Consider the following 57,671-nt stretch of genomic DNA (forward strand, 5'->3'; position numbering starts at 1 on the left):
TCTCGGTTAAGTCTCATCGCTTGTCCTTTTCTTGGTCGAAAACGCAAGTTAGAAACCTAACCATCCCTAGAATTCACTTTCTAGGGATTTTTTTTGTTTTCAGCCTAGATCGGATTTACTTGACGATGAGAATCCGCGTCTCTTAAAATTTTTTCGCAATAAAAATTAGAAATTCCTGTAAAAATTCCAATCATTTTTCACAAAACATGTGATTCTCACTACAAATAAAGTACTTTTAGTAAGTTTTTTTGTAAGTATTCATAACGTGTTGACCTGCAACCGGTTACATTTTACAAAAAAACACCCCGTAGGCGTTACCTACAGGGTGTTTTCATAATCACTAGCTTATACAGCTACGTCAATTTTTTCCAGCCGATGCCGAAACGAGTTCGGCATGACGGGCGGGATTACAGTGCTACGCTGGGCATGACGCCCAGGGCCAGGAGCACGAGGGCTGCAACAGCAACGCCGAACTTCAGCAGATAGCTGAAGGGTGCGCTCTGGGCGCAGCAGCACTTGATTTCGCATTCACACTTTGCCGGGGCAAAGAGGACGAAGGCCACGCGCAGGTAGTAGACGGCTGCCACCAGGGACAGAGCGAATGCTACAGCGGCGAGCCAGCCGAGGCCACCAGCCATTGCTTCGGAGAACAGGCTGAACTTGGCCAGGAAACCTGCTGCAGGCGGAAGGCCGGCAAGGCTTGCCAGGCAAACTGCAGTACCCAGGGCAACGAAGGGACGCTTGCGACCGCGGCCGCGGAGGTCGTCCAGGGTTTCGTTGCGGTCGTCACGGCCTGCCAGGTAGGCAACACCAGTGAGAGCGCCAGCGGAACCGATTGCATAGGTCAGCAGGAAGTAGAACATGGAGCTCATCTGGACGGTGCCCTGTTCCACGAATGCGGGGAGCAGGAGGCCGATCACGATGAAGCCAGCGTTCATCACTGCAGAGTAAGCCAGGATGCGGCGGATGGACTTCTGAGCGAGACCACCAAATGCACCGTAGACCATGGAAAGCAGGGAGACGATGACAACCACGTAGTACAGAGCCTTGGGCTGAGCGCCAAAGGTTGCGGGTTCGGAAAGATTCCAGACAGCCACGCCAGTCTTTGCGGCGAGAGTGCCGAGCCAGACGGAAGCGAGAGCGGCAAGAGCGCCGACCTTAACGACGGCAGCCATGAAGCCGGTCACTGCAACGGAAGCACCGGTGTAGACGTCAGCCACCCAGAAGTGGACAGGAGCAGCACCAGCCTTGAAGAGCAGGCCAATCACGGTGAGGAAGGAACCGATTGCGAACAGGGATTCGCGACCTTCCAGGATCTTTGCGCCGAAGTGGGTAGAACCTGTTGCACCGTAGACCAGGACCACACCGTAGAGGAAGAGGGCGCTGAAGATGGAGCCGGAAACGAAGTACTTGAAAGCACCTTCGTTTGCGTTCACATCCTTGCGGCGGATTGCAACCAGGGCGTAAATCGGGAAGCTAGCCAGTTCCATACCGAGGAACAGGGCCAGGTAATCCACAGCCTGGGTCATGAGGGCTGCGCCACAGGTAGCGAGCATCAGGAGGGCGTAAGCTTCGCCACCCTTGAACTTTTCATGACCGAGGGTCCACTGGACACCAGCAATGCCGAGGAAACCGCAGAAGAGGACCGCAATGCCCAGGAGGCGGCGAACCGGATCCATGGCGTACAGACCAAAAGCGGTATCGGTAGAAACCAGGGCGTAGGAACCGATGGCCAGGAGAACGAAAGCGGAAGCGATCCAGGGAAGAACCTTATGCTTGTTTTCGTCCTTGAGGAACGGTTCAGTTGCCAAGGAGATGAGGGCGCCAACGGCGACCAGGATAACCGGCAGAAGAATCATAATGGTATTCATTAGTTGTTACCTCCTTCAGCAGCATTCATTTCTTTCAGCTGAGCGATCAGGGAAGCGCGTTCCTCATCGCTGAAGCCGTTTGCCTTCAGGTTTTCGTCCAGCTGCTTGAAGTCATCTTCGGTCATGGGCTGAGCCACGTCTTCCACACCTTCTTCCGGTGCGGCTTCTTCAGCAACAGCTTCAACCTTGGCGGTTTCTGCTGCAGGAGCTTCTTCCTTCACCACTTCTGCGGGAGCCTTCATCTTTTCGATGGTTTCTTCGGAGAGGAGGTTATAGGAGTTGGAGGTCACGAAGGACGGGTGGATACCAAAGACCAGGAGAAGGACAGCCAGGATGCCGATGGAAGAACCTTCCAGGGCGGTCATGCGAGGACCTTCGACATATTCGCTCTGAGCCTTGCCGAAGATCACCTTCTGGACAAAGCGGAGCATGTAAGCAGCGGAAAGGATGATGCAGAGACCTGCGACGATTGCAGGAACAGGGCCGATGAGCCACAGGGAAACGAGAACGTTGAATTCACCGATAAAGCCTGCGGTACCAGGAACAGCCAGGGCCATGACAGCCACAAAGCCGAACAGGGTGCCGAACACGGGAGTCTTGGTTGCAAGAGCGCCCATCTTGTCCAGTTCGCGAGTACCGGTGTAACGTTCTGCAATACCCATCAGGAAGAACTGGGCGCCAGCGGAAAGACCGTGAGCAACCAGGAGGATCAGCACTGCGGGGAACATGGTATCGGTAATGGTAAAGAGGCCAGCAACAGCAAGGCCGAGATGACCCATGGAGCTGAAGGCCAGGAGCTTCTTGGCATCCTTTGCGCGGAGAGCCATGAGAGCGCCATAGACAGCAGTCACGAGACCGAGAACCATCATGGGATTTGCGATATCCATGGTGCGTTCCGGGAAGAGCAGGATTACCCAGTAAAGCATGCCGAATACGCCAGCCTTACTCATTGCACCGGTAAGGATTGCAGAGAGAGGAGCCGGAGCTTCAGCATAGGAAATTGCCTGCCAGCCGTGGAACGGGAAAATCGGGGTCTTCACCAGGAAAGCAAGGAGGAAGCTGACCACGATAGTCATCTGGAGAGCGGGATCCATGGTATGGAAGGCGCTTGCCAGAGAAATGGGCAGTGCGTTGTCTGCGATAGTGAGCATGTACCACAGGGCCACCATCATAGGAGCGGAACCTACGAGAGTGTAGATGGCAAATGTCATTGCAGCCTTGGCCTTTTCCTTACCGCCGAAACCTGCGATGAGGATTGCAGCGGGAATCACCATTGCTTCGAAGAAGAAGAAGAAGAGAACAGCATCACCGGCAAGGAAGGTACCGTTCATGGAGCCCATCAAGGCGAAGATGCCGATGGCGAAGTTGCGGTAGTTCTTGCAGGTAGTGTTGCGGGCAGTAATCAAGGCGACCAGGGAGAGTGCCGTGGAGAGGAGCACCATCCAGCCACCGAAGCTGCCGTTATAGAGGAAGTAGTAGACAGGGCCCTTTGCGCCAGGGAGCTTGAACCATTCTACGGGATCCGTAGCCTGGTTGCCAGAGACGAGCAGAGCAACAGACATCACTACGAAAGCGATGCCGAAGAGGAAGGCCATGCGAGAGGAAGACTTAGGATCTTCCTTGGAAGTTGCAACCATGAGGATAGCTGCAACAAACGGGGCCAAGACGAGGAGATGGAGAAGCATTAGATCAAACCTCCAGTCAGAAGAACAACAAGTACAAGGGCTGCCACGCCAGCGATGCTAAGAGCAAGCTGCAGACGGACCTTGCGTACCTGGAAGGATGCGGCACCATCACCCAGGATCAGGGTAATGTTGGCAACCAGCCACTGTGCGAACTGCACCAGCTTATCCACGCAGTTGTCGACAATCCAGGCGATCACATTGGTAAGGCCAATGAACCAGCCGTGAATAATGTCGAAGAGGAAGGTCCAAGTTGCCTTGCCACCTTCGGGGCGAGTGCTCTTGGTAGCAGTGGGAACCTTCTTGAATGCGAAGTAAGCAATGACGATACCCACCAGAGCGGCGAGAGTACCGAGAGCGGCAAACATCATGGGGTTCACGTGAGCGGCGGAATGAGCCACGGCGTTCTGTGCTTCACCCACAACCGGTGCGAGAGCATGTTCGAAAGTGTTGAGACCCAGGGATTCAGCCCAGAGGTAACCAGTACCAACTGCGCCAGCAGCGAGGATCACCATCGGAATCAGCATGCAAGCCGGAGCTTCGTGAATATGAGCTTCGCTTTCCTTGGAACCACGGTATTCACCGAAGAAGGTCATGATAATCAAGCGAGTCATATAGACAGCGGTAATCACTGCGGTGAGGAGGCCAACTGCATAGAATGCAGGACCCATAGGACCGCTCATGTACAGCTTTTCAAGAATGAGGTCCTTGGACCAGAAACCTGCAAAGCCCGGGATACCGATAATGGCAGCGAAAGCAAGCAGCATGACGCCGGCGGTAACGGGCACCTTCTTGGCCAGGCCACCCATCTTGCGCATATCCTGTTCACCAGCCAGAGCGTGAATCACAGCACCGGCACCGAGGAACAGAGCGGCCTTGAAGAAGGCGTGGGTGAAGACGTGGAAGATGGAAGCATCGAAAGCAGCCACACCTGCAGCCATGAACATGTAGCCCAGCTGAGAGATGGTAGAGTATGCAAGCACCTTCTTGATGTCGTTCTGGAAAAGGCCAGAAACTGCAGCCCAGAAAGCAGTCAGGGCACCAACGATAGTGATGATGTCCAGGACCACCGGCAGAGCGGCGAACATGGTAGAAAGACGAGCAAGCAGGTAGACGCCAGAAGTCACCATGGTTGCAGCATGGATCAAGGCGGAAACCGGGGTCGGACCAGCCATTGCATCGGGCAACCAAGTGAGAAGAGGAATCTGAGCGGACTTACCGGTGCAGCCGACGAAGAAGCAGATACCGGCAGCGGTGAGAGCCGGCATGATGATAGCAATCTGACCACCGGCAATTGCAGCCTTGAGGAAGCTCAGCAGGGAGTCATACTGAAGGATGGAATTGGACTGAGCAACGTTCAGGCCCAGGAAGATGAGGATCAGCATACCCATGAGGAAGCCGATATCACCAACGCGGTTCACGATGAAAGCCTTGTTAGCAGCCTTGCAGTTGTCCTTGTCGTGGTTCCAGAAACCGATCAGCAGGTAGGAGCAGAGTCCTACGCCTTCCCAACCGAAGAAGGTAAGCATGAGGTTGTCGGAAAGGACCAACACGATCATGCTGAAGAGGAACAGGTTGATATAGGAGAAGAAGCGGGCAAAACCGCGGTCACCGTGCATGTAGCCGATGGAGTAAAGGGCGATCAGAGAACCGATGCCGGTTACGAACAGCAACATAATGCGGGACAGGTTGTCAAACAGGAAGCCGAAATTCACGTTGAGGAACGAGAGATCGATCCAGTTGCACAACACGCTGCGGATGCCTTCTTCGGGCATATTCAGAGAGAGGACCACAACACTTGCGAAAGCCAGTGCGGGGAACAGCACAGCCAGTGCGCCCACCAGACCTTCAGAAGGGCCCTTCTTGCTGCCGGAAGATGCTACGGCAATGATGCCGAGCAGGATCGTGCCGATCAGCGGGAAAAGCGGAATGAACCAAAGCGGTAAATTTGTCATGGCTTACCCCTTCATGTTAGTGAAAGAGTCAGAGTCAACACTTTCACGGTTACGGAAAATCAGGATCACCAGAGCAAGGCCAACGCAAGCTTCTGCGGCAGCCACAGCGATAGTGAACAGCGGAACGATCTGACCTGCGGCACTCAATTCAGCAGGCAGAGTCTTTGCAAAGCCAACCATGGACAGGTTCACGGCGTTAAGGGCGAGTTCAACACCCATCAGCACGAAGAAGATGTTACGGCGGGCAATTGCAACAACCAGGCCGATGGTGAAAAGCACCAGGGCGAGGATCTGAATGTACATAGCTTGGAGTTCCATTATTTACCCTCCTTTTCAGACACTTCAGAACCCAGGCGCTTCTTAGCCATGAGAACTGCAGCAGCCATAGAAGACAGAAGCAACAGACCGAGAACTTCGAACAGGACGAAGTAACCGGGGCCGTTCTGAGCCATGTTGAACAAGGTTTCGGAAGTGAACTTCACGCTGCCACGGATAGTCGTTGCGTCGAAAGCGAGAGGTGCACGAACCAGGACGAAACCAACTAGGCCACAAAGAACAACAACTGCGGGAACCACAAAGAGGGAAACCTTGTCGAAGCGCGGGGTGTTGTTATCCTTGCCAGCGTTCAGCACCATGATCACGAAGGTCAGGAGCATGACGATAGCACCGGCATAGACCATGATCTGGACTACACCCATGAAGGGGCTGCCCAGAAGGCCGTAGATGCCAGCCATGGAAAGCATGGACAGGATGAGGGAAAGAGCACCATAGAGGGGGTGCTTGGCGAGGAGCACGCAGATAGCGGAGCCAACTGCGATCACTGCCAGAACGATGAAATAAATCAGGGCGAGCATTATTTAACCTCCATGCCCCAGACCTTGCGGGCCTCGGCGTTCTTGGTACCGCCCGGAGCCATCTGGCTCTGTGCGTCATCGGGGTAATCCTTGGGATCCCAGTTGATGAGATCAGCCATGTGGGCCACGAATTCTTCACGGGTACGGTGTTCAAATACGATTTCCTTGGTATCCATGCGGAGAGCATCTACCGGGCAGGCTTCTGCGCAAAGGCCGCAGAACACGCAGACCAGATGGTCGATGTCGAAACGCATGACGCGCTTTTCGATACGGGGATCATCGGACTGAGTTGCTTCGATGAAGATACAGTGAGCAGGGCAAGCAGCAGCGCACATACCGCAGGCGACGCAACGAGGGGTGCCATCGGGGCGCAGCATCAAACGATGCTTTGCACGGTAGGTCGGGAGGATTTCCGGCTGACCTTCAGGATAGGAAATGGTGGGCAGCTGTTCATAGCGGAAGAAACCGCGGGCAGCGTGCTTGAGGGTGGTCCACAGACCACGCATAGCCTCGAAAATGTAGAGGCGTTCCACCCAGTTCATGGGCTTCTGTTTGATAATACGAGCCATTAGTTACTACCTCCCACAAGCTTTGCAATAACTGCAGTCACAATGAGGTTCAGGATAGCGATGTTAAGAATGATCTTCCAGCCCAGGTGCATGACGTGGTCATAGCGGAAGCGGGGCAGAGTCCAGCGAACCCAGATCCAAACCCAGCAGAACATCACGCTCTTGATCACGAGGACCAGCAGGTGGATCACAGCAGTACCGAGAGCGGTTGCCAGGGTGTTTGCGCCACTTGCAGTGTAAGCGACTTCCGGAGTATAGAACATCCATGCGCAGATTGCTGCAGCGATGAACACGACTGCAGCGATACCGCCCACCAGGTTGTACAGCTTGTATTCCTGGAGAATGACCATCTTGTTGGACTGCTTGGAGAGAGCCAGCTTCTTGGAGTAGCGATGGACCATGTGGAGGAATGCAAGGGCCAGGAAAGCGAGAATGCCACAGAGAACGGTCAGAGAGCCGCCCATGTGAGCCTGCATGGTTTCGGTAGTCACGAACGGAACAGAGTAACCGCCAAGGAAGAGGGTTGCCACCAGGAAGGAAGCGATGCAGATATGAGCGTATTCGCCCATATAGAACATACCGAACTGCATTGCACCGTATTCGGTGTGGTAACCAGCAACCAGTTCCGGTTCACCTTCGGCAACGTCGAAGGGAGCACGGCCAGTTTCTGCGATAGTTGCAATGAGGAAGCAGAAGAATGCCACAGGCTGGGCCACAATGCCCCACACATGGTGTTCCTGCCAGCTGACGATGTCGGTCAGGTTGAAAGAACCTGCGAGAACCAGGAGGCCCATCATGGAAAGGCCCTGGCAGACTTCGTAACTGACGGTCATTGCAGAAGTACGAAGAGAACCCAGGTAGCTGTACTTGGACTTGGATGCCCAACCAGAAAGAACTGCACCGTAGGCAGACAGGGAGGACAGACCAAAGAGCAGCAGGATACCCACGTCGGAATCAAGGATAGAACCGCTGATCTTTACAGCCTTGCCACCCCATTCGAAGGCCATGGGGCCAAACCAGGGAATGACGCAGGGAGAAAGGAACACGATTGCAAAGGGAATAGCAGGTCCCAGATAGTAGAGGAACTTGCTAGAACCCTTGGGGGCAAACATTTCCTTGAAGAACAGCTTGGTACCGTCGCACATGTTCTGGACATAGCCGAACAGGCGGACCCTACCGAAGATGGGGAACTTGATGTAGGAACGGTTCGGTCCCTGACGGTCCTGCATAAAGCCGGCGCCACGGCGTTCCATAGGAATCAAGAGAAGGATGTAAAGGACCGGCACGAAGCAGAAGGCGAACTTTGCGATCGTGATCAGCCATTCAACCCAGGATTTGGATTCGATAATATCCATTATGCGTTACCTCCTTCAAGATGAAGGCCAGTGCTCTTGATGCAATCGTATGCAAGGCCTGCGAGAGCCGGAGCGTATTCGGCAGCCTTCTTGAAAGCGTCATAGGCACAGGTGAAGGTGTTACCAGCAAGTTCAGAGAGAACTTCGTAGGCGGGCTTCAGTTCTGCATCGGGGCAGGTGGGAGCAGCGTTCAACTTCTGGAGAATGTTGAGGGAGTTCACCATAGTGCCCTGCACTTCGCTCCAATGCTTGATACCGAAAGCGAGAGTTGCCTTGCTTGCAGTTTCGTCGTTGAAAGCGGAAAGAACAATGCGGGTCGGAATCTTTTCGATGACGTCCATGGACTTGTTGCCTTCGCCAACGATGTTGTTGTTCACGCAGACCAGCACGGAGAATTCAGAAACGCGCTGAGCGAGATCCCACAGATTGTCATCCGGGAGACCCAGGAGCTTGAAGCCTGCGCGGTTAGCCATGGGGTCACCGCTCTTGGCAATGCCATCAGGTTCAGACTTGATCTTGAGGGTACCTGCGAAGATTTCTGCGCGGTCGCCCAGGGATTCCTTCAGCATACGGAATGCAGCCAGGTCTTCGATGGTGCATTCGCCACCAGCAACCAGGGCAACCTTACCATTCTTGATGGCGTCCTTCATGACGCTCATGCCGCCGATAGCCGGCAGACGATTCTGATTGAAAGTCTGGAAAGCGAGACGGCTGGTGTTAGAGAGCCAGCTACGGTTCACTTCCGGGTTGCAGCGAGGCATCATACGGTAGATCTTGCCATCAGCGTGATCCAGCCAGATGTTTGCACCCAGGGAGTCATCCATGGAGATGGTGGGAGTGTGGCTCAGGAGCCATACACGCTTCTGGAAACGGAAGTACTTTGCAGTCATTGCGCCAGTGGGGCACACATCGGTAACGCAAAGGTCATATTCGTGATCCAGCTTTTCGCCAGGGAATGTAGTGATGTAAGTATGGTCAGCACGGCCAGCCAGCTGCAGCTGTTCATCCTTGGCGATGGTGCGCATGAAACGTACGCAACGGTCACACTGGACGCAACGTTCTTCGTCGAGAAGAATGCGGGGGCCGATATCCACATGCTTACCACCGCGGACCTGACCCTTACTGTCAATGAACTGGTGAGCCGGATTACCGTGGTAGTTCTTACCATATTCCGGACGCATGCGGCCTTCGTTCTGGCCAGCTTCCATGTAGTTTTCCTGCAGGGTGCATTCGCCGGCCTTGTCGCAAATGGGGCAGTCCAGCGGGTGGTTCACCAGCATGAATTCCTGGGTAGCCTTGCGAGCGTTCTTTACGCGAGCAGAGGATGCAGGAGTGTAGATCTTCATGCCCGGGGCAACAGGAGTGTAGCAGGCAATGACCAGCATACGACCGCGGGGGCCTTCCTGTTCAACGAGGCACTGACGGCAGTTACCGGAAACCGGAAGATACGGATGGTAACAGACGTGAGGAGTTTCAATCCCGACAGCCTTGAGGGCTTCGAGGAGGTTTGTGTCGCCAGGAACCATCACGGCCTTGTCATCCACGAAGATTTCCACCTTCGGGCTGTTTTCGGTCGGGAGTTTCGGCATGTTATAGAAGTTACTCATAATTTATTACCAGAAGATTCCAGGACGATAAGTTTCTTGTACACGGGGCTTTGCGTGATCCGGATTCTTTGCGATGTATTCGTCAAAGTCAGCACGGAACTTGGCACTGTAAGCACCAACCGGGCCACCCAAGGAAATGGACAGCGGGCAAATGGTAACACCACCGAAACCACCACAGAGGCTCTGCATCAGTTCCACATCGCCGTCATGACCGTTGCCAGCAACGATCTGGTTCAAAATGCGGTGCAAAAGACCGGTACCTTCGCGGCAAGGAGTGCACTGGCCGCAAGATTCGTGGCTGTAGAAGTTACCCAGAACGTTCAACAAATCCACCATGTTGTGGGTGTCGTTGATGACGATCATAGCACCGGAACCGAACATAGTCTTCATGGAGGCCAAACATTCGTAGTCCATGGTGGCAACTGCAGCTTCTTCGGCAGTCAGCGGAGCACAAGAGGAACCGCCCGGCAGCACAGCCTTCAGCTTGCCGCCCACCACGCCACCGGCGTATTCGTTGATCATGGTCATCATGGGAGTTCCGAGAGGAGCTTCGTAAACGCCCGGGTTCTTTACGTCACCAGAAATGCAGAACACCTTGGTACCGCCTGCACGGGGAGTACCCATCTTGGCGTATTCGCTAGGATCGTGCTTGAGGATCCAGGGGAGAGCCATAATGGTTTCCACGTTGTTCACGCAGGTGGGGCTCTTCCAGGCACCGCTAACAGCCGGGAAAGGCGGCTTCAGGCGGGGCTGACCCTTCTGGCCTTCGAGAGAGTTAATGAGTGCGGTTTCTTCACCGCAAATGTAGGCGCCAGCGCCACGGTGTACGAAGATATCGAAGCAGAACTTGGTTCCGCAGATATTTTCGCCAAGGTAGCCGGCGGCATAAGCCTGGTTCAGAGCCTTGTTGAGGCTTTCGATGCAGGGCAGGAATTCGCCACGGCAGTAGATGTAAGCTGCGCGGGAACCCAGAGCCCAAGCGGCGATGATAAGACCTTCGATCAAGCGATGAGGATCTTCCAGCATGAGGAAGTGATCCTTGAAGGTACCGCCTTCGCCTTCGTCAGCGTTCACCACGATGTAAACCGGCTTGCCGGTACCGCGGGGAACGAAGCTCCACTTCATACCAGTGGGGAAGCCTGCACCGCCACGGCCACGCAGATTGGAGCGCTGGACGTAGTCGATGAGCTCGAACTGGCTCATGTTGAACAGACGTTCGGAAATATTTTCGTAGCCGCCCAGCTTCTTGTAGACTTCAATGTCCTGGGCGCCCTTGCCGAAGTTTTCAGTACAAACTTTTACGCATTCTGCCATAATTATACCGCCTTTTCTTCCGGAGCCGGCTTCTGAGTGGTAACAGCAACTGCGGAGGGCTTGGCAACGCGTTCGCCGGAGGTTGCGATCATGCGATATTCATCGCCGACCTTACCTGCTGCGTCCACAAAAGCCTTGTCCTTGACGCCGGGTTCGCCAACAGCGACCCAATCATTGCCAGACTTCTTTTCGACGACGATCTTAGTGAATTCCGGAGCGCCCTTCCAAGTGAGGGTAGCGCCAGTTTCGTCTGCTTCGGCCTTAACGCAAAGAACCGGAGAAGGAGGAGCGTAGTCAGCGACCTGAGGCTTTGCAGTTGCACCAGGAGCACCCGGGTGACCGCAGTGCCCCTTCACAACACCGCCCAGCACGTCGTGCTTGGGAACATTGTTTGCGTGGGCCTTGCACCAGTCGATGATGCGATCGATGGAAGCTTCGGTCAGAGTAGTGCCGCGCTTCATCTTCAGTTCGCCATTCACTACGTCAGTTGCGAAGTCATCGTTCACCAGCATCATGGGGCCGTTGCCGCAGGAGCCCAGGCATTCGACCTGGAGGATGGTGAACATGCCATCGGGAGTGGTTTCGCCGGACTTGATGCCCAGCTTGTTTTCCACGTACTTGATCAGGGGCTGAGCGCCCTTGATTGCGCAGCTGATGTTACGGCAGAACTGCAGCAGGAACTTGCCCTTGGGGGCGTGATTGTACATGGTGTAGAAAGTAGCAACGCCAAGAGCGTGAGCAGGAGCGCAACCGCAGACGTTTGCAGCCCAGCGGATACCTTCGGTGGGAACCCAACCGAAAACGCCCTGAACCAACCAAAGCACTTCAAGAAGAGCGCCCTGGCCTTCGGGATAACGGCTCAGGAGATCGGCACAACGTTCCTTGATTTCGGGAGCGTTCAGCTTGTCCAGCACTTCCTTGGTGGGAGGCTGGGGCTGAGCCTTGTGTACATGGCCAAAAGTTTCAGCCGGATCTGCAGCATAGCCAATGGGCTGCTGCGGGCGATCGAACTTCAGGTTGTTGTTGGCAACGACCTGAACGGCACCTTCAATATGTTCTCTCATCGGTCGAGTTCTCCTGCAATCATGTTGAGGCCAGGCAGAGTAGCCATGGAGTCAGCAAGGGTAAGGCCTTCAACCAGGTAGTTGAAAGCAGAAACGTGAGCGAGGCTCGGGGAACGAACCTTGATACGGTACGGGTGACCGGAACCATCGGAAACGATGGTGAAGCCCAGTTCGCCGTTTGCGCATTCGGTACCGCAGTAGAATTCGCCTTCCGGTACGCGGATGCCTTCGTAGACGCTCTTGAAGCGGCCTATGAGGCCTTCCATATCCTGATAGGCCATCTTGTGGGACGGCACGCGGATGCGGGGGTCGACGATATCGATGGGACCCGGAGCGAGACGCTTCAGAGCCTGGCGAACGATCTTCACGGATTCTTCAATTTCAGCGAGACGAACCTGCAGACGGTCGTTTGCGTCACCATTGGTGCCAACCACAACGTCCCAGTCGTAGGTTTCGTAATCGTAATACGGTTCATCCTTACGCAGGTCGCTTTCTACGCCGGTAGCACGGAGTACAGGGCCGGTCCAGCCGTAGCTGATTGCGTCTTCCTTGGAAATCTTGGCAACGCCAACGGTACGATCCAGGAAGATACGGTTACGATCCAAGCAAGCGTGCAGGTCCTTGAGGGCCTTTTCCACAGAGTTGCAAGCTGCGAGGACTTCGTCTTCGAAACCATTGTAAGTATCGCGATAGAGGCCACCGATACGGGCATAGCTGTTCGTCAGACGAGCGCCTGTGAGCTTTTCCCAGATCAGCATGATTTCTTCACGGGGGTTAAATGCATACATGAACGGAGTGGTACCGCCAAGGTCCTGGAATGCAGCGGCCACGCAGATGAAGTGGTCGTTGATACGGGAAAGTTCATTCACGATAACGCGGATGACCTTGTTGCGTTCCGGGATTTCAATGCCGAACATCTTTTCTACGGTACGGCAGAAAGCGATGTTGTTCATCATGGCAGAGCAGTAGTTCAGACGGTCGGTGTACGGGAGAGCCTGCTGCCAGGTGCCGCGTTCCACCATCTTTTCAAAGCCACGGTGCATAAAGCCGATTTCGCTGACGCCAGCAACGATGGTTTCGCCATCGAGAGCGGCAAGCAAACGTACGCAGTGGTGGGTTGCCGGATGAGTCGGGCCCACATTCAGAGCCATGAGGCTCTGCTTTTCGCCATTCGGATCTAATACGATCATGCCTTAATACTCCCTTCAAGAAAATCTTCATCAACGGGATCCACTTCTTCGGAGCGTTCGATGACCTTGTAACCCTTGGATTCAAGGCGCTGTTCGAGAGCGGGAAGCAGGAAGTCGCTGGTAGAAAGCCACTGACGCTTATGGGCAGGATAATCCTTGCGAAGCGGGTGACCGATAAATTCAACGTGATTCAAAATACGACGCAGATCGGGGTGGCCGATGAACTTAACTCCATACTGGTCAAAGACTTCGCGTTCGAGCCAGTCGGCACTCTTGTACAGGTCGGTAACGGACTGGACCTGGAGGTCCGCTTCGCTGACCAGCACCTTAAGACGGATGCGGGCGCCAGCGACGGTCATGCTCTTGAATGCATAGGAGACCGCAAAACGAGGACCTTCATGATTGGGGTAAGTCAAGTAGTCGATACCCGCAGCGTCCAGGAGCATATCCATCTTGACGGGGGCTTCATTCTTGAGGAATTCCACGGCGGCGTGGAGATTTTCCTTGGGAACGACTACGCAAGCATCCCACTTGGCTGCCTGGTCCGGAGTTGCACCGAACTTGGCTCCAAGGAGCTCGATAATCTTATCTACAGATTCCATTCCTTACTCCTTCCAGAACTGGGCTTTCTTCACCAGCATCTGTTCCTTTTCAATCAGGAAATTCTTGGCGTCAGCGATCTTTTCGCTAGCGAGAGCCTTAGCTTCGGCCTTGGCTTCGGCAGTCTTTGCCTTGATGAGTTCCAGCTGTTCCTTGACTCGTTCGGCACGCTGCTTCATGAAGGATTCGTCCTTGATCTTGTTCTGCAGGTCGAACATGGCGTCGAAGAAAGCTTCCGGACGGCTGGGGCAGCCACCGATATAAACGTCTACGGGGATAATGTGGTCAATGCCCGGAACAGTGCAGTAGCAGTCATAGAAACCGCCAGAGCTAGCACAAGCACCCATGGCGATGACCCACTTGGGTTCAGCCATCTGCTCGTACATACGCTTCAGGATCGGAGCCTGCTTATAAGTAATGGTGCCGGACACCAGCAGGACGTCAGACTGACGCGGGGTAAAGCGCACGTATTCAGAACCGATACGGGACAAGTCGTAACGACCCACTTCCGTACTCATGAATTCGATTGCACAGCAAGCCGTACCATAAGGGAACGGCCACAGGGAATTGGTACGACCCCAGTTGACCAGGAAGTCAAGAGAGGAAGTAATGAAATTCGGCTTTTCTGCCTCTGTACTCATAGGAGATTACCTCATAAAATGCAGCCCAAAGATAGAAATTTACAGAAAATGGACAAAGCCCAAATGAGGAAAGCGGCATATACGACGCAGATAGTCCGTCCCGAAATTAGACTTGACTAACATAGGTTCGAAAAAAATTCTATCTTTTTATTTCCTCTTCAAGGGAAAAAATGTGATATTTACAACACTCACAACGGGAAATCAAGTTCCAACTAGCCCTAATCCTTGAAAGCCAATCGTTATATTTTTACCTTTGGCGCGGTTTTTGGTTTATTTGGTTCATTTTCTATCAGAGGATATGATGGAAATTTCAAAATTTGGAGAATTGTACTGCAGTTTCAGAGAGGTTCTTTTTGAAACTCTCTCCTCCATGAAGACTTTTCCCCTAAAAGTGCAGGAAGCCTTCCCTCCCCTGGCGAAGGAAACGCACATTGGCGCCATGGCCCTTGGCCTAAACGCCCCTCCCTCTGATTATGCCCCCAATGGGGCGGACGTCCAGGAAGTTCTTTTCCAGGATAAGGAAACCTGCCCCGTCCTGAACGATGACGAAGCATTTGTAAAGCAGATGTTCACTAGAGAAAGTGGCAGCTTTGTTATCAAGCTCTATCCGATACAGGGGCATCAGTTTGACGAAGCCGAACTGAAGATTTGCCAGCTTTTGGCAATCGACTGCTTCATTCTTGGCGGCCGCGCACGTCTGATGGACTTTATGGAATACGCCATGTCCACGGAACCCATGACCAAGACGGACAACCAGCAGACTCTCACCCGCAAGATGGGTATGCTCGCCGCACGCGGCATGCTGAAGGACTTCACCGGCATCTTCCTGAACCTGAAGAACTTCAAGTATATTAATAAGTCCATGTCCAGTGCCGTGGGCGACTTGGCCATCAAGATTTACGCCAAGGCCATCATGGATAGCATGGAAGAATTTGAAATCGTCTGCCGTCTAGGCGGAGACAACTTCTACGTGCTGGTCAAGAAGGAAAACCTTCAGAAGTTTATCGATCGTTTCTCCAAATTCGAAGTAAAGCTTTCCCAGGGACCCAAGCCGGTTGAATTCGTCATCCAGGCACGTATGGGTATCTATAACGCGACCCCCAAGGACGGCGTTGCCGAACTGATGAACAACGCATCCACGGCCCTGAATGTCGCAAGAGAACTGCGCACCTCCGACCTGATCTTTTTCAGCAACGAAATGCAGATCCAGGCCATGCACCACAGGGAAGTTTCCACGGAATTCCGCAACGCCCTGCAGAACAGGGAATTTGTGGTCCACTACCAGCCCAAGGTCAACATCAAGACCAAGCAGCTGTGCGGTTCCGAAGCTTTGGTCCGCTGGATCCGTCACAAGACTATCGTCCCGCCCATGGATTTCGTCCCTATCCTGGAACAGGAAGGCTCCATCTGCCAGCTGGACTTCTACGTCTTTAACGCCGTCTGTCGCGATATCCGCCACTGGGTGGATATGGGCATTCCTCCGGTACGCATTTCCATCAATTTCTCCAAGCGCCACTTGAAGAATCCCAACTTCGCACAGGACATCCTTTCCGTCATGTCCCAGCACCGTGTGGAAAGCAAGTTCATCGAAGTGGAACTGACCGAGGTTTCCGACTACGACGACTACAAGGCCATGCAGACCTTCGTGACCATCATGCGTCAGAACGGCATTTCCGTCTCCATCGACGACTTTGGCACAGGTTACTCCACCCTGAACGTCCTGAAGAATTTCGATGTGAACGTCATCAAGCTGGACAAGTCCCTGCTGGACAACATCGGCAAGGAAAACTCCATGGACGAAGTGGTGGTGAAGAACGTGGTGAACCTGGCCAAGGAAATGAACAAGGAAGTCATTGCCGAAGGTGTGGAAAGCGAAGCACAGGCCAAGTTCCTGGAACAGGTGAACTGCAACAATGTTCAGGGCTACCTGTTCGACAAGCCCCTGAGCCACGACGACTTCCAGAAGCGTCTTACAGGCGAAAAACCGTACTAAATCCAATGCCGAGGCATCTCGGTTCATTCTAGCCGTCATGCCGAGGAATCTCGGCATCAGCTTTTTATAGCGAATCTTGAAATAAACTCAAGATGAACACGGCTTGTTTTTATATATTTCATAAAATGAAGAAACTTGTTCACCAGAAAGAAAAATGCCTGAGATGCGCCGGCTGCGTTGGCGTATGCCCCAAGATGGCCCTGGACATGTACGGTCTGGATTTGCAGATCGATCACGAGAAGTGCATCCGTTGCGGACTTTGCACTCGCACTTGCCCTGTAGGCGCCCTCAAGATTCAGGAGGTGGACAATGCTTGATAACCAGTATGATGTGGTAGTCATTGGCGCAGGTCCTGGCGGATCTGTTACCGCCCGTAATTTGGCGCGTGAGGGCCACAAGGTCCTGTTATTGGAAAAACGCGAAAAGATCGGCTACCCGGTACGTTGCGGAGAGGCAAGCACTAAACTTTCCGACCTACAGACCTACGGCCCTATTGACGAAAGCTGTATCGAAAGCATCATCAACGGCCTTTACATCTATGGTCCCGATGGCGTAAATATCGAGCTTCCCCAGGAAAACACCGGCATCATGCTGGATCGCGAAAAGTTTGACCCGTGGCTTGCAAAGCTTGCCGCAGATGATGGCGCCGAAGTGGTAACCGCCGCACGAGCCGAATTTGTTAGTGAAATTGAAGGTTCCGGAAAGGACGGTTTTAGAACTGTTCGCGTGGTTCTGGGCAAGGGCAACGGAGATGGTTCCGTTACCGAGACCGCCACACAGGAAATCCGCGCCAAGATGGTTGTTGCTGCAGACGGCGTCGAAAGCCGCTTTGGCCGCATGCTTGGTCTGGACAGCCTGCAGAAGCCCGCAGGAACTTGCACCGGCATTGACATCCAGGTGGATGGCATGCTTACCCGTCCCGACTACCTTACCTTCTGGCAGGGTTACGATTTTATTAACGACGGTTACATCTGGAGCTTCCCCAAGCAGAAGAGTAACGTCACCAAGTTTGGCGCGGGATTCCTGATTCCGCCCAAGGCTGGTCCCTCTATTTACGAAGTCACCATGGAATGGCTGGAAAAGCTCTTCCCGGGGGCAAAGATCAATAAGGTTGTTGGCGGTGTGATTCCCGTTTCCAGCACGCTGAAGGACTACACGCTGGACCGCTTCGCCCTCGTTGGCGATGCCGCCCATCATACGAACCCCCTCACCGGTGGCGGCATCGCGGCCGCCATGCGTGCCGGACGGTTCTGTGCCCAGACCGTCCACGAGGGCCTGACCGCCACTTCCGGCGAGTCTGCCGACCTAAGCAAGAACTTCCTGAAGCTTTACGAAAAGCGCTGCTACGACTACTTCGGCAAAACTCATGAATTCGAATACAAGTTCCGCAAGTTCCTTCTGGAAATCAACAAGCAGGAACAGGTGGGACTCTACAAGGTCCTGCAGGGCTTTGCCCTCAGCGGCTGCAAGAAGCGAGCCTTCCTGAAAACCCCCATACAGTCCGCCAAGTACCTGTACAAGTTCATGAAATTCAAGGGTTAATGCGATAAATAGAGAAAAAAACGTATTTTTTCGCAAAACAAAAGGTTCTCGCATCAAAAAGCGAGAACTTTTTTGTTTAGAATAAGCTATATCTAGAAAGTTACGAATTACTTATTTGGGATTTGCTTATGAGAAAAGGTTTTACGCTCATCGAAATTATGGTGGTCATTGTCATCATGGGCATTCTTGCCGCGGTGGCAGTTCCTAAACTTTTCGGCAATGTGGCAAAGGCCAAGGTTTCTGAAATTTCAGTAGCAGCAGGCGCCTATATCAAACTGCAGGACGTATTCCTGGCAGAAAAGACCGCCCTAGGGAATTGGGCGGCCATCGGTTACAACGCTCCCGGTAACGGAAAGACAAACAATTTCTGCTACAACCAGGGCACCATGACCGAGAATACAACCGCCGTTGAACAGCAGAGCGAATCTCTCATCGGCTGGGCAGCCTCCAACGTAGCGACCCTTAACAACTGTCAGGCTGGTGGCTGGTGGTCCCTAGTTATCAGTGTCCAGGGAAGCAATGACGCCGCATACAACCACAACGTAAGTTCCAACGAATGTTCCGCACTTGTTACTGGTTGGGGCCTAGGAACCACCATGTCCGGAAGTTGCGAAAGCACCAGCGTAAACCAGGTAGCGGCAGCCACTCCTCAAGCCACCCCCCAGCCAGCACCTCAGGAAACTCCGAAGGAAGAACCGAAGAATGAACCTGAAACTCAGCCGGAACAGGTGCAGGAAGAAGAAAAAACTGATCAGCCCGTCGAAGAAGATACTCCAGAACAGCAAAGAACAAAGTTGATGAATCTCCTTAAGGAGGCCAGTGACGCAAGAGCTGCGGCAAGAACAGCATCAAGTGAAGCAACAATTCTTGAAACGGAAGCGGCACTTGCAGCAAGTATTGCTAACAATTGTTTGATTATAAATTGCGCAGAAAAAAAGGAAAGAGCCCAAAAACTTCGTGATCAAGCAACAGCAAAACGAACAGAAGCAAACGAACTGAAATCTACAGCCTCAGAAAAGACAGACTTGGCTAAAAAAGCTGTAACACTCGCAGGAGAAACGACAATATCAAATCTCAAAAATGATCTCCAAAATGGCACTTATGTCTTTGGAGAAAACACAAAAGATTTCTTTGAATTTGAATTATAAAGTTCACCTCATATCATAATCCTATGAACAAACACGGTTTTACACTCATCGAAATTATGGTGGTCATTGTCATCATGGGCATTCTTGCCGCAGTGGCCGTCCCTAAATTATTTGGAAACGTTGCAAAAGCTAAGGTTTCCGAAGTGCCAGTAGCAGCAGGCGCCTATATCAAACTGCAGGACGTATTCCTGGCAGAAAAGACCGCCCTAGGCAACTGGTCCGCTATTGGTTACGTCGCACCGGGTAACGGAAAGACCAACAATTTCTGCTACAACCAGGGCACCATGACCGAGAATACAACCACTGTTGAACAGCAGGGCGAGTCCCTCATCGGCTGGGCAGCCTCCAACGCAGCAACGCTTAACGACTGTAAGGCAGGTGGCTGGTGGTCCCTGGCAATCAACGTCCAGGGAAGCAATGACGCCGCATACAACCACAACGTAAGTTCCAACGAATGTTCCGCACTTGTCAACGGTTGGGTTTTAGGAACCACCATGTCCGGAAGTTGCGAAAGCACCAGCGTTGCTCAGAAGGAAACTACAGGCGAAAAACCTAACAGCGAAAAAAATCCTAGCGGCGAAGAAATAAAGGACCAAGGACAACAGGGTCCATCACAAGCAGAACTTGACGCCCAAAAGCAGCAAGAAGAAGAAAAGAAGAAAGCGGAAGAAATGCAGAAACAGCAGGCCGCACAAAGCGCCGTCCAGGCAGCTAAGGAAGCATTCAACAAATGTACCGGAAATACCTGCACAAAAGAAGAAAAGGACCGTCTAAAAGAAGCCTGGGATAACGAAAAGGAAAAATGCAAGCAACTCTACGGCAACGCAGTCTGTAAGGACTAATGCATTTCCTGTCAAAAAAAGGGTCCGCCATCTAGCGGACTTTTTTTGTCTAAAACAGCTGTTCAATTTTCGTCTTGGCAAGCACTCGATTATAGATAATGCGTTTGCCCTTGACACCGTCGGTTACGTTGATGTGATCCACAGGCGGTTTCAGGATGGACGTTACCAGATGGGCGGCAACAGTTCCCGCGGCCACTGGCCTAAAGAAACTAGGGACCAACATAGTACGTTCTCCACCGAAGAATTTCTGCAGGAGTTCCTCACCCAGGCGCTTGTCATTGTGCTGCCCTAAAAGCAAGGACGGACGGACCAGGGTCAAGGATTCAAAGTTCATCATGGTAAGACCCTCTTCCAGCATTCCTTTTAGACGGTTGTAGAAGAAGGGGGAATGGGAATCCGCACCCATGGCGCTGACGCATAGGAAATGCTTAACGCCTGCCTTCTTGGCAATGGCTGCAAGCATCAGGGGAAGCCTCGTATCCACACGTTCCTGTTCCGCCTTGGATCCTGCCTGTTTTTTTGTAGTCCCCAGGCAGCACACCACGGCATCGCACCCAAGGAAACCTGCCAATACTTTTTTATGCCCTTCACCCTCTGCTCCAAGGGTATGGAAATCCACAACCTCGAAGTTCAGCTTGGACGAACCTTCCAGAATTCCCATGGAAGCCAAGTCAGGAGCATCATCCCCTGGCATTTTCCGCACCGGGCAATAAACGCGAACCACCTGGTCCAAGCGAACCAGGAGTTTTAGAACGTTCTTACCAATTAGGCCGGTAGAACCAAGTACGGCAACTTTCATTTAGATAAACGTTATCCAGTAACAGTTACTTGATAATGGGGTCTGCGGCGGTATCGGCCAGGGCTTCAGCCTTGGCATCGTTGGCGTTCTGCCAACCCACATCGTAGCCACGAACCGGATACAGATTTACAGCACCAGCCTCGTTCACCACAATGGCCACACCGGACATGAAGTTCACCCAGCGGAAGCCATCAGCCTTGGAATAGGCCTTCAGGTTGATAGCTCGGTTGGATGCATACACGACCATAGGTTCAGCCAGGACATCGTGGGAGACAAGAATGCTTACACGCTTCCAGTTGGCCATGTTATCCAGGACCACTTCCTTGATGAACTGGTTAGCACGGGAGTACAGCGGATAGAAGGAAGCATACACCAGGGCATTGGTTTCAGCATTGGGGAACTGGTAGTTATAGCAGTAGCGAGAAATCAAGGTATTCAGGTCGGTGGACTTCTTCTTGAGATCTTCGATATCGATGGTGGCATCCTTACGGTAGAAGTAATTACCATCGATGATGTCCAAGGTATCAACTACAGGAGTATCGCCACGGCCAACGGCAATGTTTGCGGCGGTTTCGCGGGTACGCACAAAATCGGTGGAAGCGTAATAGAATGGTTCCGTACCGCCGATACGTTCACCCAGAGCCTTAGCCTGGGCAGCGCCCTTGCTGGTCAAGGGAGAAAGCTTGCCGGTACTGGTATCGCGGGCTGAATGGCGAATCACGAAGACGATCTTGCTGGTCTGGGGAACAGCCTTGTAGATGTCCGCGATATCATAGAAGCCATCTTCATCGGAAACCACAGCAAGTGCCGGGTCCACAGTATAGAGCAGTTCATCGGGATAGGTTCCGCCCACTACAGGGACATCACTTGCAGACGACGCAGGAACAGGATCCACGGTGGCGCTAGATGCAGGAGCCGGATCCACGGTTCCGCTAGGATCCACCGTAGCGCTGGAAGTAGGGACTGGATTAGCCTGGGAATCCGAGCTCACCACAGGAGCGGGAGACGGTGCAGCCGGGCTGGAGGAATCGTCACCGCAAGCCACCATGAAGGACATTGCAGACAAAGCAATAATACTGGAAAAAGCTTTTTTCATCATATTCATGTCCTCTAATCTAACATTTTCTGTTGTAACGACCCGTAAAATTTGCCAAACATGTAAAGGGATTATTCTTTCATTGTGATATTTTCAACAATTTTTCCTGTTGGCACCCTATTTGCGTAAGTTTTTTGCCATATTTTCAGTAAAAATTTCTAAACTTTAACCCGAAAGAAAATTTAAACCCCAACCCATAGGAAATCTTATGGCAAAGACCACAAAGAAAACTGCAGCTCCGGTGCTCGGTACTGACGCAGAAGCCTTCCGCAAGGCATTTACCGACCACATCAACCACACTCTCGCCCGTAGCATGGACACCGTAACCGACCACGAAAAGTTCCTGGCCGTAGCTTACGCTGTTCGCGACCGTCTGGTGGACCGCTGGATCAAGACTCAGGAAACTTATTACGAAAAGGACGTGAAGCGCGTCTATTACCTGTCCCTGGAATTCCTCATCGGCCGTACCCTCGGTAACTCCGTCCTGAACCTGGATGTTGAAGGTGCAGTGACCGAAGCTCTGGACGAAGTAGGCATGACTCTCGACGAACTTCGCGAACAGGAAGTGGATGCAGGTCTCGGTAACGGTGGTCTCGGCCGCTTGGCAGCTTGCTTCCTCGACTCCATGGCTACCCTGGAACTCCCGGCAATGGGTATGGGTATCCGTTACGAATACGGTATGTTCAGCCAGAAGATCGTGAATGGCGAACAGGAAGAACAGCCGGATAACTGGCTCCGTCTCCCCAACCCGTGGGAAATCGCTCGCCCGGCAAACTCCATCAAGGTTCCCTTCTACGGCTACGTCGTAAGCTGGACCGACGAAAAGGGCAAGCTCCGCAACCGTTGGGAAACCAAGGACTACGTCCTCGCTCTCCCCTACGATACTCCGATTCCGGGTTACAAGAACAACACCGTGAACAACCTGCGCCTCTGGAGCGCCAAGTCCACTGACGACTTCGGCCTTTCCTACTTCAACAACGGTGACTACATCGCCGCCGTGCAGGACATGGAACTTTCCGAAACCATTTCCAAGGTTCTGTATCCCAACGACTCTTCCATGAACGGTAAGGAACTGCGCCTGAAGCAGCAGTACTTCCTCTGCTCCGCATCCCTGCAGGACATCATCAACCGTTTCAAGAAGACTCACGGCAATGACTGGAAGGTCTTCTCCGACAAGGTCGCCATCCAGCTGAACGACACCCATCCGGCAATCTCCATCGCCGAAATGATGCGCATCCTCCTGGACGAAGAAAACCTGGAATGGGATGAAGCATGGGAAATCGTCACCAAGACTTTCGCATACACCAACCACACCTTGATGCCGGAAGCTCTGGAAAAGTGGCCTGTTAGCCTCTTCGAAAAGCTCCTCCCCCGTCATCTCCAGATCATCTTCGAAATCAACGCTCGCTTCCTCCGTATGGTCAGCATGAAGTGGCCTGGCGACAATGCACGTCTCGGCCGCATGAGCCTCATTGAAGAAGGTGGCTGCAAGATGATCCGCATGGCATACCTCTCCATCGTAGGTTCCTACGCTGTGAACGGTGTGGCAGCGCTCCACTCCGACCTTCTGAAGACCACCCTGTTCAAGGACTTCTACGAACTGTGGCCTGAAAAGTTCAACAACAAGACCAACGGTGTTACTCCTCGTCGCTGGGTCCGCAAGGCTAACCCGGCTATGTCCGAACTCATCAACTCCAAGATCGGCGAAAGCTGGGTCAAGGATCTGGATGATCTCCGTCAGCTGGAAAAGTTCGCCAAGGATGCCAAGTTCCAGAAGGCATTCATGGACGTGAAGAAGCAGAACAAGGAACGTCTGGCCAAGTACCTGAAGGAAACTCAGGGCGTCGAACTGGATACCAACATGTTCTTCGACGTTCAGGTCAAGCGTATTCACGAATACAAGCGCCAGCTCCTGAACATCCTCCACGCCATTCACCTGTACATCCAGATCAAGGATGGCAAGGAAATCATGCCGCGTACCATCATGATTGGTGGTAAGTCCGCTCCTGGTTACTGGATGGCAAAGCAGATCATCCGTCTTGCTAACGCAGTTGCAGAAATCATCGACGCCGATCCTGCATGTAAGGGCAAGCTGAAGATGGTCTTCCTGGAAAACTACCGCGTTTCCTTCGCAGAAAAGATCATTCCGGCAGCAGACCTGTCCGAACAGATCTCCACTGCAGGTACCGAAGCTTCTGGTACCGGCAACATGAAGTTCGCCCTCAACGGCGCTCTCACCATCGGTACTCTCGATGGCGCTAACGTCGAAATGAAGGAAGAAGTGGGTGACGAAAACATCTTCATCTTCGGTCTCACCGTTGAAGAAGTTACCGACCTTCTCGCCAAGGGCTACCGTCCTCGCGACTTCTACGAACAGGATGACGATCTCCGCCGCGTGATCGACCTGATCGGTTCTGGCTTCTTCAGCCCGGATCGTCCGGACCTGTTCAAGCACATCGCCGACAAGCTCCTGACCCACGATCCGTACATGCTCTGCGCAGACTTCCGTAGCTACGTCGACATGCAGAAGACCGTTGCTGAAGCTTACCAGGACAAGAAGCACTGGGCTGAAATGGCTATCCTGAACGTGGCTCGCATGGGCAAGTTCAGCTCTGACCGTACCATCGACCAGTACGCTAAGGAAATCTGGAACGCTAAGGCTTGCAGCATCAAGCTGTAAGAAACCGTCCGTGCTAAGGGCAGGTTAGACCTGCGTCAAGCACTCATAAGAGCCTGCGACAATTAAGTCGTAGGCTCTCTTTTTGTAAACTAGCGTATACACACAAATTATTTTTTACGTTTTTCACCCCAAAAACGAACTTTTCGTTTTATAGCGAATTAGCTATTTTTTCTATATGAAGTTGAAATACCTAAAAGATTCCGACTACCAGGCAAACGTATTTATCCTGAGAGGTGTCGCAGCCGCAAATATCGTTTACGGCATCGCCTGGATCCTGAATCTTCTGAACGTCTACTTCATCGACGGCAGCATCATGAACACAGGTGTCGCCATCTCCACCTTCATTTTCGCATTGATGTTCTGCACCGCCAAGGTGATGGGCATGGACAATTCCCGCACCAAGTACGTCATGATCGCCTTCTCCGTTGCGTTCATTTCTTCCGTAAACATCATGCTGACTTACCACTCCCTTCTGGCATCCACCTTGCCGCTGATTCTTTCCGTACAGTATCGTAAGAAGAAGCTCCTGTGGTATACCTGCGGACTAGTCATGTTGGGCCAGGCGGCAACCGTCTACGGTGGGTACTATTTCGGGCTTTGCAACGCCAACTGGATTCTTTACACATCCTACTCCAGCGAAACGTTCCTGCAGATGATTTCCGAGGGCAAGTCTATTCTTGCTGATCCAGGAATTCCCCATTGGCTTGCACAATTCCTCTATTACATCCTTCCCCAATGGATGATCTTAGGATGCTTCGTTCCCGCCCTGTCTATTCTTTCCGCCCAGATCGAAGCCCGTTCCCAGCGAGACCTTGTAAAGCACCGCCAGGAAAGCCTGGATTACATGACAGGTCTAGGCAACAGAACCCTCTACAACAACATGCTGAAGGATTATTTCCCCTTCGTAAAGCAGATGGCGGTCATCATGTGGGACATCCGAAACCTGCGCAAGATTTCCGAAGAAGAAGGTCCCGAAGCTGGCGACGCCCTGGTCGCCATGATGGCAGATTCCATCAAGCCATTCCGAAGCGAACGCGTCCGTCCCTTCCGCATAGCCGGGAACAAGTTCGCCATGCTTCTGAAGGGTTACAACCTGGACAACTGTACAAGAATTATCGATCAGTGGCGTCAGAATGTGGAAAAACTTAATAACACCTCCAAAGTCAAGCTCTGCGCCGCTATTGGCTACGCACAATCCAGTGGAGCGGACTGTGACCTTGCAGTCGCCCAAGCGGAAAAAATGCTCCAGGATTACAAATCCGTATCGGACCACTAGTATTTTTAAAGAACTTCAAAACAAAAAGATGACGATTTAAAATCGTCATCTTTTTTCGTTTCATCAGACGCAATGATTATTCGTCCTTGGCAGCATCCTGGACGCAACGCACTGAAATTGCAGACGAATGCAAGGCATTATCCATCCAGGTGGAATCTGCATCATTTAGGCCTATTACGAAAGAAGCATTCAGCACTCTACCCAAGGAGTCCGTAATATCATCGGATGTACGGAAGAATGCGGTATGGCCTTCACCACCATAACGGTAGACGCCTGCTGGCATGGCGGAGAAACCAAATTCATCCTTGTCACCCGCCACGCCTGGATATTTATTCACGTTCCACGCACCGCGGGCACGAAGCTTGGATGCAGCAACCTTTTCACCGCCAACGGCATCAATCAGGACATACCATTCTTCACGGCTGGGAACATGCCACCCGTCAGGACAAGAAACATACTTGTAATAATAGTAGGCGCCATAAAGGTCGCAATACTTCGGATCATCATCATAGCAGATTCGGCTAGACGCTCCATCCGTGGAGACAAAACGAAGGTTTTCGGCAAACCAGGTCTGTTCCCCGATGGTCGTCGTGCGGTAAGTATAGCCATCGCGTTCATCCGTAAAGGATCCGTACTTTATCTCGGGATTGGCAAAGGTAATCTTCCAAGCACCATCCGTACAGACAAAGCGGGCATTGCGGCGACCGCTAAGTTCGTTTTCGTTGACAGCAATTTTACCTTCAGTCTTCTCGGAACATTCCCCAAGACTGTATATCATCTCCACAAAGCTGCTGATGTACTTCTCAAATCCAGGAACTTCCATTCCGGACAATTTTTCAACATTCTTGCGGACCTGGGCCTGATCCAGATACACGGAAACGAAATCTGCCATCTGGGCTTCCTTCTCGTGATTTTCTATGACTCCATCCTCGATGTCCGAAGAGAAATCAGCCAGCAGTTCAGCAAAATCCGCATCGCTATTTCCCACCAAGGTAAGGGCGGATATAGCAAGTAACATGGCATCCTTTTCTGAAGGTCCAAAAATATCCAGGTTTTCAAACTCCACGTTTTCATCGCCGAAGAAGAATGAATTGGCCAGTTCCTTCTGGGCCTTCTTCTTTGCATCCGAAACGCTCATCTTCTCGTTGGCCACCAGGTAGACAACACGGTCGTATTCCAGCTGGGTCATCATGTTGATGTTCACCTGGTCGCGTTCAGACAAGTCCTCGATCGCATTGAGAGAAATCTGGCTATTAGACTTCATTCCAGTAACTTCGTTGTAGAAATACCCGGTACATTCCAGGATTGCATACTGGGAAGCTAGAGATACATTGCTCAGCTTGAAAGCGCCATTCTTATCGGTCCTTCCGAAGAAAGCCTTACCTGTCTGTGCAAGACTTTCACCTTCCAGCTCGTAGACAATCACCTTGGATCCAGTAACGAAAGGCCCCTTCTGGGCTACACCGGAAATGGAAGTTTTTGAAATTGCATTGCCACCCTCGGTAGCACCACCTGCTGTACAATCCTTATCGGAACAGCCAGCCAATAGGGCAGCAGCAATAGCGGACAGCACCAAGCCTCTACATACCCTATTTTTCATCAGGGTTTCCCTTGGTGGAAATCTTATGGCTAAAAGGGAACAAATTCAGCTGGAGGCAGTAAACTCGGTCCATATCTTCAGTTTCTGTAACAATGTGAAGAATTTCCTGGCGGAATTCGACGATTTTCTGGACCAGCGTTTCGTACTGTTCAGACGTAATTCCGACAACCAAGTCGGAAGAGTTACGTTCATTCACAGGAACATTATCAAGAGCGTCAATAGCAAGTTTGCCTAACTGCTTATGGAAACTGCGAAGCGCCACACTGGACAGATCCTTATTACCAGAAGACAAAACCTTGTCTGTCTGGGAATAGCTTCCATCTTCATTCTTTCGAAGCATACCTGTTGCAGTAAGGAACTTCAGGGCGCGTCCCACCTCGGCAGCGGAAATTTCGGGAAGAACCTGACGAGCGATATTGGAAGTCTTTGCGTTTGCAGGAGCCTTGGCTGCCAGTTCCCTAACCACAGCGTTCTGCCAGTTGGAGAAATAGTCCAGGGGATCATCCCTCAATACTCGGGCCTTGCAGCTCTTGGAAAGCTTTTCAAGGTTCTTCAAGGACTTGTCCTTATCTGTCACAGTCTTAGCCTGGTCCAGCAGAACCAATTCCTTAAAATAGGCTGTTTCGGATGGTGTAAGCTTCATCGCCTTTGCCACCTGATGGATCCCCGCATTGCTCAAGTTAGCCTTACCCTGGCAAACAAGCTTCAGATACCCCGAAGAAGCAAATCCTGCCAATTCCGAAAAACCACGCCACGTTAGCATTCCACGGCTTTTATGTTCATCATAAAAGTCCTGAATAATACTTCTATAGTCTTGGTAATCAGCAACAGGCTTCATGGCTACTCCAATTGTACATTATCACAAACACTGCGTTAAATATAACACATTGCAAAACACTACAAAGGAAGATTCGCTCAAATGTTTCTTAATAAAACAACACTTTGAGCTGCATTCATCAAAGCACGACGGGCCCAATCCTTGCAGGCTCCTGCCAATAGCTTCAAAAAGAAACGATGTTCGTTATCCAGGGAATCCGGAATGTGTTCAACGGTCCCCGCGGACGTGTAACGGGCTAGACTTACGGAATAGTCAAAACTGGACATGTTCCCATTACGTCCAAAGGAAACAGAAATCTGGCGGACATCCCGATTGCTGTTTCGGTCCCCATGGAATTCCGCGACCACACCAGCAAATTCACCGGAAACAATCTTCACCAGTCGGCGGGCGTAGTCCTCATTCCCCGAGGAATCCACCACCTTCACGTCCTTGGCGTCAAAAAGATTCAGGAACAGGCTTATATCATGGACCAGCAGATCCAAGGTCACATCCACATCGCGGCAACGTTGGCAGTAGCCATGCTCCCGACGGAACTCCAGTTTAACATCCAGAGGGGCTGCACAACCGGCAGCACGAGAAGCAGCCACGGCTTTCGCCAGATCCAGCCGAAGGTGCTTTCTGAAATTCAGGAACAGCGGGTTGTAACATTCGGACTGGGCAACAAACAAGAGCGTATCGTTGGCCTCGGACAAGTCCACCAGTTCCATCGCCTCACGGGCCGTTACCGCCAGAGGTTTCTCCAAAAGCACAGGAATCCTGCGTTCCAGGAAAAAACGGGCGTACTTGTAGTGCGTCACCGCAGGAGAGGCAATTACCACAAAATCAGGGGGTTCCTGCTGCAAAAACTTGCAACTTTCATCAGAACCCAGCCATTTTTCTGCATCCAGATCCAGGACCTTGGAAAAAAAGACCCCGCAGGATTCAAAACGTGCCCGATGGCGCGCACCCATGGTGCCGTTTCCGATCAAAATCGCAGTCTTTCTGTTCTTCATAAAAACCTGGCAATATCCCGAGTTGCAATATAGAAATTTTCCATTTTTTGCAAAATCGGCAAACATCCTTCAAATTTTATGTTATTTTAGTTACATGCAAAATTACCAGAAAGATTCAGATTACGAAGGCAACAAGTTTACCCTTAAGGCGATTCGTTACTCCTGTGCTATATTCGGCATTATCTGGATCCTGAACCTTCTGGGAATATTCATCGTCGACGACACCATCATGAACATCGGCTTCTTCGGAAGCATCCTGCTCTGCGCGTCGACTTTCGCGGTGTGCAAACTCACCGGGCTCTCCAATCCCAAGACCAAATACCTGGTCCTGCTGTTTGCCACCCTCAATTACAATTTCATATGCATGATGCTAACCTATCATGCCATGCTGGTAACGGTTCTACCCCTTGTTTTCGCCGTGCAGTACCGTAACCACAAAATCATCCGCTACACGTACATCATTACGGCAGCCAGTTACATCGCCAGTGTCTATGGCGGATACTACTTCGGCTTGTGCAATGCGAACATGCTGTTGTTCACGGCACACCCCACGGACTTCTACCTGGAACAAGTTGTAGACGGCATCCTGGTCCCTAACGATCCCGGCATGCCCGCCGCACTTGCAATTTTCATTTTCTTTGTGGTGCCCCAGTGGTTTATCCTTATGGCATTCCTGCCTATCCTGTTCCACATCAGCAAGCAAATCGAAATTCGAGCCCAGAACGAAGTCTACGGCAAGCGCCAGGCCGAAACCGACTTTATGACAGGTCTTGGCAACAGCACCCTTTACCAGTCCATGCTTAGGGATTACTACCCCACCATCAAGAATCTGGCAATCATTATCTGGGACATCAACGACCTGCGCCTCATCAACGAGCAGCAAGGCTACGAAACCGGGGACATCCTCATCGCCATGGCAGCAGACTCCATCAAGCCGTTGGAAGCTCCCAACCAAAAGATCTACCGCATTGCTGGCGACGAATTTGTGCTGGTGATTGAAAATCCCTCCGACGGAGCAATCAACAAGGCCTTGCTCAAGTGGAACAATAAACTGGAAGAACTGAACCGCTCCTCCATTACCAAGCTTTCCGCCATGGTCGGTTATTCCCAGGGCAACGGCAGGGACATCGACTTCCTGGTGAAGGACGCCTACCGCATGATGACCAACCTGAAGGATACGGCCCGCATGAAGGCCATCCCCAAGTAAAAAGCCAGATAGCTATATTTGCGAGGCGCAAATACAACAGCCCGGTATTTTTATGGACATCAAGAAGACTAACGTCGCCCGCATTCTGGACAAGCAGAAAATTTCCTACGAATTGATTCCCTATGTCGTTGACGAAAACGACCTGGGGGCACAGCACGTAGCCGACTCCCTGGGAGAAGACATCAACCAGGTTTTCAAGACCATTCTTGTTCACGGAGACAAGATCGGCTACCTCATGTGCGTAGTGCCGGGAAATCTGGAAGTGGACCTGAAGGGAGCCGCAAAAGTCAGCGGAAATAAGAAAATCGAAACCGTCCCCCTGAAGGATCTGACACATCTCACCGGCTACATCCGCGGCGGTTGCAGCCCTCTTGGTCTCAAGAAGAACTTTCCCATCTTCATGCACGAAACCTGCAACAACTTCCCCTACATTTACGTGAGCGCAGGGGAACGTGGTCTCCAGCTGAAGATCGCTCCCGCTGATTTGATCAAGGCATGCCGCGCCACCGTAGGCTCCATCGCCAGGATCCCGCCGGAAGCCCCTCAGGACTAACGTTTTTTCAACGCACATTTATAACGACAAAAGCCTCTCCCGAAGGAGAGGCTTTTTCATAATCACAGAACGAAAGGATTACTTCACTGTAACGCTCTTGGTAATGCCGCCCTGCTTAACCAGGTAAACGCCTGCATGGAAACGGGCCTTGAGAACGTCGTTCAAGGAACTTACCTTTCCAGCATCAAAGGAACTGAGGAACTTGCCCTGGGCGTCGAACACGTACATTGCACGTTCGCTAGTAGACTGCAAACGGACATTCTGGATAGCATCAACATTGGAACCTTCGATGTAGACCTTTGCATAGGGGAAATCGTATTCGCCCTTGGCGTTTGCACCGCTAGTGCTACCAGCTTCGCCAAGAATCTTGGCTTCGTGCATCTTACCCATCTTCATGCCCAGTTCTTCCCACTTCTTGAAGTGAGCAGAAATATCGATGGTACCGCAATCGCGCTTGGTGGTACGTACGCTAAAATACTGCTTAAAGTAGGTGTTATCGCCATCGATGGAATAGGAGGTGCGGTCGCCTTCGTACACCGTATACTTGGCACCGTCAATTTCAAAGACGCCATGCTTCTTAGCAGAAGAACCCTGAGCAACCCAGTCACCCGGCATCCATTCACTACCGGTATTGTCAACGATATACCATTCTACCAGAGGTTCGCGAGTCCAACCGTAAATGCCGATGTAGGAATAGTCAATACCAGTAAGGCCCTTCTTCACCAGTTTAAAGTCAGCCTTCATGTGGCCAATTTCTTCGTGAGTCTTGTCGCTGTCAAAGGAGAGACCGGAACGGCACAGATAATCCTTGGCGCCAGTCATCTGGCAGTTGAAGGATCCATCGTCATAGAACGTAGCAGAACCGCCGTTGCCACCTTCGTTCCAGAGTTCGTAACCGATACCGTTATCGAAGGAACCTACGACATTCCTGGAGGTTTCAACGCTTTCACCGCTATGGGTTGCTGTGCTGCAGAAATCCTGGGCGAGGGAACTTGTGGCCAGAGCGCACACTGCGGCCATGCCAAATTTGAAAATATTCTTCATAAACACACCTTTTACCTTTGGGTTCTCCTAAATTTACAACAATGAAAAAACTTTGAAATGACTCTACCGCATTTTCACCGTATTTCAGGAGGATTTTTACAAATAGCCGTAGGTATTTTTCTTGCGGACTATGAAAATCATCGCCATCACCAGGGTAGCAATTTCTGCGCCCCAGATGGCAAACCAGATTCCGTTAATACCAAACAGGAACGGAAGTAGAAGCACCGAGGCCAGTTCAAAAATAATGGAGCGGCTCGTAGAAATAGTAGCGGAAATCAGCCCGTTATTGAGAGCCGTAAAAAGGGACGACGCAAAAATATTAAAGCCCGATAGAAGGAAACAGAAGCTCACGATGCGGAAGGCATACACGGTCATGTGGTAAAGTTCTGCATCGTAGCCCACAAATATTTTTGAAAGTAATGGCGCAGAAAGTTCCGCCAGGCCAAACATGGCAACACCGGAAACACCTACAACAACAAAGCATCGTTTGAACAAATTCTTCAGTTCTTCCCTATTGCGCGCTCCAAAATGGTAGGAAATTACAGGCGCAATACCATTGCTATAACCGATAAATAAAGCGAAGAAAATGAAAGTGATGTACATGATGACACTGAAAGCGGCCACCCCATTTTCGCCGGCATAGCGCAGCAGCTGATAATCGTAAAGCAAGGTCACTATGGAAGAAGAAACTCCCGAAAGCAATTCGGAACTTCCATTGAAACTGGCTTTGACTAAGGCGTGGGGCATCCAGCGAGTTTTCCCAAGGCGAAGGGTACTGGAATTCTTGCGGGCAAAATAAACCAGAGGGACAACGCCACCAATCAAGAAACCAACATCGGTAGCAACGGCGGCACCAAGCAATCCCATTCCAAGAATTCCAACAAGGAGCCAATCCAGAATCATATTGGCAACGCCCGCACCCACAGTCACGTAAAAACAAAGGTTCGGTTTTTCCGCAGTGATAAACAAGGTCTGGAACATCATCTGCATAATGAAGGGAACCAGTCCAATGAGCACAACGTGCCCGTACAAAATGCAATCAACAAGGAGGCCACCATCGGCGCCAAGCAACCTCATGACGGGAGCCAGCAGAAACCAGGTGGCAACGGTGAGTAAAACGCCTAAGGCAATAGCCGCATAAACGATCAGGGAGAAATATTCGTTGGCCCGTTTGATGCGACCGCGACCTTGGGCAGCTGCAATCAAGGCGCTTCCACCAATACCGAACATCAGGCCCAGCGTCCCCAAAATCATGATGACAGGCCAGGCCATATTTACGGCAGCCAGCGCCTGGGTTCCTGCATAATTGGAGACAAAGAAACCATCCACCACACTATAGACAGAAGTGAACACCATCGCCGCAATAGAGGGCAGCGTAAAGCGCAAAAGTCTGGAGTAGTTAAAATGATCGGAAAGCTGGATTTGCATAGGGCAGAAATATAGTATATTAAAAGGCATTGAAACCGGAGTGGGCATGTTCAAGAAAATCGGAATTTCATTTATTGGTATTGCTGTTGCAGGCGCAATGTTTGCCGCATGTTCTTCTAACGAGAATAGCGCAGGCCCTGTGGAAATTCCCGAAAGTTCCTCCGACGTAGCCGTTGCACAATCCAGTTCCAGCGAGGGATTGCCCGACAGTTCTTCTAGTGTCATTCCTCCGGCTAGCTCAGGACAAGCAATAAACGAAAGCGAAGAATCTAGCAGTAGCGTCGTAGAAATTTTGAGTAGTTCTAGTGTCATTCCCAACGACCCCAACATCCTCTGGTCCGACGAATTCGAAGGCACCGCCCTCGACCTTTCCAAGTGGAGTTACGAAACAGGCGCCACCGGCTGGGGCAATAACGAACTGCAGTTCTACACCGACCGCACCGACAACGCCTACGTTGCAGACGGCGTTCTGCACATTGCAGCGAAAAAGGAACTGATGGAACGGGCCCCCTACACTTCCGCCCGCCTCATCACCAAGGGCAAATTTGATTTCACTTACGGCACCGTAGAAGCCCGCATCGCTCTTCCCGTGGGCAAGGGAATCTGGCCCGCCTTCTGGATGCTAGGCACAAACATCGATAACGCCATCTGGCCTCTCTGCGGAGAAATCGACATCATCGAAGCTGTGAACGACGAAAACGTTGTCTACGGCACACACCACTGGTCCCACGAGGGACAGCATGCGGAATACGGCAACAGCACCAAGGAATACTACGGCACCTCCTACCCCATGGACATCCGCGAATTCCACAACTACAAAATGACCTGGGATGAAAACGCCATCACCATGTATGTAGATGATTTCCTGTACCAAAAAATCGACATCACCCTAGAGAAGGATGCCGCCGGCAACAACATCGCAAGTGACATGGAAACCTTCCACAAGCCTTTCTTCTTTATCTTGAACGTTGCCGTAGGCGGAACCTGGCCCGGCTTTGATATCGACGATGCCCAGTTCCCCAACGAAATGCTGGTGGACTACATCCGAGTTTATAAAAATTAAGAGGTAACTTATGACCATCATGAATGAAACGTTGAAGACTTTGGAAACCCGCCGTAGCTGCCGCAAGTTCAAGCCGGACATGGTTAGCGACGAAGAACTGGAAGCCATTATCCGTGCAGGCACTTTCGCCCCCTCCGGAAAGAACCAGCAGTCTTCCATCATCATTGCCGTTACCAACAAGGAACTCCGCGACCAGATTGCAGAAGAAAACCGCAAGATCGGCGGCTGGTCCGAAGGATTCGACCCCTTCTACGGCGCCCCCGTCATTCTGATTGTCATCGCCGACAAGGACGCCAACAACGCCAGCGGCACCTACATCAATGACGGAAGCCTCGTAATGGGCAACCTGATGAACGCCGCCGCAAGCCTGGGCATTGGCAGTGTCTGGATTCACCGCGCCCGCCAGGAATTCGAAAGCGAATTCGGCAAGAAGATTCTGGAACGCCTAGGCATCCAGGGCAACTACGAAGGCATCGGTCATGTAGCCCTCGGCTACCGCCAAACCGAAGTTCCCAAGGCACTCCCCCGTAAAGAGAACTACGTGTATTACATCCGCTAGTAGCCGGGAGCTAAATGCTCTCGTTTCCAAACTTCTGGATCTTCGCGGCGAATACGATTTCCTTTGCGAGAAATAGTAGAGCGAAACGAATGATTATATTAAGGCTTACAACTATTTACAAACAGGTTTTATGGCGATTTATCAATTCGTAACGGAACTAAAGAATTTCAAGCCTCGCATGTGGAGGCGCTTTGTAGCTTCAAGCGACATGAAGCTTTCCCACTTCGCATACGCAGTCATGCATATGTATGGCTGCCAATACGAACATCTATTTTCTTTAGCAGTTGAAAAAGAAAAAAGCGAAATAAAATCAGTCCGAGAAAACAACATTATCGATGTAAAAGACCTGTTCAAAAGACACAAGAGTCAGAAGAACGCCCACGAAGCTTTGAACATGATGTTCAATACCGATTATCTTTCCATGCTCAGCAAGGAAACCTATTACGAGCTTCCTAACGAGGATCTTTCTCGGGAATCCGAAGACATCCGAAAGTTCAAGGTCTCTGACGTTTTCAAGAAAGTCAAGGACAAGGCCCGACTGGATTATGACTTCGGCGATGGTTGGGAATTCAAGATTGTACTGGAGAAAATTCTTGATGAAGACGCCTACGTAAAGGAAGACCTTCCCCTTGTACTGAAGGGAAAAATTAGAGGAATCATTGAAGATTGCGGTGGGCCATGGGCCCTGCAGGATCTCGTAGAGAAATATCCCAAAACCAACGAAGCTACCGTAGACCTTAGCAAAGTCTATCTAAGTGAAGATGAACTAGATTGGTTCGGCGAAGATTTAGAAGACATCCTGGATTTCGATGTTGACGAGGTAAACGGAGGAATCCTTGATGCCATCGAAAGCCAAGAGGACTACTACGAATCCCAGCTGGAGTAACTGAATCATCTACATCATCCGCAAAAATTTTAGCGCTTATCCTATTTGAAAAATCTGTTGCCTAACGGGTTTTATCTTCAGCAGCAACAAGGTAAAGGCAAATGCAATCAGCATTCTCGCGCTCACTTGGAACAAAGTAAAATGAGCTAGCGGAATATGATTTAACAACGCAAAAGCCTTCCAGTTTGATAGTGCGTATTCTACTGAGTGAACACAGTAAACCACCAAACTGTAGCGGCCCCAGAAATTCAATGTTCGCCAAAAGAACGAACCATTGTTCATGTTCTTCACCACGACATGCAAAAGGGCGACAGCTCCAGCGGCACCGGCCATATCCAAAATGTACCCAAGGCCAAAACCGACGCTAACCATGCACACATAAGACTCAGTCAAGCAATAAAACCACACCATCAAAAGAAACGGAAAACATCGCGATAAATTCCTTTGTTCAAAGAAATCGTACTTGCGCATCAAATATCCAACATAAACAAAGCCTGAAGCCCCAAATGATTGAAAGATGCAATAAGGTGCCGGAATTTCACGACTCAAAAATATTCCGACAAAAGCAAGACTAAAAACTATCGCAAGCTGCAAGTTCTGCGACTTCACATAACGCAAAAGGCTTACCACTATAATGCGCGACCAGAACAGGGCAAGGATAAACCAAAGTACACCAACGTGACCGAAATCGTCAAAGACAAAATCAGAGCGAAGTCCAAGAAGGTATGCAATGATTGTATTCTTGGTATGAGATCCATCGGCGTAGGTATAATGTTCTAAATCTTCGATCAAGGCGCCAAGACAAATAAACACTGCAGTAAAACAGTAAGGAACCAAAAGCCTCTTGCTACTCAGCTTCACCTCTTCTAGCACAGGTCGAGACTTTAAAAAGTAACCCGACACAAAGAAGAATAAAGGCATGTGGAATGACGAAATGAAGTGCCCCCAGGAGCCAGGCAATTCACAGTGACCAATCACCATTGATATGATGGCGATACCCTTTAACACGTCAAATGTGCTATCACGACTAGAGCTCATTTTTTACCCATACGAAAAGGCGTGGAATCGAAAGCACTTGCCGTAATCGAGGTCCTAGACAAAACCTAATGCAAAGCAAGCACAAACGACCCACGCCCAATCGGGCGTGAGTTTCGCTATACTCTCTTGCATACTGAAATTGTCTAGGTTTCGATTACAAGAATAGAGCAAATACTCTTAAAACGGGCGCACCATACCTTTCGGCATAGCGCTATGTCTTTACAAGTATAGATTTTTTCGTATTTTGAAATATTGAATTTCGCCAAAAGTCATTAAAAAGTAGAGTTTCGGCGAAAAACAGATGTACTTTTCGCCAAAAGTCATTAAAATGCAGAGTTTTGGCGAAAATCATATCATTTTCAAAGTGGATTCGCCTACAATTTCAAAAATTCCCAGTTAGGCTGCTATCCCCAAATTTTTGAAATCTTTTTGATATTAGGCTGTTCCTGAGATTTCTTATTCAAAATTTTGGAAACGCTATCGTCAGTTACATCTTTATCATTACACCATTTTTCAACTTCTTCTAGAACCGAGTTCTGTTGTGCATTCTTTTTCACAGGTACTCCTTTGCAAGAATTTCTAAAAATTCCCGAGGTGTTACGGCGAACGGAACTCCAGGAAAATGTTTGGTATTCCCCGTTACAAGCGACGCATCCTTGTCACGGCAAGCAAGAGCAACATCATAGAACACAATGTCTTTTGGATCCGGAAGTACAACACCACTTTGGGGCGCGTCAACGTTTATGCCACATTTCAGAAATTCCTGAATCAAGGTGTTTCGTTTTTCCTCATCCAAATTAAACTTCGGTCGGGAAAGTACTTCTTGATACTCGCGGACAATCGTTTCGTTGAATAAAGGAACGAAAAGTCCATCAAGAGCAAATTCTACAACTTTAGAAGGAATTGAAATTTCAGGATTTTTGGATAAGGCCGCAGAAACAATCACATTGGTATCAATGACTGCATACACCATGGGCGAACACCTCTACTTACCAGATCGATAAGCTGTAATTTCTGCCTCAATATCCTCTTCACTCATTCCTGCAACTCCGTTAGCTTCGGCTTGAGCCTGCAAGGCTCGCAAGGCAGCAATGCCCCTATTTGCGGAATAGGCAGCGCGGGGTTCACGGACTTCGAATGGGATAGCCTTTTCAGCCACAGCTCGCTTTAAGAAAACGCGGATTGCAGTGGGAAGGTCCATTCCCATCTTGTCAAAAAGATCGGCAGCCTCGTTCTTGAGGTCTTCATCCATACGAATCTGTAGCACAGTAGTTGCCATAAACGCCTCGCATCACAAGTTCAATACATTACAAAAATATGCAAGGCGAGCGAAGCACCCAAATGTGAACATTTGGGTATTTCCGAGCCGAAGCAATTTTATCAAAATATAATACAAACCATTACACAAGGCAAGGTTTGTATTTAACCTATTCACTTTCCAAATAGGTCCGAATGAGAGCCGGTCGCGGTGGCGGAGAGTACCAACTGATTCTCAATGATTTGGTACATCAGAAGCCAATCTGGTTCTATATGGCATTCGCGAAAATCCTTTAAGGAACCTGTCAACTGATGGTCGCGATTTGACTCTGGTAGAGCTTCGCCAGCGGCCAATTTATTCAGCACAGCCACCAACTTGCTCATATCCTTGCCACGCTTTTTCATCAGTTTGGCGTCATGTTTCATGCGGTTCGTATAGACGATGCTGTACACTAATCCTCCAGCATCGACGCGACGGCCTCCTCGGCGGTTGCGTACGGTCCATGAAGATTTTCACCATTTCGACTATCGGCAACAGCTCGTTCCAAGGAAAGGTCCGGCTTGTGGCGGACCTCAAACGGAATACCGTTGTACTCCACGGCAAACTTCAAGAAAACGCGGATAGCGGTAGACGTATCCATTCCCAGGGACTGGAAAAGCTTATCGGATTTCTCCTTCAATTCGTCATCCACACGTAATTGCAAAGTAGCCATAGAAGTATCCTTTATTTTCGTTCTACGGCCTAAAATTACATTATTCGTCATTGCAAATCAATCCTTTGTCATCACAATTTATTACGCAACAAACAAAAAAGCCGTATTTTCATAAGGAGAGCATGAGCCTCGATATAAGAAATACGGCTTGTTACAGATTTAATCCCGTAACCATTGTCTGTCGATGAACAAAATACAAATATTAACTCGTAAAAAACGTTTTTTCCTCACCCTTTTCTCTCGTCTTTCGTCTATTTTCCATCTGGCACTCTCCGAGTGCATTTAGCTCGGCTCGGCCATGTCAAATGAGTAAACTCATTTGCCACGACGCTCTCCAAATTCTATGTTTGGCCTCACCGCTAGATGTCGTATTTCTAGGGAACCGGGCAAGAACTGCCCAAAAAAGGAAATTATCATGTCTCAAATCAACCTCACCATGCCCGATGGCAGCGTACGTACCGTTGAATCTGGCACCACCGGCCTCGAAGTAGCAAAGAGCATTTCTGAAGGACTCGCACGCAAGGCTCTCGGCGTAAAGCTGGGCGACAAGGTCCTGGACCTCTCCCGCCCCCTGACCGAAGACGGCGCTTTCAAGATCATCACTCCGAACAATGACGATCCGGATTGCTTGATGCTGCTCCGCCACTCCTGCAGCCACGTGATGGCAGAAGCTATCTGCGACCTCTTCCCGGGCACCAAGCTGGCTTACGGGCCCGCAGTCGAAAAGGGTTTCTACTACGATTTGATGACACCGACCCCGCTTCAGCAGTCCGATTTCGAAAAGATCGAAAAGCGCATGAAGGAAATCATCAAGGAAGACCGCCCCTTCACTCGCGTGGTTGTTTCCGGTGAAGAAGGCCTAAAGCGCACCGCTGGCGACAAGTACAAGACCGACAACGCCGAACGCGCTCTGGCTCGCGAAGGCGCCGACGGCACCCTGAGTTTCTATGCAAACGGCGAACCGGGCAAGAACTGGGAAGACCTCTGTGCAGGTCCTCACGTTCCCAGCACTGGCAAGCTGAAGTCCTTCAAGTTGCTCTCCCTCGCAGGTGCATACTGGCACGGCGACCAGAACAGCGACCAGCTGACCCGCGTGTACGGCACCTGCTTTGCCGACAAGGAAGGTCTGGAAACTTATTTGAAGTTCCTTGAAGAAGCTGAAAAGCGCGATCACCGCCGCATCGGTAAGGAAATGGATCTGTACCACATCGAAGACCATTCTCCTGGCATGGTGTTCTGGCACCCCAACGGCACCAAGATGGTGAACGCCCTCAAGGACTACATCCGTGGTAAGATCGACCGTCGCGGTTACCTGGAAGTGATTACTCCGGAAATCGTGAACAAGACTTTGTGGATCAAGTCCGGCCACGCCGACAAGTACAACGAAAACATGTTCAAGACCATGGCTGGCGACGTTGAAATGGCAGTGAAGCCCATGAACTGTCCCTGCCACATTCAGATCTTCAACACCGGCCTCCGTAGCTGGCGTGATCTCCCCATGCGTCTTGCTGAATTCGGTAAGTGCCACCGTTACGAACCTGCCGGTACCATGCACGGTTTGATGCGTGTCCGCGGCTTCGTTCAGGATGACGCTCACATCTTCTGTACCGAAGAACAGATCGCTTCCGAAGTGGCTGACTTCTGCGCTCTCGTGAAGGAAATCTATCACGACTTCGGTTTCGATTCCATCGTGGTGAAGTTCTCTACCCGTCCGGAACGCCGCGTGGGTTCTGACGAACTTTGGGACAAGGCTGAAGCCGCTCTCGAAGAAGCTACAAAGCTTGCTGGCCTCGACTACATCTTGAACCCGGGCGAAGGCGCCTTCTACGGCCCGAAGCTTGAATTCACCCTGAAGGATTCCCTCGGCCGTGATTGGCAGTGCGGTACCATCCAGGTGGACTTCAACCTGCCCCAGCGCCTTGGTGCTGAATATGTGGGTAAGGACAACCAGAAGCACATCCCCGTTATGCTGCACCGCGCAGCCGTGGGTTCCATCGAACGATTCCTCGGTATTCTTATTGAAGAATTCATGGGCGATTTCCCGCTGTGGCTCGCTCCGGTCCAGGCACGCGTCCTCCCCATTTCCGAAAAGTTCGCTGAATACGCCCACAAGGTGGAACGCGAACTGGTGAACGCCGGCGTCCGCTGCGACATCGACGAATCCAACGAAAAGCTTGGCTACAAGTTCCGTCAGTGCGAACTCCAGAAGATCCCGTACAAGATCATCGTTGGCGAGAAGGAAATGAACGAAGGACTTGTCTCTATCAACAAGAGAAAGGAAGGTGATAAGGGCTCTATGACCGTCGCCGACTTCCTCAAAATGACCGCAGACGACCGCAAGGTTGTTCGCTAATAACCATACGTCATGCCGACGAAAGTCGGCATCAGCAGATTCTAACTTGCGTCAGAATGACGTATAGAAAAAGGCAGACTCGAAAGAGCCTGCCTTTTTTACGTTTATTCTAAATACAAATTTAGACCCTAACGTTTCTTTGTCAAACGCACCATGGTTTCAAGTACAGCACGAACATCCATCGGCTTGGCCAAATGATCATTCATGCCAGCGTCAAGACAAGCCTGTGCATCCTCTGCAAAGGCATTAGCGGTCATCGCCACGATAGGCACGGTCTTCGCATCAGCACGCCCCAACTTACGGATTCTGCGGGTAGCTTCAAGGCCATCCATCCTCGGCATCTGCATATCCATCAGAATAAACTGATAGTATCCTTCCGGCATTCTTGAAAACTTATCCACAGCCTCCACGCCATTTTCAGCACGTTCAACAATCATACCAAAATCAGCAAGAAGCTCATCGGCGATTTCGTAATTCAAGTCATTGTCTTCAGCAACAAGAACCCTCAAATTTTCGACAGTCTTTACGTCCAGAGGTTCCTCGGTTTCGTCAGTTTCCGCCGCTCCATTGACAATTTCCACAGGGATAGAAACAATAAAGGTCGTCCCCGCATTCAAGCGGCTTTCAACTTCAATTTTTCCCTTCATCTGGTCCACCAACTGCTTTACAATTGCAAGACCAAGACCTGTCCCCTGAATCTTATTCACACGGGTGTCAATTCCCCGCGAGAATTCGGTATACATGACCTTCATCAATTCTTCACTCATGCCGATACCAGTATCGCTTACGCGTGTATTCAGGCTCACCTTTCCCTCAGAAAGTTTTTCCTGCCATACAAAGAAATTTACTCGGCCACCGACAGGGGTATACTTAATCGCATTGGAAAGAAGGTTTCCAAGAATCTGGCTCAGACGAAGTCCATCCACCTTCACATAGGGATACAGGATTTGTCCCTTCTCGAAGGAATAGTCCACCGGTTTTGTATCCAAAAGCCCCCTTACGGAAAGGTCAATGGAATCCAGAAGGGTGTAAAGGTTTTCCTCTTCAGGGCGGACCTGCAACTTGCCAGCCTCAATTGCGGAAATATCCAGGACATCGTTAATCAATTTTTGCAGGTGGACGGATTCCACGCTGATCTTTTCCAGACAATCAAGAATCTTGCCGGGTGTCTGCCCCCTGCGTTGTGCGATTTCCGTCATTCCCACAATAATGTTCATGGGCGTGCGGATATCATGAGACATTCTAGACAAGAAATCAGACTTTGCCTTTTGTGCGGCGACTGCGGCCCGTTCCATCTTGACGCTTTTCAGCAGGAGAACGACAGCCACCACAATAACCAGGAGCAAAATTCCTATAGATAAGAAGGCGTGATCCTGCAAAATATTTGCAAAGGAAACTTTTGAATCCGTCATGGAATTTGCAAACACATAAGATTCAATGGACGCATCGGAAACAAAACTTTTCGCCTTGTTAATAATGGAAAGAAGAGGCGAATTCTCTCGATTCATCACAAAGGCAACATCCATGCTCACGCCGGTAGCGACAGCAGACAAACCATGATTCAGGAAGGTTCTATAGTGCCGACTCATTCGATGACTATTGATCAGGAAAACATCCGCACGTTTATCCCGAACTGCCTTTAGGCATTCATCCACATTATTAAACGGCACGACCTTCCAATGAGGGAAACGATCCTTCAGAAGTTCACCATAGCTGATATTCCCCTGGTTGAAAGCAACCCTTACGGAATCCTTGATCGTGAACTTGTCGTAATCCGCTTGACGGAGCACCGCAAACATTTCTGCGTCAAGGATTTTGTTGGAAATCAACAGATTCTGTTTCTCAATTTCATACAAGCTCATGGTCAAGGGGAATACACAATCAAGCTTCCCCTGCTTCAGGTCATTGACAGCTTCTCCGATATCCGAATACGGAACCGTTTCGAACCATACATTTGCATCACGGAAACAATCTCTCACATTCGTAAGGAAATCGCCCAGGACACCATTCGCACGGCCGGTCTTGGGATCCGTAGCGGAATAGGGCAAGAAATTTTCCTTATAGCCCACTCTAATCCGCTCGTGTTTTTCGAGCCATTTCTTTTCGGAATCGCTCAGGAATGTCATGGAATTCGCGTTACTAAAATACCGCTCATAAAGTTGTTGCAGGTAGTAACGATTTTCTGCCGAAATAATATCCATTGCGGAATCAAGGCTGAACAACAAATCCGGGCGTTTCTTGTTCACGGCAAAGTAAGTCTTGGAAAAACCAATCTTCTTTATGGGAACAATTTTGTACAGGCGCCCCAAGGATTCCATTCCCACAAAGACATCAAAGGCACCATGATTCAGCAATTCCGCATTGAGGCTTTCGCTAACGATGGATTCCTGAATCTTGATTTCCAAATTATTTTTCGACGCCCAGTTTTCCAGAATGCTTTTCTGAACACTGCCCTTATTTACGGCGAACTTTCGTCCCGGAGAGGAAAGGAACTTGTCCGGAGAGGAAAGCAAGCGGCCTTCACGCACAAAAGCATGGTACTCTTCCTCCCCCATAGGCAAGGCGGAGTAAAGAATCTTGTCCACGCGGTCTTCCGTATAGGACACATCCGCAAGAAGATCGATTTCGCCATCCAGAAGCATATTGAACAAGTTGGGCCAGGAATCTTCCACATACTCATAGGTCCAGCCTGTATAGGCCGCAATCTTCTGCTGGAATTCATATCCGTAGCCGGATCGGCGCTCCCTGTTCTTGACATTATACGGACCATCAAACCATCCCACGCGAACAACCTGGGATTCCTCCGCTGCAAAGGCAGAAACGACATAAAAGGCCAAAAAGGCCACAAAACACAACAATCTCTTCATTCCGTAAATAAATATAAGCAAACGTTGTACAAAACGTTTGCTTATAAAGGGGAAAATCTAGGGGAAATGATTACAAATCGTCTTCGTTCACACCATAGAACTTAATGTCGTCAATCCAGATTTCGGTATCGAAATAGGCGGGAACCGCAATATTTGTCACCTGCTTGCGGACGCCATCCCAACCCACGTTACCGTAGGTACTGTCCCCCACCATAAAGTCGGAAGGCTTCACCACCACACGTTCCCATTCATCGGAACCGTTAAGGGTATCCAGGAAGACCGCCTTGCCGGAGGAACCACTCACGATGGTTTCCAGATTGAAGGAATAGGAACCTGTACCACGGACATAGTATTCCACAGAATCGAGGCCGCTGAAATCACAAGGTTTCGTACTGGAACACATCCACAGGCCCATAAAGGACCAATGTCCAGTTTTTCCAGAAGTAGTCCAGTGGTAGGCCTTACCTTCACGGCCAGCGCCTGCATCCACAATCGCCAGGGCAGCGCTGTCTTCTACGGGATTCATGACCACGGTCGTATCCGTAGGTTTCAGGTAAAGTTCGCTAAGTTCCCCCGCGAACACGATATTGGACTTCAGGCCGTTTTCAAAATCCAGAACGTCCAAATAATCCGGAAGGGAAGAACTGGATTCAGGTTCTTCGGAGCTGGAGGATTCCGGAGCGGAAGAACTGGAGGATTTTTCTACGACAGACTTCACAGTCACCACGTCATCGCTTACGGAATCGGCAACCAGCATCTGGATGCGATAATCCGCAGGTGCCAGGCCCTCGATTTCGTAATTGCCATCCTTATCCGTTTTTACCACACGATCCGTACCGTAAATTCGAACCCAGGCGAATTCCTCACCTTCGGGCAGATTCACCTTTCCCGCCATGACGCCCAGACGATTGAGAGTCAGCTCCGCAGAATCGCCCTTCTGGATATTGGACGCAACGAGTTCCACAAAGGCGCCGCGATTGCCATCCATAACTTCCAGCGTCAGGGAGTCTTCAAACAGTTCGTCAATATGGATAAAACCTGCGGAATCCGAGGTAAGTTCCTGGGCAACAAGCTTCACCTTCTGGCCAACCGATTTTTCAAGAGCGCCAAGATCGGGCAAGTAGCCAGCCACACGCAAAACTGCGGAAGCGTTTACCACAGGAGAGCCACCTTCGTCCACCACCTGGATGATATAGGCATTTTCCGTTTCCACGGTGCTGACGCCTGCCGTTTCCGTTTCGGAACAGGCAGATAGTCCAGCAGCCAACAGAGCTGTGGACGACACCCATGCCACGCCGCTCAAAAGCTTTAAATGTTTAAAAAACATTCCACACCTCACTTTTTTCCCACCGTTTTCTTTTCATCACTGGCGGTTTCAGCCACCGGGAATAAAGAAAACAAGAACTGCATCACCTTTGTCGGTTTCTGCACCTCTTCCACGCGCTTCTGGACCTGACGTCGAAACTCCAGAGTCATTTCCTTCAGGTCGTTAAAGCACTCCTCATCCACACCAACCATCAAAGAGGAAATATTACGTTGTTCAGGTTCAATAGTAGCTAAAGCATTCTGGGCTAAGGCCAGCAGCTGGTTCTGATAGCTGCGAATTGCCGTTACTTTTGTAGTACCCGAACTGGTAAAGTTCGCCTGCCCCACAGCATAACGTTCGGAAGCCAGGGGTGTAATCAACTTCAGTTCCTTAAGCACACGGATGGCTTCTTCCACCTGTTCCTTGGAAACCGCCGGCTGGATTTGCTTGACCAGCTGGGAAACCACCGCAGAGCCGTTGTTCATTTCGATAAGGGTGCGAACCACGGGAATCCACCACTTGCCCAAAAACAGCAGCTCGTTGGTATTGAGCTGGCGCATTTTAACGTCCTTCAGGGACAGGGCCATCTTGTAAAGTTTGTCTTTTTTAGCCTGGGATTTGGTCTTGGAGGCGGCCACCAGAATTTCGAACAGTTCACCGCTGCGGCCCTTCAGATCCAGCAAATCCTTTACCAGGGGAATACTGCGATTTGGCAGATGGAGTTCCTTGTTCAAAACGCGGAACATCTGGCTGGTTTCGAGCCCCAGTTTTTGCCCCATCATCTTGTAGGAATACAGAGGCAACTCCAGCTTGCGCTGGGCGTAATAATTCTTTAGAAGGTCTCTGTAATCACCAATTTCGTCAATATTCAGCATATGCTAATCCTAATTCTACATAATTCACCAATAATAAGATAGCCTGTATTGGCAAAAATAACACCCTAGCCCTAAAAACTGCCTTTGCAAAAATTGCAAAGCAAATTGCAATGCCCGTATTGATTACGAACGCCTGGGAACCTACATTTAAGACATACCAAAAAACCACACCACAAGGGCCTCGGGGAAACACTCCGAGGCTCTTTAGTTATTATCTTTACCCCACAATGATGCAAGACGAAAAGTACATTCTGGTGGATAGCGAGGAGACACTAGCCAACCTGCTGTTGGACCTGAAGAATTTCGATATGGCCGCGGTGGATACCGAAGCCGACTCCATGTACCATTATACGGCTCGCCTTTGCCTGATCCAGATTACCATTGGAGAGCACCACTACATCGTGGACCCCCTGTGTGGACTGGATTTGCAGCCCTTGTTCAAGGCCCGCGCCATGCAGACCTTGATTTTCCATGGTGCGGATTACGACCTTCGCTTGCTTTGGCAGACCTACGGTTTCGCCCCCAAGTACATTTTCGATACCATGCTGGCAGCAAAGATCCTGGGTGAACAGCACCTGGGCCTTGCCGACTTGGTCCGTGAATATTTCGGCGACGAGTTGAAGAAGGAAAACCAGCGCGCGGATTGGACGATCCGTCCCCTGCCTCTGGAAATGTGCGAATATGCCATTCACGACACCTTCTACCTTCACGAACTGTGCGCCATCCTGGTGGAAAAGCTCCAGGCCGCCGGTCGCATGAACTGGCTTACCGAACAGTGCAACGCCCTGATTGAGCACGCCAAGAACCCGGCCCCTCCCAAGAAGGACCCCTGGCGTATTCCCGGCAGTAACGTTTTCAGCCCCTGCGGACTCAATATCCTAAAATATCTGTGGGAGTGGCGCGAAAAGCAGGCCGAAGAACTGGACCGCCCGCCCTATAAGGTCATGCCTTCCGAACTGATGCTGGCCATCGTGCGCCACGCCGTTCAGATTATGCCGGAAGTCAAGCTGGACCACCTGCCGAAACTGCCCCGCAATTTCAAGGACGAACGTCTGGATTCCTTCGTGAATATGCTGCAGACTGCATTTGCAGTTCCCGAAAGCGACTGGCCGGAACGTCTGCCCAAGGCACCTCCCCCGCCTGTAGTTCCCAATTCCGACCTGCTGTCCGTCCTCAAGCAGTGGCGAGACGACAAGGCCGCACAACTGGGCGTGGAAGTTGCACTTCTTGCCAACAAGGCTCAGCTCATCTGGCTCGCTGCCCCTGGCAACATGCCCTGGGAAACCCGCTATGAAGAAGCCAAGCTGCAGAACTGGCAGCGAGAAATCTGGAATGAAATTCTGAGGGAAAATCTCCCCACGGCAAAACGCGTTGGAGATCCTGACTAAACTTTTAACCGCCTGCAATAAAACGCAGGCATTCGCCTATGGAATTTGTAATACTAGCCGCTCTCTTCCTGTTGGTCGTTGGATCACGATCTTTTTTTGACCCGCGTCATAAAAAACGCGAAGGGGACGAACTCATCAACAATCCCTGGGAAGAAATTCACGCCATACCTGGCTACAAGGAAGCCCGCAAAATTGCGGCATTCTATCCGCTGGTAGGCGAACCCAACATAATGCCCATTGTGGAACAGCTGTGCCAGGAAGGCCGTCTGCTGCTGCCGAAAGTCACCGGCGAAACCACCATGGAATTTTACCATATACAGAATTTGAAAAAAGATTTGGTCAAGGGAAAGTTCAACATCATGGAACCCCGTGAAGGCCTGGAACCTTACACCGGAGACTTCAAGGTATTTCTGGTCCCCGGCACCAAGTTCAACTTCACCGGCGAACGCAAGGGACACGGCAAGGGGTACTACGACCGCTTTCTGGCAAAGTATCCTGAAGCCTACAAGGCAGGTATTGCAACGCCTTTCCAGATGGAAAAGGATCCTCTGGAGCAGAAGGAAACGGACATCAAGATGAACCAGATCATCGTCTGCCGCGCCAAGGACTAACGTCACCCTGAACTCGTTTCAGGGTCGGCTTAAAAAAGAAATTTAAAAAGAGGTACACACAGTATGGCTTTTGACAACAATAGAGGATTTGGTCGCAGACCGCAGCCGAAGTTCCGCGTCCGTGAAGACAACGAATTCCGTCCCCAGAATCGTGAAGGCTCTGAAAACCGCGAAGGTTTCCGCCCGCAGAACTCCACAGGTTCCTTCCGTCCCAAGCCCCGCTTTGAACAGAAGCCTCAGGACGTTTCCCGCGCTCTTCAGGATGGCGTGGTCCCCGCAGTGGGTGACGCCGACGCCGCCCCGCAGGTAGCCGTAGGCGGCATCAAGGAAGTGACCGAACTTCTTACCAAGAGCCCCATGCAGGTTCACCGCGTGCTGTTCATGCACCAGTCCGGAAACCCCAAGCTCTATGAACTGCAGAAGCTGGCCAAGCGTGCCCACGTACATGTCCAGCAGGTAGACTCCAAGATCCTGAACAGCTACGCCACGCCTAACCACGGTGTGGTGGCCCTCATGAACGAAAAGGAACTGCTGATCTGGGAAGATGTCCGCGAGGAATTCTTCCAGGCTGTAGACAAGGGCGAACGTAAGCTTATCGCAGTTGCAACCAATATTGAAGACCCCCGCAACCTGGGCGCTTGCATCCGTAGCTCTCTGGCCCTGGGCGTGGACATCCTGCTGCTTCCCGCCAAGGGAATGTGCGGCATTACTCCCAGCGTGGCACGTACCTCTGCCGGCGCCCTGGAAAAGATGCGTATCTGCCGCCCCAACAATCTGGAAGCCGCTGTAGGCGAACTGAAAATGGCCGGATACCAGATTCTCGGTCTGGATGCAGATACCGAAACCAATCTGGCGGACTTCAAGTTCAGCGACCAGGCTGTTATCGCCGTCGGTGGCGAAGACGTGGGCCTCCCGCCCTTCATCAAGAAGCAGTGCGACGCCATTCTCCGCATCCCCATGATGCCCGAAGCACACTCCTACAACGCATCCGTAGCCCTGTCCCTCGGTCTGTACGAATACGCTAGACTCCGTATAAAGTAACCAGCAAGTCGGGCGGTCATCCTATGGCAAACATCCGTATTCCTTTCAATAGAGCCCCCTTTCTGGGCACTGAACTTGATTACGTCGAACAGGCGGTAAAGAGCGGTCGTATTTGCGGCGACGGCCCGTTCAATCAGCAGTGCCATATTTGGCTGAAGGAACACACCAAGACCGCCAAGGCCTTGCTTACCACCAGCTGCACTCACGCTCTGGAAATGGCGGCACATCTTTGCGGCATCCAGCCCGGCGACGAAGTCATCATGCCGTCCTTCACCTTCGTCTCTACCGCCGACGCATTCGTAGCCCGTGGCGCCAAGTGCGTATTCGTGGACATCCGTCCCGACACCATGAATATGGACGAAAACCTGGTGGAAGCTGCCATTACGGACAAAACAAAGGCAATCGTTCCCGTTCATTATGCTGGCGTCGCTTGCGAAATGGACAAGATCAATGAAATCGCCCAACGCCACAACCTGCTGGTTGTAGAAGACGCCGCCCAAGGGATGATGGCCACCTACAAAGGCAAGGCCCTGGGGACCCTTGGGGATTTCGGTTGCTACAGCTATCACGAGACAAAAAACTACAGCATGGGCGAAGGAGGCGCGCTCCTGATCAAGGATCCTAAGTACGCTGATCCTGCAGAAATCATCCGCGAAAAGGGCACCAACCGCTGCCAGTTCCATCGAGGCGAAGTAGACAAGTACACCTGGGTAAATCTGGGCTCTAGCTATCTCCCTAGCGAATTGAACGCAGCCTATCTTTACGCCCAGCTGGAAAGCGCCGACATCATCTACGACAACCGTATGGCCAGCTGGAACGACTACAAAGTCCGCCTGCAGCCTCTCGCCGACAAAGGCCTTATCGAACTGGCGACCATTCCCGAACATTGCGTACATAACGCCCACATGTTCTATCTGAAGGTGGCGGACAACAAGACCCGTACCGCCATCTTAAAGCATCTGGTGGATAACGGCATTCTGGCCGTATTCCATTACGTGCCTTTGCACAGTTCCCCCGCAGGCCTCCGCTATGGCCGATTCAGCGGTGAAGACAAGTACACCACAAAAGAAAGCGACAGACTTTTCCGCCTGCCACTGTTCTACGGACTCTCTGAAGAAGAGAGAGAAGATGTGTGCGATAAAATTTTTGAGTTCTTTGGCGTTTAATAGGCGCCTTCCAAACTAAATATTTTCCCACTTCTGGGATTTTGCAGAAGTTGCCGCAGCTTCCATCATGGCCAAGCCCTCCAGGGAAGTCTTGATACCGCACACGTACTTGCTGGTAAAGGACCCCGTTGCCAGGTACTGTTCCAGACAGTCCGCAATATCACGATAATAGTTTGCAAAGGCTTCAATAAAACCAGCCGGATGCCCCGCCTTAAAGCGGTTGTATCTCGGCAAGTTTGCGATTTTCACATCGCCTGTTCGGTCGCTTAAAGTGACTCGGCCCTGCAGGTCACAAACCTTCAGTGTTTCCGGTTCCAGCTGGAACCATTCGGCACTTCCTTCGCTACCATACACACGAATACGCAAGCCATTGCGGTTTCCCAGAGCAGTCTTGCTGAACCAAATCTGAGCACGAACGTCATTGGTGTAACGAACCAAGGCTCCCACGTTGTCTACAATCTGCGGGAACAAGCCATAGGTTGCTTCATCCGCAATAATACGAGTGGGGCGTTCTCCCGTCAGGAAATAAACCATATTGTGCAAGTGACTTCCCAAATCCAGAGAAATCTTCGGGATGACCGTATCCTTCAAGCGCCAGGCCTGCGGTTTCGGGGGAGCACCGTTATTCCCCAATCTCAAGAAACCTTCCTGAGGCATTTCCACCTGGACCTGCTGAATCTTCCCCAACTTGCCATCTTCGATCCACTGCTTCAATTCGCGGACCATAGGATAGCCGGTATAGTTATAGGTGGTACAGAAAAACCCTTTAGTTTCAGCTACCGTATCTGCAATGGACTTACCTTCCGCCACGCTGGTAGCAAGAGACTTTTCGCAAATCACCGGAAAACCAGCACGCAAAGCAGCTACCACTATTTCTTCGTGATAGTCGGTGGGGGCCAATACAACAACAGCGTCCAGCTTGCCCTTTTCAGCAGCAAGCAATTCCTTGTAATTCCCATAAGTGCGAGCCGGGTCAACACCCCAGGCTTCCGCGGTTTCGCGATTGACGCTTTCGTGAGTGCTGAACACGCCGGCCACAAGTTTAAAACGGCCATCCATCTGGCTGGCGGCCTTGTGAACCTCTCCAATGGCAGAATTCACGCCACCACCAATAAACGCAATGTTGTAAGGCTTAATCATACAAGCCAATATAAACTTATTTCATCCTAATGCGAATCAAATTGTTCATATTTGCGGTTTTTGACCTCATTTCCTGTACGGATTCAAACTGCAAGAACACAATGCCCGCCTTGTAATAGAAGAAATCGGAGACAACATCCCCCTCCTTATACCACAGGAACTTTTCCACCATATTTTTCTGAATCTCAGGAGCAAAGTCAACACCATCCACAATCCCAGTATGGTTCGCCATAACACAGTGACGCAAGAAAGGCTTCACGTCATTCTGAGCCTTTCCTGAGTCGTCATTCTGAGCCTTTCCTGAGTCGTCATTCTGAGCGCAGCGAAGAATCCAGGAAACATCCAGCCCGCATTCCGCAGCGATCAACATCTTAGGGTAATCCACGCCCGTAGCGTACTTCACGAATTTGATGTACAAGTCTCCGGGAGGCCTGCGGCAAATCTCGATAATCACGGGAATGCCATCGTCCTGCTCAATATACTGGATATGGAGAATACCATCCACCAGATGCAAATCGGCTGCAATACGTTCGCTGTATTCCACCAGTAGATTCAGACCTTTCTGGCTTGTACTACTTGGCGTATTCGCCCCGCTGACCATGTATTTATTCAAATAATACTGTTCATTATCCGCGAAGTAAAAAGCCACCTTGCCATCTTTCAAAAAACAGCTGAAACCATGATTGGAACCCACTACAAATTCTTCCACCACAATGTGGTCCTCGCGAGTTCGCGCAACCGCATCTTCGTAAGCGGCCTGGGCTTCGTCCAGGTTATTCACACGATGAATCCCCTTACCGCCCGTAAGGTCCACAGGCTTTACAATCAGCGGGAACGTAAGACCCGCACAAGCCTCGTCAAGAGATAAAAACTGATGCTGAGATTCCTCAGCATGACGTGGGGCGGACTCGGCATGAGAGACGGACACACGGCGGGAGCGAGGTGTCGGAATTCCCAGACGTTCCGCCAAAGCGCGGTACTTGTCCTTGTGATGAATCTGCAAGCTAGTCTCTAAACTATCATGACCAGGCAAGCCCAACTTTTCACACACATAAACCGTACTCAGCAAGGCAAAATCATTACAGCCGGAACACACCGCACTCACCCCTTCTTCTCGGGCAAGAGCAAGCATCGCATCCTTATCGCTAAAATCAGCGAACACATTCTTGTCCGCATACGGATGACCCAGCCCTTCGCGGGCGTTCCCTGTGGTGATTACAAAATAACCAAGTTCCTGTGCCGCCTGAATCAGGGGAATTTCAGCGTGACCGCCACCTAAAAGCAACAACTTTTTCTTTGACATCCACGCCTCAATTTAGAACAACATAAGGAGTCCAGCGTTTGTAAAAACGTTCCTGGAAAGGTAAGGGCGACAAGATCGGTTCGTGGTCCCCCTGCACAATAAAACGCACATCCGGATGTTTGCGGGCCAAGTCCGCCACACGCTTCAAAGTCTTCTCGATGGCAGCCGGATACAATTCTTCCAGATCCTTCATGGAAATGCGGTAAGGATCCTCCCCCTTCAGCGGGAACTTGGATTCCGACGTGGTCCAGGCTACAAAAACCTTCCGACCCTGCGCACTGTCCCCACCGGCGGCAGCTGCAGTCAAAACAGAATCCATTATCCGCACCGCATCCGCGTCACTGTCCAGCCCCCAATGCACATTCTCAAAACCGATGTTGCGAATATACTTGTGACGCCACTGCACCGTACTATCCCCAGCAAAGAAGAAGTAGGTTTCGTAACCGAGACCAGACAGCACATTTGGAGTAAACGTGGTATCCCTACGACGAGTCACGGAATCACGAGCTAGAGAGTAAACAAGATCCTCACGTTCCGCCGTGCGGGTACGGCTATACATACGGCTATGCACCCCAACCTTCATGGGGGCGTTGGCCGCCCTCAGCAAAGACAATTCCGATTCAAAAGCCTGATGATCAAGAGGAATGCCCCAACTTTCCACCAGCACCAAAACATTACTGCGAGTGGTATCCAAAAATCCAGGCGTTACAATGGCGGTATCCACCACCTCGTACTTCGCCTTAAATTCCTCCGGCAGCACCTTCCGTTCCACAGACTTTGGCGCCGTACGAGCCAAGTACTCCACCACCGGAAATTGAGCCACCGGCTGAGCAGGATAATAATTATACGCAGCCAAATGGAAAACCAGTGATACAAACATGATCAGGTTGATGGTGGGGAAACTAAACGCAGGAATCTTCCACATCATGGCAACAGCCAGGCCGCAAGTAGCAATGGGCACAACAGCTCGCCATTCCATATCCCAACCCTTAATTGCCAGCAAATTGCTCAAATCCATAAAGGCAACCACCAGCATCACCGCGATAATGAGGACCAATGCCACAATGCGTAGAACCTTTTTCGTCATGCTGAGCGAAGTCGAAGCATCCAGTGACGTTCTGACCCATACAAAAATAAGCAATAGCGCAAGTTCACTATACCCAAACAAACCGCGCACAATATCCTGCCCGTTCTCGAAGGTAATCAAGAACGGCGCAATCGTAATCAACGCACTAGCAATCAATGGGTAAAGTAAACGCTTCATACAGGGGTAATTTAATATATTTAAATCGCATTAAGAAAAGCCCGGTGGCGGAGGTTGCAAGTTACACGGCCGGGAACATAAACCCTTTTTGCAAACCAGCTGGATAGCTGTCAGGAACATCACCTGATCGAGTGAAGCTCTGCTTCCAAGTAACGCCAGGGTAGGCCCCTGCCAGTAATTTTGCAAAATCATCCCACATATTCGTTTTCGATTCGGTGGCGACGGCCACCTGAATTACTCACGCACTATGCAAATCGCATGGTGTATTACCTATTGACATCCACTTCGGAGATATGTATATTATGCATATAAACCCAACTATTGAATGGAACGCCGAGAAAGCTAAAAAGCTTTGGGAAGAAAGAGGCATTTCGTTTAATGAAATTATGGAAAAACTCAAGTCAGGAGAGTTCAAGGTCTGTCCGGTGGACAACCAAAAAGACCACAAAGGACAAAAAATGTTCCTTATCGAAATGAACGGCTATACACACTGCGTTCCGTTTGTTGAAACAGATTCTGGCGTATTCCTAAAAACAGCATTTAAATCCAGAAAGCATCAAAAGGAAATTTTATGAAGAAATATAAAGTTATAGACAAGCCCTTTGACGATGAAGAAAAGGCTTTGATGGAAGCTTTTGAAAACGGAGATTTCCATGTGGACGAAAAAGAGACTGCGCGATTGAAAGAAAAACTTTCTAACGCCCGCAACGTCACCATCCACATGCAACAAGAAGATATCGACGGTATGAAAGCTAAAGCAGCAGAGGCAGGAATCCCCTACCAGACGCTGATCAACTCCATCATCCATCGTTATTTAAACGGCGGAATCATCCTGAAAAACGCCATCTAATAAATCGCCTCGCCGGAGCAATCCGGCGAGGTGTTTTCTTTAGGATTTTACTACATTCCACTCTATGAGCGAGCAAAATACCGCTAAAAAGATTTCTTTTGTGATTCCCTGCTATCGTAGCCAGGGAACCATTGAAACCGTGGTGAACGAAATCCGCGAAACCGTCGCATCGCGCACCCCATTCGATTACGAAATTATCCTGGTGAATGACAGCAGTCCCGATGGTGTCTGGAACGTCATCAAAGACCTCGCCGCCGCAGACCCCAAAATCAAGGGAATTTGCCTGGCCAAGAATTTCGGCCAGCACTGCGCATTAATGGCAGGCTACGCACAGGCCACCGGCGATTACGTCGTTAGCCTGGATGACGATGGCCAGACCCCCGCCAGCGATACCTACAAGCTAGTCGACAAGCTGGAAGAAGGCTTCGATGTGGTGTACGGCTATTACGAACACAAGAAGGAACATCTATTCCGTAGATTCGGTAGCTGGACCAACAAGAAAATGGCTGAAGCAGTTATTGGACAACCCAAAACTTTGCAGACCACCAGTTTCTTCATCATGAGAAAGTTCATCGTTGAAGAAATCGTGCGTTACCCCCACCCCTTCGCCTACATTAGCGGCCTTGTCTTCCGCGCCACCAAGAACCTTGGCAACGTAGAAGTGGAGCACCGCAACCGCTTGGAAGGAACATCCGGCTACACCATCACAGGCCTACTGCGCCTGTGGATTAACGGCTTTACCGCATTCTCCGTAAAACCCTTACGTGCCGCCACCTTCATCGGCATCCTTTGTGCAATCGTAGGCCTTGTCTCAGGCGGATTCGTGGTGTATGAAAAATTCATGCGCCCCGAAATTCCCGTTGGCTACACAAGCCTTCTGGCAACGCTCCTATTTGTAGGCGGCATGATCATGCTATTGCTGGGCCTTATCGGCGAGTACGTGGGCCGCATCTACATTAGCATTAACCAAAGCCCACAATACGTCATTAGGGAACGTGTATGAAGCTGAGAGGCTTTCTCAAGTCATGCCGCCCCACGTCATGCCGAACTTGTTTCGGCATCAGCTGTTTATTAACAGCGTTCACAATCAACATCTTCTTTCTGGCACTCTGCCTGATCTTTGGCGACCTTAAGTTCGGCGCCATCGACGACTACTTTATGGCAGCAGTCTTGACTGGAGCCCACGGCACCGACTACAACCCCCACCTGCTTTTCGTCAACGCACTGTATGGCTATGCCCTGATTCCGCTGTACAAACTGTTCCCGACTATAGGCTGGTACTACATCGGCGAGATGTTCAGTGTTTTTCTGAGCCTCACCACCATCAGCTACATCATCATCAAAAAGATGGGAAACCAGTGGGGGACATTGATTGCCACCCTATTCGTGGCCATGTTCGCCAGCGACTATTACCTGGTGGTCCAATTTACCCAATGCGCAAGCCTCCTCAGCGCCACCGGCATGCTAGTCTTTGCAAATGCAGTCACCCAGGAACCATCATGCCAAACCACGTCATGCCGAACAACGTCATGCCGAACTCGTTTCGGCATCGGCTCTCTCGTACCAGAGCCTTCACTGCGTAAGCAATGTTTCGGCATCAGCTATCTCCCTTTCGCTTACGCCCTTTTCCTCCTCCTTTGGGGCAGCGTCATGCGCTGGGAAGCCTTCCTTATGGGCATGCCCTTCTTCTGCATCGGCCTCCTTTTCCTGATTAAGCGATGCTGGACAAACAAGGTCCCGGTCATTATAACCCTGACAATCATGTTTACAGCCGCCTTCAGCCTCCACAGCTGGGACCGAAACCTCTATAACACCCCGGAATACAAGCCCTACATGGAAATTCAAAATCCAAGAGCAGCCCTCGGGGATGGTAGCAATTACAACCAAAATGCAGTCTACGAAGATTTAGAAGAAATGGGCCAGTCCGCAAAAGATTACGACATGCTCACCCGCTGGCTGTTCTACGATACAGAGACCTTCGCCAAGGACAGTATGCTGTCCATCGTAGGCGTCATCGGTCAATATCGAGACAAAAACCAGAAAGCCGATATTCCCAGGCAACTGTTAAACGCACTTGGTCACAGTTTAAAGATGCCCATGTTCTGGAGCTGGTTTATTGCAGGCTTAATTATCCTTGCAACAAATCGTAAAAAATTCCCTTACCTGTGGACTAGCCTCGGTTCCATATTCCTTTTAATGACCATGCTCCTGGCCCAAAACCGCCTGGTTTACCGTGTCGAAGGAGGATTCT

52 protein-coding genes and 1 pseudogene (1 of these 53 running past the window's edge) are annotated in these 57,671 nt (G+C 50.8%); 21 read left to right on the plus strand and 32 right to left on the minus strand.

The window, feature by feature from the left end; all coding sequences use genetic code 11:
- Positions 1-407: 407 nt before the first annotated feature.
- The 13 genes and pseudogenes from BGX12_RS09030 to BGX12_RS15940 form a co-directional block, all read right to left on the minus strand.
- Positions 408-1,871: an NADH-quinone oxidoreductase subunit N gene (locus BGX12_RS09030; RefSeq protein ID WP_109735748.1), complete on the minus strand. Its 1,464-nt coding sequence runs from the start codon at positions 1,869-1,871 to the stop codon at positions 408-410.
- A complete protein-coding gene (locus tag BGX12_RS09035; protein WP_109735749.1) occupies positions 1,871-3,556 on the minus strand; it encodes a NuoM family protein in 1,686 nt (561 codons plus the stop codon). Before BGX12_RS09035 ends, BGX12_RS09030 begins: the two co-directional genes overlap by 1 nt.
- Positions 3,556-5,508: an NADH-quinone oxidoreductase subunit L gene (gene nuoL / locus BGX12_RS09040; protein ID WP_109735750.1), complete on the minus strand. Its 1,953-nt coding sequence runs from the start codon at positions 5,506-5,508 to the stop codon at positions 3,556-3,558. Before nuoL ends, BGX12_RS09035 begins: the two co-directional genes overlap by 1 nt.
- Positions 5,509-5,511: 3 nt before the next feature.
- A complete protein-coding gene (gene nuoK / locus BGX12_RS09045; protein WP_109735751.1) occupies positions 5,512-5,826 on the minus strand; it encodes an NADH-quinone oxidoreductase subunit NuoK in 315 nt (104 codons plus the stop codon).
- On the minus strand, positions 5,826-6,362 hold the full coding sequence (locus tag BGX12_RS09050; RefSeq protein ID WP_109735752.1) for an NADH-quinone oxidoreductase subunit J: 537 nt from the start codon (positions 6,360-6,362) through the stop codon (positions 5,826-5,828). Before BGX12_RS09050 ends, nuoK begins: the two co-directional genes overlap by 1 nt.
- Positions 6,362-6,931, minus strand: coding sequence for an NADH-quinone oxidoreductase subunit I (locus tag BGX12_RS09055; RefSeq protein WP_233246337.1), 570 nt, complete (start codon positions 6,929-6,931; stop codon positions 6,362-6,364). The genes BGX12_RS09050 and BGX12_RS09055 overlap by 1 nt, the downstream gene beginning before the upstream one ends.
- On the minus strand, positions 6,931-8,286 hold the full coding sequence (locus BGX12_RS09060; RefSeq protein ID WP_109735753.1) for a complex I subunit 1 family protein: 1,356 nt from the start codon (positions 8,284-8,286) through the stop codon (positions 6,931-6,933). The genes BGX12_RS09055 and BGX12_RS09060 overlap by 1 nt, the downstream gene beginning before the upstream one ends.
- On the minus strand, positions 8,286-9,875 hold the full coding sequence (locus BGX12_RS09065; RefSeq protein ID WP_233246338.1) for a 2Fe-2S iron-sulfur cluster-binding protein: 1,590 nt from the start codon (positions 9,873-9,875) through the stop codon (positions 8,286-8,288). The genes BGX12_RS09060 and BGX12_RS09065 overlap by 1 nt, the downstream gene beginning before the upstream one ends.
- Positions 9,876-9,899: 24 nt before the next feature.
- Positions 9,900-11,207, minus strand: a complete 1,308-nt coding sequence (gene nuoF, locus BGX12_RS09070; protein WP_109735755.1) for an NADH-quinone oxidoreductase subunit NuoF — start codon at positions 11,205-11,207, stop codon at positions 9,900-9,902.
- Between the two features lie 2 nt (positions 11,208-11,209).
- The gene (locus BGX12_RS09075; RefSeq protein WP_109735756.1) at positions 11,210-12,271 is read right to left on the minus strand and encodes an NAD(P)H-dependent oxidoreductase subunit E; all 1,062 of its coding nucleotides are present in this window, start codon (positions 12,269-12,271) and stop codon (positions 11,210-11,212) included.
- Positions 12,268-13,461 carry an NADH-quinone oxidoreductase subunit D gene (locus tag BGX12_RS09080; RefSeq protein ID WP_109735757.1) on the minus strand — a complete coding sequence of 398 codons (1,194 nt, stop codon included), beginning with the start codon at positions 13,459-13,461 and terminating at the stop codon, positions 12,268-12,270. Before BGX12_RS09080 ends, BGX12_RS09075 begins: the two co-directional genes overlap by 4 nt.
- The gene (locus tag BGX12_RS09085; protein ID WP_109735758.1) at positions 13,458-14,063 is read right to left on the minus strand and encodes an NADH-quinone oxidoreductase subunit C; all 606 of its coding nucleotides are present in this window, start codon (positions 14,061-14,063) and stop codon (positions 13,458-13,460) included. The genes BGX12_RS09080 and BGX12_RS09085 overlap by 4 nt, the downstream gene beginning before the upstream one ends.
- Positions 14,064-14,201: 138 nt before the next feature.
- Positions 14,202-14,702: pseudogene (locus BGX12_RS15940) on the minus strand (NADH-quinone oxidoreductase subunit B); the annotation flags it as partial.
- A 298-nt stretch (positions 14,703-15,000) separates the two neighbouring features.
- On the opposite strand from BGX12_RS15940, the gene BGX12_RS09095 reads away from it, so the two are divergent.
- From BGX12_RS09095 to BGX12_RS16035, 5 genes are all read left to right on the plus strand, one after another.
- Positions 15,001-16,695, plus strand: coding sequence for a bifunctional diguanylate cyclase/phosphodiesterase (locus BGX12_RS09095; protein WP_109735760.1), 1,695 nt, complete (start codon positions 15,001-15,003; stop codon positions 16,693-16,695).
- Between the two features lie 125 nt (positions 16,696-16,820).
- Positions 16,821-17,012, plus strand: a complete 192-nt coding sequence (locus tag BGX12_RS09100; protein ID WP_109735761.1) for a 4Fe-4S binding protein — start codon at positions 16,821-16,823, stop codon at positions 17,010-17,012.
- Positions 17,005-18,237 carry an NAD(P)/FAD-dependent oxidoreductase gene (locus tag BGX12_RS09105; protein WP_109735762.1) on the plus strand — a complete coding sequence of 411 codons (1,233 nt, stop codon included), beginning with the start codon at positions 17,005-17,007 and terminating at the stop codon, positions 18,235-18,237. Before BGX12_RS09100 ends, BGX12_RS09105 begins: the two co-directional genes overlap by 8 nt.
- Before the next feature lie 128 nt (positions 18,238-18,365).
- Positions 18,366-19,385 carry a prepilin-type N-terminal cleavage/methylation domain-containing protein gene (locus BGX12_RS16030; protein WP_109735763.1) on the plus strand — a complete coding sequence of 340 codons (1,020 nt, stop codon included), beginning with the start codon at positions 18,366-18,368 and terminating at the stop codon, positions 19,383-19,385.
- A 23-nt stretch (positions 19,386-19,408) separates the two neighbouring features.
- A complete protein-coding gene (locus tag BGX12_RS16035; RefSeq protein ID WP_109735764.1) occupies positions 19,409-20,227 on the plus strand; it encodes a type IV pilin protein in 819 nt (272 codons plus the stop codon).
- Positions 20,228-20,276: 49 nt separating this feature from the next.
- Here the strand turns inward: BGX12_RS16035 and BGX12_RS09120 are convergent, their stop codons facing one another.
- Together BGX12_RS09120 and BGX12_RS09125 are read right to left on the minus strand one after the other, a co-directional pair.
- Positions 20,277-21,026: an NAD(P)H-binding protein gene (locus tag BGX12_RS09120; RefSeq protein ID WP_109735765.1), complete on the minus strand. Its 750-nt coding sequence runs from the start codon at positions 21,024-21,026 to the stop codon at positions 20,277-20,279.
- 25 nt (positions 21,027-21,051) lie between these two features.
- Positions 21,052-22,125 carry a histidine phosphatase family protein gene (locus BGX12_RS09125; RefSeq protein WP_158278214.1) on the minus strand — a complete coding sequence of 358 codons (1,074 nt, stop codon included), beginning with the start codon at positions 22,123-22,125 and terminating at the stop codon, positions 21,052-21,054.
- Between the two features lie 205 nt (positions 22,126-22,330).
- Between BGX12_RS09125 and BGX12_RS09130 the strand changes: the two genes are divergently transcribed.
- Positions 22,331-24,802: a glycogen/starch/alpha-glucan phosphorylase gene (locus tag BGX12_RS09130; RefSeq protein ID WP_109735767.1), complete on the plus strand. Its 2,472-nt coding sequence runs from the start codon at positions 22,331-22,333 to the stop codon at positions 24,800-24,802.
- 175 nt (positions 24,803-24,977) lie between these two features.
- On the plus strand, positions 24,978-26,078 hold the full coding sequence (locus BGX12_RS09135; RefSeq protein ID WP_109735768.1) for a diguanylate cyclase domain-containing protein: 1,101 nt from the start codon (positions 24,978-24,980) through the stop codon (positions 26,076-26,078).
- 76 nt (positions 26,079-26,154) lie between these two features.
- On the opposite strand, the gene BGX12_RS09140 is transcribed toward BGX12_RS09135, so the two are convergent.
- The 3 genes from BGX12_RS09140 to BGX12_RS09150 all read right to left on the minus strand — a co-directional run bounded on the left by BGX12_RS09140 (position 26,155) and on the right by BGX12_RS09150 (position 29,508).
- Positions 26,155-27,678 carry an FISUMP domain-containing protein gene (locus BGX12_RS09140; RefSeq protein WP_109735769.1) on the minus strand — a complete coding sequence of 508 codons (1,524 nt, stop codon included), beginning with the start codon at positions 27,676-27,678 and terminating at the stop codon, positions 26,155-26,157.
- Positions 27,668-28,516, minus strand: a complete 849-nt coding sequence (locus BGX12_RS09145) for a TIGR02147 family protein (RefSeq protein ID WP_109735770.1) — start codon at positions 28,514-28,516, stop codon at positions 27,668-27,670. Before BGX12_RS09145 ends, BGX12_RS09140 begins: the two co-directional genes overlap by 11 nt.
- Positions 28,517-28,593: 77 nt before the next feature.
- Entirely contained in the window at positions 28,594-29,508 is a 915-nt protein-coding gene (locus BGX12_RS09150) for a Gfo/Idh/MocA family protein (protein ID WP_109735771.1), read from the minus strand.
- A 94-nt stretch (positions 29,509-29,602) separates the two neighbouring features.
- Between BGX12_RS09150 and BGX12_RS09155 the strand changes: the two genes are divergently transcribed.
- Both BGX12_RS09155 and ybaK read left to right on the plus strand, forming a co-directional pair.
- Complete coding sequence (locus tag BGX12_RS09155) at positions 29,603-30,715, plus strand: GGDEF domain-containing protein (protein ID WP_158278215.1); 1,113 nt, start codon at positions 29,603-29,605, stop codon at positions 30,713-30,715.
- 52 nt (positions 30,716-30,767) lie between these two features.
- On the plus strand, positions 30,768-31,268 hold the full coding sequence (gene ybaK / locus BGX12_RS09160; protein WP_109735773.1) for a Cys-tRNA(Pro) deacylase: 501 nt from the start codon (positions 30,768-30,770) through the stop codon (positions 31,266-31,268).
- Between the two features lie 78 nt (positions 31,269-31,346).
- Here the strand turns inward: ybaK and BGX12_RS09165 are convergent, their stop codons facing one another.
- Entirely contained in the window at positions 31,347-32,312 is a 966-nt protein-coding gene (locus BGX12_RS09165; protein WP_109735774.1) for a glycoside hydrolase family 11 protein, read from the minus strand.
- Positions 32,313-32,408: 96 nt separating this feature from the next.
- Positions 32,409-33,740 carry an MATE family efflux transporter gene (locus BGX12_RS09170; protein ID WP_109735814.1) on the minus strand — a complete coding sequence of 444 codons (1,332 nt, stop codon included), beginning with the start codon at positions 33,738-33,740 and terminating at the stop codon, positions 32,409-32,411.
- Between the two features lie 46 nt (positions 33,741-33,786).
- Between BGX12_RS09170 and BGX12_RS09175 the strand changes: the two genes are divergently transcribed.
- From BGX12_RS09175 to BGX12_RS09185, 3 genes are all read left to right on the plus strand, one after another.
- Positions 33,787-34,803, plus strand: coding sequence for a glycoside hydrolase family 16 protein (locus BGX12_RS09175; RefSeq protein ID WP_233246339.1), 1,017 nt, complete (start codon positions 33,787-33,789; stop codon positions 34,801-34,803).
- A 19-nt stretch (positions 34,804-34,822) separates the two neighbouring features.
- Positions 34,823-35,362, plus strand: coding sequence for a nitroreductase (locus tag BGX12_RS09180; protein WP_109735816.1), 540 nt, complete (start codon positions 34,823-34,825; stop codon positions 35,360-35,362).
- A gap of 130 nt (positions 35,363-35,492) precedes the next feature.
- The gene (locus BGX12_RS09185) at positions 35,493-36,248 is read left to right on the plus strand and encodes a plasmid pRiA4b ORF-3 family protein (protein ID WP_109735775.1); all 756 of its coding nucleotides are present in this window, start codon (positions 35,493-35,495) and stop codon (positions 36,246-36,248) included.
- 36 nt (positions 36,249-36,284) lie between these two features.
- Here the strand turns inward: BGX12_RS09185 and BGX12_RS09190 are convergent, their stop codons facing one another.
- The 6 genes from BGX12_RS09190 to BGX12_RS09210 form a co-directional block, all read right to left on the minus strand.
- Complete coding sequence (locus tag BGX12_RS09190) at positions 36,285-37,286, minus strand: acyltransferase family protein (protein ID WP_109735776.1); 1,002 nt, start codon at positions 37,284-37,286, stop codon at positions 36,285-36,287.
- 404 nt (positions 37,287-37,690) lie between these two features.
- Complete coding sequence (locus BGX12_RS15525; RefSeq protein WP_158278216.1) at positions 37,691-37,843, minus strand: hypothetical protein; 153 nt, start codon at positions 37,841-37,843, stop codon at positions 37,691-37,693.
- Entirely contained in the window at positions 37,840-38,259 is a 420-nt protein-coding gene (locus tag BGX12_RS09195; protein WP_109735777.1) for a putative toxin-antitoxin system toxin component, PIN family, read from the minus strand. The genes BGX12_RS15525 and BGX12_RS09195 overlap by 4 nt, the downstream gene beginning before the upstream one ends.
- Positions 38,260-38,271: 12 nt before the next feature.
- On the minus strand, positions 38,272-38,565 hold the full coding sequence (locus BGX12_RS09200) for a type II toxin-antitoxin system RelB/DinJ family antitoxin (protein WP_109735778.1): 294 nt from the start codon (positions 38,563-38,565) through the stop codon (positions 38,272-38,274).
- A 152-nt stretch (positions 38,566-38,717) separates the two neighbouring features.
- Positions 38,718-38,996, minus strand: a complete 279-nt coding sequence (locus tag BGX12_RS09205) for a type II toxin-antitoxin system YafQ family toxin (protein WP_109735779.1) — start codon at positions 38,994-38,996, stop codon at positions 38,718-38,720.
- A complete protein-coding gene (locus BGX12_RS09210; RefSeq protein ID WP_109735780.1) occupies positions 38,996-39,256 on the minus strand; it encodes a type II toxin-antitoxin system RelB/DinJ family antitoxin in 261 nt (86 codons plus the stop codon). Before BGX12_RS09210 ends, BGX12_RS09205 begins: the two co-directional genes overlap by 1 nt.
- A gap of 415 nt (positions 39,257-39,671) precedes the next feature.
- Here BGX12_RS09210 and thrS point away from each other — a divergent pair, with 415 nt between their 5' ends.
- Positions 39,672-41,609, plus strand: a complete 1,938-nt coding sequence (gene thrS / locus BGX12_RS09215) for a threonine--tRNA ligase (RefSeq protein ID WP_109735781.1) — start codon at positions 39,672-39,674, stop codon at positions 41,607-41,609.
- A gap of 128 nt (positions 41,610-41,737) precedes the next feature.
- On the opposite strand, the gene BGX12_RS09220 is transcribed toward thrS, so the two are convergent.
- From BGX12_RS09220 to BGX12_RS09230, 3 genes are all read right to left on the minus strand, one after another.
- Positions 41,738-44,476 (minus strand): transporter substrate-binding domain-containing protein, encoded by a 2,739-nt coding sequence (locus BGX12_RS09220; RefSeq protein WP_109735782.1) that lies wholly within the window; start codon positions 44,474-44,476, stop codon positions 41,738-41,740.
- Positions 44,477-44,546: 70 nt separating this feature from the next.
- Positions 44,547-45,803, minus strand: coding sequence for a hypothetical protein (locus BGX12_RS09225; protein WP_109735783.1), 1,257 nt, complete (start codon positions 45,801-45,803; stop codon positions 44,547-44,549).
- 8 nt (positions 45,804-45,811) lie between these two features.
- A complete protein-coding gene (locus tag BGX12_RS09230) occupies positions 45,812-46,657 on the minus strand; it encodes a DUF4423 domain-containing protein (RefSeq protein ID WP_109735784.1) in 846 nt (281 codons plus the stop codon).
- Positions 46,658-46,884: 227 nt separating this feature from the next.
- On the opposite strand from BGX12_RS09230, the gene BGX12_RS09235 reads away from it, so the two are divergent.
- The 4 genes from BGX12_RS09235 to rffA all read left to right on the plus strand — a co-directional run bounded on the left by BGX12_RS09235 (position 46,885) and on the right by rffA (position 50,863).
- A complete protein-coding gene (locus BGX12_RS09235) occupies positions 46,885-48,045 on the plus strand; it encodes an HRDC domain-containing protein (RefSeq protein WP_109735785.1) in 1,161 nt (386 codons plus the stop codon).
- Positions 48,046-48,083: 38 nt separating this feature from the next.
- A complete protein-coding gene (locus BGX12_RS09240; protein WP_109735786.1) occupies positions 48,084-48,656 on the plus strand; it encodes a 5-formyltetrahydrofolate cyclo-ligase in 573 nt (190 codons plus the stop codon).
- Positions 48,657-48,719: 63 nt separating this feature from the next.
- Positions 48,720-49,697 (plus strand): RNA methyltransferase, encoded by a 978-nt coding sequence (locus BGX12_RS09245; protein WP_233246340.1) that lies wholly within the window; start codon positions 48,720-48,722, stop codon positions 49,695-49,697.
- 23 nt (positions 49,698-49,720) lie between these two features.
- Complete coding sequence (gene rffA, locus BGX12_RS09250) at positions 49,721-50,863, plus strand: dTDP-4-amino-4,6-dideoxygalactose transaminase (protein ID WP_109735787.1); 1,143 nt, start codon at positions 49,721-49,723, stop codon at positions 50,861-50,863.
- A gap of 15 nt (positions 50,864-50,878) precedes the next feature.
- Here rffA and BGX12_RS09255 read toward each other — a convergent pair whose 3' ends face one another.
- The 3 genes from BGX12_RS09255 to BGX12_RS09265 are packed head-to-tail and all read right to left on the minus strand — an operon-like array spanning position 50,879 to position 54,570.
- The gene (locus tag BGX12_RS09255) at positions 50,879-52,003 is read right to left on the minus strand and encodes a Gfo/Idh/MocA family protein (protein WP_109735788.1); all 1,125 of its coding nucleotides are present in this window, start codon (positions 52,001-52,003) and stop codon (positions 50,879-50,881) included.
- 16 nt (positions 52,004-52,019) lie between these two features.
- On the minus strand, positions 52,020-53,306 hold the full coding sequence (locus BGX12_RS09260) for an acetyl-CoA carboxylase biotin carboxylase subunit family protein (RefSeq protein ID WP_109735789.1): 1,287 nt from the start codon (positions 53,304-53,306) through the stop codon (positions 52,020-52,022).
- Positions 53,307-53,313: 7 nt separating this feature from the next.
- Entirely contained in the window at positions 53,314-54,570 is a 1,257-nt protein-coding gene (locus BGX12_RS09265; RefSeq protein ID WP_109735790.1) for a hypothetical protein, read from the minus strand.
- 293 nt (positions 54,571-54,863) lie between these two features.
- Between BGX12_RS09265 and BGX12_RS09270 the strand changes: the two genes are divergently transcribed.
- From BGX12_RS09270 to BGX12_RS09285, 4 genes are all read left to right on the plus strand, one after another.
- Positions 54,864-55,145, plus strand: a complete 282-nt coding sequence (locus BGX12_RS09270; RefSeq protein ID WP_109735791.1) for a toxin — start codon at positions 54,864-54,866, stop codon at positions 55,143-55,145.
- A complete protein-coding gene (locus BGX12_RS09275; RefSeq protein ID WP_109735792.1) occupies positions 55,142-55,420 on the plus strand; it encodes a hypothetical protein in 279 nt (92 codons plus the stop codon). Before BGX12_RS09270 ends, BGX12_RS09275 begins: the two co-directional genes overlap by 4 nt.
- 64 nt (positions 55,421-55,484) lie before the next feature.
- Positions 55,485-56,423 carry a glycosyltransferase family 2 protein gene (locus tag BGX12_RS09280; RefSeq protein ID WP_109735793.1) on the plus strand — a complete coding sequence of 313 codons (939 nt, stop codon included), beginning with the start codon at positions 55,485-55,487 and terminating at the stop codon, positions 56,421-56,423.
- Positions 56,420-57,671 carry the 5' portion of a hypothetical protein gene (locus BGX12_RS09285; RefSeq protein WP_109735794.1) on the plus strand. 572 nt of this gene lie beyond the right edge of the window, so only the first 1,252 of its 1,824 coding nucleotides appear in the window; the start codon lies at positions 56,420-56,422; its stop codon lies beyond the right edge, outside the window. Before BGX12_RS09280 ends, BGX12_RS09285 begins: the two co-directional genes overlap by 4 nt.

Source organism: Fibrobacter sp. UWR4 (assembly GCF_003149045.1).
GTDB lineage: Bacteria > Fibrobacterota > Fibrobacteria > Fibrobacterales > Fibrobacteraceae > Fibrobacter.

Coding starts and splice junctions, on each gene's coding strand:
- BGX12_RS16035 (WP_109735764.1), top strand. CDS start 19,409: ATGAACAAACACGGTTTTACACTCATCGAAATTATGGTGGTCATTGTC.
- BGX12_RS09185 (WP_109735775.1), top strand. CDS start 35,493: ATGGCGATTTATCAATTCGTAACGGAACTAAAGAATTTCAAGCCTCGC.
- BGX12_RS09245 (WP_233246340.1), top strand. CDS start 48,720: ATGGCTTTTGACAACAATAGAGGATTTGGTCGCAGACCGCAGCCGAAG.
- BGX12_RS09190 (WP_109735776.1), bottom strand. CDS start 37,286: ATGAGCTCTAGTCGTGATAGCACATTTGACGTGTTAAAGGGTATCGCC.
- BGX12_RS09235 (WP_109735785.1), top strand. CDS start 46,885: ATGATGCAAGACGAAAAGTACATTCTGGTGGATAGCGAGGAGACACTA.
- BGX12_RS09085 (WP_109735758.1), bottom strand. CDS start 14,063: ATGGAATCTGTAGATAAGATTATCGAGCTCCTTGGAGCCAAGTTCGGT.
- nuoK (WP_109735751.1), bottom strand. CDS start 5,826: ATGGAACTCCAAGCTATGTACATTCAGATCCTCGCCCTGGTGCTTTTC.
- BGX12_RS09035 (WP_109735749.1), bottom strand. CDS start 3,556: ATGCTTCTCCATCTCCTCGTCTTGGCCCCGTTTGTTGCAGCTATCCTC.
- thrS (WP_109735781.1), top strand. CDS start 39,672: ATGTCTCAAATCAACCTCACCATGCCCGATGGCAGCGTACGTACCGTT.
- BGX12_RS09275 (WP_109735792.1), top strand. CDS start 55,142: ATGAAGAAATATAAAGTTATAGACAAGCCCTTTGACGATGAAGAAAAG.
- BGX12_RS09165 (WP_109735774.1), bottom strand. CDS start 32,312: ATGAAGAATATTTTCAAATTTGGCATGGCCGCAGTGTGCGCTCTGGCC.
- BGX12_RS09155 (WP_158278215.1), top strand. CDS start 29,603: ATGCAAAATTACCAGAAAGATTCAGATTACGAAGGCAACAAGTTTACC.
- BGX12_RS09130 (WP_109735767.1), top strand. CDS start 22,331: ATGGCAAAGACCACAAAGAAAACTGCAGCTCCGGTGCTCGGTACTGAC.
- BGX12_RS09210 (WP_109735780.1), bottom strand. CDS start 39,256: ATGGCTACTTTGCAATTACGTGTGGATGACGAATTGAAGGAGAAATCC.
- BGX12_RS09100 (WP_109735761.1), top strand. CDS start 16,821: ATGAAGAAACTTGTTCACCAGAAAGAAAAATGCCTGAGATGCGCCGGC.
- BGX12_RS09120 (WP_109735765.1), bottom strand. CDS start 21,026: ATGAAAGTTGCCGTACTTGGTTCTACCGGCCTAATTGGTAAGAACGTT.
- BGX12_RS09195 (WP_109735777.1), bottom strand. CDS start 38,259: ATGGTGTATGCAGTCATTGATACCAATGTGATTGTTTCTGCGGCCTTA.
- BGX12_RS09055 (WP_233246337.1), bottom strand. CDS start 6,931: ATGGCTCGTATTATCAAACAGAAGCCCATGAACTGGGTGGAACGCCTC.
- BGX12_RS09175 (WP_233246339.1), top strand. CDS start 33,787: ATGTTCAAGAAAATCGGAATTTCATTTATTGGTATTGCTGTTGCAGGC.
- BGX12_RS09140 (WP_109735769.1), bottom strand. CDS start 27,678: ATGAAAAATAGGGTATGTAGAGGCTTGGTGCTGTCCGCTATTGCTGCT.
- BGX12_RS09150 (WP_109735771.1), bottom strand. CDS start 29,508: ATGAAGAACAGAAAGACTGCGATTTTGATCGGAAACGGCACCATGGGT.
- BGX12_RS09125 (WP_158278214.1), bottom strand. CDS start 22,125: ATGATGAAAAAAGCTTTTTCCAGTATTATTGCTTTGTCTGCAATGTCC.
- BGX12_RS09270 (WP_109735791.1), top strand. CDS start 54,864: ATGTATATTATGCATATAAACCCAACTATTGAATGGAACGCCGAGAAA.
- BGX12_RS09095 (WP_109735760.1), top strand. CDS start 15,001: ATGATGGAAATTTCAAAATTTGGAGAATTGTACTGCAGTTTCAGAGAG.
- BGX12_RS09255 (WP_109735788.1), bottom strand. CDS start 52,003: ATGATTAAGCCTTACAACATTGCGTTTATTGGTGGTGGCGTGAATTCT.
- ybaK (WP_109735773.1), top strand. CDS start 30,768: ATGGACATCAAGAAGACTAACGTCGCCCGCATTCTGGACAAGCAGAAA.
- BGX12_RS09230 (WP_109735784.1), bottom strand. CDS start 46,657: ATGCTGAATATTGACGAAATTGGTGATTACAGAGACCTTCTAAAGAAT.
- BGX12_RS09170 (WP_109735814.1), bottom strand. CDS start 33,740: ATGCAAATCCAGCTTTCCGATCATTTTAACTACTCCAGACTTTTGCGC.
- BGX12_RS09105 (WP_109735762.1), top strand. CDS start 17,005: ATGCTTGATAACCAGTATGATGTGGTAGTCATTGGCGCAGGTCCTGGC.
- BGX12_RS09180 (WP_109735816.1), top strand. CDS start 34,823: ATGAATGAAACGTTGAAGACTTTGGAAACCCGCCGTAGCTGCCGCAAG.
- BGX12_RS09240 (WP_109735786.1), top strand. CDS start 48,084: ATGGAATTTGTAATACTAGCCGCTCTCTTCCTGTTGGTCGTTGGATCA.
- BGX12_RS09065 (WP_233246338.1), bottom strand. CDS start 9,875: ATGCCGAAACTCCCGACCGAAAACAGCCCGAAGGTGGAAATCTTCGTG.
- BGX12_RS09060 (WP_109735753.1), bottom strand. CDS start 8,286: ATGGATATTATCGAATCCAAATCCTGGGTTGAATGGCTGATCACGATC.
- nuoF (WP_109735755.1), bottom strand. CDS start 11,207: ATGGCAGAATGCGTAAAAGTTTGTACTGAAAACTTCGGCAAGGGCGCC.
- BGX12_RS09220 (WP_109735782.1), bottom strand. CDS start 44,476: ATGAAGAGATTGTTGTGTTTTGTGGCCTTTTTGGCCTTTTATGTCGTT.
- BGX12_RS09080 (WP_109735757.1), bottom strand. CDS start 13,461: ATGATCGTATTAGATCCGAATGGCGAAAAGCAGAGCCTCATGGCTCTG.
- BGX12_RS16030 (WP_109735763.1), top strand. CDS start 18,366: ATGAGAAAAGGTTTTACGCTCATCGAAATTATGGTGGTCATTGTCATC.
- BGX12_RS09030 (WP_109735748.1), bottom strand. CDS start 1,871: ATGAATACCATTATGATTCTTCTGCCGGTTATCCTGGTCGCCGTTGGC.
- BGX12_RS09135 (WP_109735768.1), top strand. CDS start 24,978: ATGAAGTTGAAATACCTAAAAGATTCCGACTACCAGGCAAACGTATTT.
- BGX12_RS09075 (WP_109735756.1), bottom strand. CDS start 12,271: ATGAGAGAACATATTGAAGGTGCCGTTCAGGTCGTTGCCAACAACAAC.
- rffA (WP_109735787.1), top strand. CDS start 49,721: ATGGCAAACATCCGTATTCCTTTCAATAGAGCCCCCTTTCTGGGCACT.
- BGX12_RS09050 (WP_109735752.1), bottom strand. CDS start 6,362: ATGCTCGCCCTGATTTATTTCATCGTTCTGGCAGTGATCGCAGTTGGC.
- BGX12_RS09260 (WP_109735789.1), bottom strand. CDS start 53,306: ATGTCAAAGAAAAAGTTGTTGCTTTTAGGTGGCGGTCACGCTGAAATT.
- BGX12_RS09280 (WP_109735793.1), top strand. CDS start 55,485: ATGAGCGAGCAAAATACCGCTAAAAAGATTTCTTTTGTGATTCCCTGC.
- BGX12_RS09200 (WP_109735778.1), bottom strand. CDS start 38,565: ATGGCAACTACTGTGCTACAGATTCGTATGGATGAAGACCTCAAGAAC.
- BGX12_RS09145 (WP_109735770.1), bottom strand. CDS start 28,516: ATGAAGCCTGTTGCTGATTACCAAGACTATAGAAGTATTATTCAGGAC.
- nuoL (WP_109735750.1), bottom strand. CDS start 5,508: ATGACAAATTTACCGCTTTGGTTCATTCCGCTTTTCCCGCTGATCGGC.
- BGX12_RS09225 (WP_109735783.1), bottom strand. CDS start 45,803: ATGTTTTTTAAACATTTAAAGCTTTTGAGCGGCGTGGCATGGGTGTCG.
- BGX12_RS09265 (WP_109735790.1), bottom strand. CDS start 54,570: ATGAAGCGTTTACTTTACCCATTGATTGCTAGTGCGTTGATTACGATT.